The organism is Neisseria elongata subsp. elongata (assembly GCF_900113545.1).
Taxonomy (GTDB): domain Bacteria; phylum Pseudomonadota; class Gammaproteobacteria; order Burkholderiales; family Neisseriaceae; genus Neisseria; species Neisseria elongata.
Genome location: NZ_FOPS01000005.1, coordinates 111,121 through 167,156, shown reverse-complemented (window position 1 = coordinate 167,156; position 56,036 = coordinate 111,121). Strand labels below are relative to the sequence as shown.

Annotated in this window: 58 protein-coding genes and 2 pseudogenes (2 of these 60 only partly in view); 34 read left to right on the top strand and 26 right to left on the bottom strand. The window is 54.1% G+C overall.

All coding sequences use genetic code 11. The features are described 5' to 3' along the window. The 7 genes from glyS to BM261_RS06740 all read left to right on the top strand — a co-directional run. Positions 1 to 2,036, top strand: the 3' portion of a protein-coding gene (gene glyS, locus BM261_RS06770) for a glycine--tRNA ligase subunit beta (protein ID WP_074896652.1). 28 nt of this gene lie to the left of the window's left edge; 2,036 of the gene's 2,064 nt are visible here — the last part of the coding sequence; the start codon falls outside the window, past its left edge; it ends in the stop codon at positions 2,034 to 2,036. A gap of 61 nt (positions 2,037 to 2,097) precedes the next feature. Beyond that, positions 2,098 to 3,123, top strand: coding sequence for a hypothetical protein (locus tag BM261_RS06765; RefSeq protein ID WP_074896646.1), 1,026 nt, complete (start codon positions 2,098 to 2,100; stop codon positions 3,121 to 3,123). A gap of 19 nt (positions 3,124 to 3,142) precedes the next feature. Next, complete coding sequence (locus tag BM261_RS06760; RefSeq protein ID WP_074896642.1) at positions 3,143 to 3,985, top strand: glycosyltransferase; 843 nt, start codon at positions 3,143 to 3,145, stop codon at positions 3,983 to 3,985. A 116-nt stretch (positions 3,986 to 4,101) separates the two neighbouring features. After that, the gene (rfbB, locus tag BM261_RS06755) at positions 4,102 to 5,166 is read left to right on the top strand and encodes a dTDP-glucose 4,6-dehydratase (protein WP_074896638.1); all 1,065 of its coding nucleotides are present in this window, start codon (positions 4,102 to 4,104) and stop codon (positions 5,164 to 5,166) included. Positions 5,167 to 5,294: 128 nt separating this feature from the next. Next, positions 5,295 to 6,170 carry a glucose-1-phosphate thymidylyltransferase RfbA gene (gene rfbA, locus BM261_RS06750; RefSeq protein ID WP_074896634.1) on the top strand — a complete coding sequence of 292 codons (876 nt, stop codon included), beginning with the start codon at positions 5,295 to 5,297 and terminating at the stop codon, positions 6,168 to 6,170. Positions 6,171 to 6,237: 67 nt separating this feature from the next. Continuing rightward, complete coding sequence (gene rfbC, locus BM261_RS06745) at positions 6,238 to 6,780, top strand: dTDP-4-dehydrorhamnose 3,5-epimerase (RefSeq protein WP_074896630.1); 543 nt, start codon at positions 6,238 to 6,240, stop codon at positions 6,778 to 6,780. A gap of 195 nt (positions 6,781 to 6,975) precedes the next feature. Then, positions 6,976 to 8,025, top strand: a complete 1,050-nt coding sequence (locus tag BM261_RS06740; RefSeq protein ID WP_074896626.1) for a glycosyltransferase family 4 protein — start codon at positions 6,976 to 6,978, stop codon at positions 8,023 to 8,025. A gap of 103 nt (positions 8,026 to 8,128) precedes the next feature. Here BM261_RS06740 and BM261_RS06735 read toward each other — a convergent pair whose 3' ends face one another. From BM261_RS06735 to BM261_RS06715, 5 genes are all read right to left on the bottom strand, one after another. Continuing rightward, positions 8,129 to 8,818 carry a DUF4304 domain-containing protein gene (locus tag BM261_RS06735; RefSeq protein WP_074896621.1) on the bottom strand — a complete coding sequence of 230 codons (690 nt, stop codon included), beginning with the start codon at positions 8,816 to 8,818 and terminating at the stop codon, positions 8,129 to 8,131. 137 nt (positions 8,819 to 8,955) lie between these two features. Then, a complete protein-coding gene (ligA, locus tag BM261_RS06730) occupies positions 8,956 to 11,427 on the bottom strand; it encodes an NAD-dependent DNA ligase LigA (protein WP_074896617.1) in 2,472 nt (823 codons plus the stop codon). Between the two features lie 91 nt (positions 11,428 to 11,518). Continuing rightward, positions 11,519 to 12,988, bottom strand: a complete 1,470-nt coding sequence (locus tag BM261_RS06725) for a cell division protein ZipA C-terminal FtsZ-binding domain-containing protein (protein WP_074896773.1) — start codon at positions 12,986 to 12,988, stop codon at positions 11,519 to 11,521. 82 nt (positions 12,989 to 13,070) lie between these two features. Next, positions 13,071 to 13,619, bottom strand: coding sequence for a 1,6-anhydro-N-acetylmuramyl-L-alanine amidase AmpD (ampD, locus tag BM261_RS06720; protein WP_074896614.1), 549 nt, complete (start codon positions 13,617 to 13,619; stop codon positions 13,071 to 13,073). A 90-nt stretch (positions 13,620 to 13,709) separates the two neighbouring features. Next, a complete protein-coding gene (locus BM261_RS06715; RefSeq protein ID WP_205277216.1) occupies positions 13,710 to 14,141 on the bottom strand; it encodes a DUF4870 family protein in 432 nt (143 codons plus the stop codon). A 143-nt stretch (positions 14,142 to 14,284) separates the two neighbouring features. Here BM261_RS06715 and mltG point away from each other — a divergent pair, with 143 nt between their 5' ends. From mltG to dsbD, 6 genes are all read left to right on the top strand, one after another. Next, a complete protein-coding gene (gene mltG, locus BM261_RS06710; RefSeq protein ID WP_074896766.1) occupies positions 14,285 to 15,280 on the top strand; it encodes an endolytic transglycosylase MltG in 996 nt (331 codons plus the stop codon). 84 nt (positions 15,281 to 15,364) lie between these two features. Further along, positions 15,365 to 16,258 carry an acetylglutamate kinase gene (gene argB, locus BM261_RS06705; protein WP_049251305.1) on the top strand — a complete coding sequence of 298 codons (894 nt, stop codon included), beginning with the start codon at positions 15,365 to 15,367 and terminating at the stop codon, positions 16,256 to 16,258. Between the two features lie 224 nt (positions 16,259 to 16,482). After that, positions 16,483 to 17,016 (top strand): alpha/beta hydrolase, encoded by a 534-nt coding sequence (locus BM261_RS06700; RefSeq protein WP_074896610.1) that lies wholly within the window; start codon positions 16,483 to 16,485, stop codon positions 17,014 to 17,016. A gap of 203 nt (positions 17,017 to 17,219) precedes the next feature. Beyond that, positions 17,220 to 17,594: a hypothetical protein gene (locus tag BM261_RS06695; protein WP_074896590.1), complete on the top strand. Its 375-nt coding sequence runs from the start codon at positions 17,220 to 17,222 to the stop codon at positions 17,592 to 17,594. A 172-nt stretch (positions 17,595 to 17,766) separates the two neighbouring features. After that, positions 17,767 to 18,819, top strand: coding sequence for a biotin synthase BioB (gene bioB, locus BM261_RS06690; protein WP_070453372.1), 1,053 nt, complete (start codon positions 17,767 to 17,769; stop codon positions 18,817 to 18,819). 281 nt (positions 18,820 to 19,100) lie between these two features. Continuing rightward, complete coding sequence (gene dsbD, locus BM261_RS06680) at positions 19,101 to 20,894, top strand: protein-disulfide reductase DsbD (RefSeq protein WP_074896581.1); 1,794 nt, start codon at positions 19,101 to 19,103, stop codon at positions 20,892 to 20,894. Between the two features lie 208 nt (positions 20,895 to 21,102). On the opposite strand, the pseudogene BM261_RS12440 reads toward dsbD, so the two are convergent. Next, positions 21,103 to 21,210: pseudogene (locus BM261_RS12440) on the bottom strand (IS5/IS1182 family transposase); the annotation flags it as partial. 105 nt (positions 21,211 to 21,315) lie between these two features. Continuing rightward, positions 21,316 to 22,041, bottom strand: coding sequence for an OmpA family protein (locus BM261_RS06675; protein WP_074896578.1), 726 nt, complete (start codon positions 22,039 to 22,041; stop codon positions 21,316 to 21,318). Between the two features lie 134 nt (positions 22,042 to 22,175). Between BM261_RS06675 and glyQ the strand changes: the two genes are divergently transcribed. Further along, positions 22,176 to 23,078 (top strand): glycine--tRNA ligase subunit alpha, encoded by a 903-nt coding sequence (glyQ, locus tag BM261_RS06670; RefSeq protein ID WP_074896575.1) that lies wholly within the window; start codon positions 22,176 to 22,178, stop codon positions 23,076 to 23,078. Between the two features lie 263 nt (positions 23,079 to 23,341). Beyond that, positions 23,342 to 23,893, top strand: a complete 552-nt coding sequence (locus BM261_RS06665) for an RsiV family protein (protein WP_256205706.1) — start codon at positions 23,342 to 23,344, stop codon at positions 23,891 to 23,893. 4 nt (positions 23,894 to 23,897) lie between these two features. On the opposite strand, the pseudogene BM261_RS12435 reads toward BM261_RS06665, so the two are convergent. The 6 genes and pseudogenes from BM261_RS12435 to BM261_RS06635 form a co-directional block, all read right to left on the bottom strand. After that, positions 23,898 to 24,011: pseudogene (locus BM261_RS12435) on the bottom strand (IS5/IS1182 family transposase); the annotation flags it as partial. Positions 24,012 to 24,087: 76 nt separating this feature from the next. Continuing rightward, positions 24,088 to 24,822 (bottom strand): peptidylprolyl isomerase, encoded by a 735-nt coding sequence (locus BM261_RS06655; RefSeq protein WP_074896568.1) that lies wholly within the window; start codon positions 24,820 to 24,822, stop codon positions 24,088 to 24,090. 9 nt (positions 24,823 to 24,831) lie between these two features. After that, positions 24,832 to 25,707: a peptidylprolyl isomerase gene (locus BM261_RS06650; protein WP_074896565.1), complete on the bottom strand. Its 876-nt coding sequence runs from the start codon at positions 25,705 to 25,707 to the stop codon at positions 24,832 to 24,834. 12 nt (positions 25,708 to 25,719) lie between these two features. Beyond that, entirely contained in the window at positions 25,720 to 26,001 is a 282-nt protein-coding gene (locus BM261_RS06645; protein WP_074896562.1) for a BolA family protein, read from the bottom strand. Beyond that, positions 25,998 to 26,294 carry a YciI family protein gene (locus tag BM261_RS06640; protein ID WP_074896558.1) on the bottom strand — a complete coding sequence of 99 codons (297 nt, stop codon included), beginning with the start codon at positions 26,292 to 26,294 and terminating at the stop codon, positions 25,998 to 26,000. The genes BM261_RS06645 and BM261_RS06640 overlap by 4 nt, the downstream gene beginning before the upstream one ends. Further along, positions 26,287 to 26,838: a septation protein A gene (locus tag BM261_RS06635; RefSeq protein WP_049248267.1), complete on the bottom strand. Its 552-nt coding sequence runs from the start codon at positions 26,836 to 26,838 to the stop codon at positions 26,287 to 26,289. Before BM261_RS06635 ends, BM261_RS06640 begins: the two co-directional genes overlap by 8 nt. 297 nt (positions 26,839 to 27,135) lie before the next feature. Here BM261_RS06635 and BM261_RS06625 point away from each other — a divergent pair, with 297 nt between their 5' ends. From BM261_RS06625 to BM261_RS06560, 15 genes are all read left to right on the top strand, one after another. Next, positions 27,136 to 29,913, top strand: coding sequence for a FimV/HubP family polar landmark protein (locus BM261_RS06625; RefSeq protein WP_143095757.1), 2,778 nt, complete (start codon positions 27,136 to 27,138; stop codon positions 29,911 to 29,913). A 140-nt stretch (positions 29,914 to 30,053) separates the two neighbouring features. Then, positions 30,054 to 30,884, top strand: coding sequence for a tRNA pseudouridine(38-40) synthase TruA (gene truA, locus BM261_RS06620; RefSeq protein WP_074896764.1), 831 nt, complete (start codon positions 30,054 to 30,056; stop codon positions 30,882 to 30,884). Further along, entirely contained in the window at positions 30,881 to 31,255 is a 375-nt protein-coding gene (locus BM261_RS06615) for a hypothetical protein (protein WP_074896545.1), read from the top strand. The genes truA and BM261_RS06615 overlap by 4 nt, the downstream gene beginning before the upstream one ends. Positions 31,256 to 31,387: 132 nt before the next feature. Continuing rightward, positions 31,388 to 32,008, top strand: coding sequence for a phosphoribosylanthranilate isomerase (locus BM261_RS06610; RefSeq protein ID WP_074896541.1), 621 nt, complete (start codon positions 31,388 to 31,390; stop codon positions 32,006 to 32,008). A gap of 22 nt (positions 32,009 to 32,030) precedes the next feature. Further along, complete coding sequence (locus BM261_RS06605; protein WP_074896537.1) at positions 32,031 to 32,954, top strand: hypothetical protein; 924 nt, start codon at positions 32,031 to 32,033, stop codon at positions 32,952 to 32,954. A gap of 27 nt (positions 32,955 to 32,981) precedes the next feature. Then, complete coding sequence (locus tag BM261_RS06600) at positions 32,982 to 33,875, top strand: hypothetical protein (protein ID WP_143095756.1); 894 nt, start codon at positions 32,982 to 32,984, stop codon at positions 33,873 to 33,875. A 154-nt stretch (positions 33,876 to 34,029) separates the two neighbouring features. Next, a complete protein-coding gene (locus tag BM261_RS06595; protein WP_074896527.1) occupies positions 34,030 to 34,626 on the top strand; it encodes a DNA glycosylase in 597 nt (198 codons plus the stop codon). Between the two features lie 127 nt (positions 34,627 to 34,753). Then, the gene (locus tag BM261_RS12670; RefSeq protein WP_172459029.1) at positions 34,754 to 34,891 is read left to right on the top strand and encodes an L-rhamnose-proton symporter family protein; all 138 of its coding nucleotides are present in this window, start codon (positions 34,754 to 34,756) and stop codon (positions 34,889 to 34,891) included. Positions 34,892 to 34,894: 3 nt separating this feature from the next. Further along, positions 34,895 to 35,383 (top strand): hypothetical protein, encoded by a 489-nt coding sequence (locus BM261_RS06590; protein ID WP_074896524.1) that lies wholly within the window; start codon positions 34,895 to 34,897, stop codon positions 35,381 to 35,383. Positions 35,384 to 35,503: 120 nt separating this feature from the next. After that, complete coding sequence (locus BM261_RS06585) at positions 35,504 to 36,688, top strand: acetylornithine/succinyldiaminopimelate transaminase (protein WP_074896521.1); 1,185 nt, start codon at positions 35,504 to 35,506, stop codon at positions 36,686 to 36,688. Between the two features lie 36 nt (positions 36,689 to 36,724). After that, positions 36,725 to 37,048 (top strand): hypothetical protein, encoded by a 324-nt coding sequence (locus BM261_RS12430; RefSeq protein WP_074896517.1) that lies wholly within the window; start codon positions 36,725 to 36,727, stop codon positions 37,046 to 37,048. A 156-nt stretch (positions 37,049 to 37,204) separates the two neighbouring features. Then, positions 37,205 to 37,777 carry a DUF4291 domain-containing protein gene (locus BM261_RS06575; RefSeq protein ID WP_083426660.1) on the top strand — a complete coding sequence of 191 codons (573 nt, stop codon included), beginning with the start codon at positions 37,205 to 37,207 and terminating at the stop codon, positions 37,775 to 37,777. A 78-nt stretch (positions 37,778 to 37,855) separates the two neighbouring features. Next, a complete protein-coding gene (locus tag BM261_RS06570) occupies positions 37,856 to 38,461 on the top strand; it encodes a L,D-transpeptidase family protein (protein WP_074896514.1) in 606 nt (201 codons plus the stop codon). 165 nt (positions 38,462 to 38,626) lie between these two features. Then, a complete protein-coding gene (locus BM261_RS06565) occupies positions 38,627 to 39,427 on the top strand; it encodes a Cof-type HAD-IIB family hydrolase (RefSeq protein WP_074896510.1) in 801 nt (266 codons plus the stop codon). Positions 39,428 to 39,529: 102 nt separating this feature from the next. Next, positions 39,530 to 40,147, top strand: a complete 618-nt coding sequence (locus BM261_RS06560) for an SMI1/KNR4 family protein (protein WP_074896508.1) — start codon at positions 39,530 to 39,532, stop codon at positions 40,145 to 40,147. Positions 40,148 to 40,193: 46 nt separating this feature from the next. On the opposite strand, the gene BM261_RS06555 is transcribed toward BM261_RS06560, so the two are convergent. Genes BM261_RS06555 through BM261_RS06530 form a run of 6 tightly spaced genes read right to left on the bottom strand, consistent with a single transcriptional unit; the run spans position 40,194 to position 44,073 of the window. After that, the gene (locus BM261_RS06555) at positions 40,194 to 40,565 is read right to left on the bottom strand and encodes a VanZ family protein (protein WP_074896506.1); all 372 of its coding nucleotides are present in this window, start codon (positions 40,563 to 40,565) and stop codon (positions 40,194 to 40,196) included. Further along, on the bottom strand, positions 40,562 to 40,768 hold the full coding sequence (locus tag BM261_RS06550) for a dioxygenase (protein WP_074896502.1): 207 nt from the start codon (positions 40,766 to 40,768) through the stop codon (positions 40,562 to 40,564). Before BM261_RS06550 ends, BM261_RS06555 begins: the two co-directional genes overlap by 4 nt. A gap of 28 nt (positions 40,769 to 40,796) precedes the next feature. Continuing rightward, complete coding sequence (locus BM261_RS06545; protein WP_074896498.1) at positions 40,797 to 42,293, bottom strand: amidase; 1,497 nt, start codon at positions 42,291 to 42,293, stop codon at positions 40,797 to 40,799. 55 nt (positions 42,294 to 42,348) lie between these two features. Then, the gene (locus BM261_RS06540; protein ID WP_143095755.1) at positions 42,349 to 42,930 is read right to left on the bottom strand and encodes a hypothetical protein; all 582 of its coding nucleotides are present in this window, start codon (positions 42,928 to 42,930) and stop codon (positions 42,349 to 42,351) included. Further along, the gene (locus BM261_RS06535; protein WP_074896495.1) at positions 42,909 to 43,307 is read right to left on the bottom strand and encodes a hypothetical protein; all 399 of its coding nucleotides are present in this window, start codon (positions 43,305 to 43,307) and stop codon (positions 42,909 to 42,911) included. Before BM261_RS06535 ends, BM261_RS06540 begins: the two co-directional genes overlap by 22 nt. Further along, positions 43,297 to 44,073 (bottom strand): exodeoxyribonuclease III, encoded by a 777-nt coding sequence (locus BM261_RS06530; protein WP_074896758.1) that lies wholly within the window; start codon positions 44,071 to 44,073, stop codon positions 43,297 to 43,299. Before BM261_RS06530 ends, BM261_RS06535 begins: the two co-directional genes overlap by 11 nt. Before the next feature lie 187 nt (positions 44,074 to 44,260). Between BM261_RS06530 and BM261_RS06525 the strand changes: the two genes are divergently transcribed. The 4 genes from BM261_RS06525 (at position 44,261) to argA (ending at position 49,329) form a co-directional block, all read left to right on the top strand. Next, a complete protein-coding gene (locus tag BM261_RS06525) occupies positions 44,261 to 46,690 on the top strand; it encodes a VCBS domain-containing protein (protein WP_074896494.1) in 2,430 nt (809 codons plus the stop codon). A gap of 118 nt (positions 46,691 to 46,808) precedes the next feature. Next, positions 46,809 to 47,450 carry an orotate phosphoribosyltransferase gene (gene pyrE / locus BM261_RS06520; protein ID WP_049248190.1) on the top strand — a complete coding sequence of 214 codons (642 nt, stop codon included), beginning with the start codon at positions 46,809 to 46,811 and terminating at the stop codon, positions 47,448 to 47,450. Further along, positions 47,443 to 47,991: a zinc-ribbon domain-containing protein gene (locus BM261_RS06515; RefSeq protein ID WP_240317918.1), complete on the top strand. Its 549-nt coding sequence runs from the start codon at positions 47,443 to 47,445 to the stop codon at positions 47,989 to 47,991. The genes pyrE and BM261_RS06515 overlap by 8 nt, the downstream gene beginning before the upstream one ends. 15 nt (positions 47,992 to 48,006) lie before the next feature. Beyond that, complete coding sequence (argA, locus tag BM261_RS06510) at positions 48,007 to 49,329, top strand: amino-acid N-acetyltransferase (RefSeq protein WP_074896493.1); 1,323 nt, start codon at positions 48,007 to 48,009, stop codon at positions 49,327 to 49,329. Positions 49,330 to 49,413: 84 nt separating this feature from the next. On the opposite strand, the gene BM261_RS06505 is transcribed toward argA, so the two are convergent. The 7 genes from BM261_RS06505 to fmt form a co-directional block, all read right to left on the bottom strand. After that, entirely contained in the window at positions 49,414 to 50,712 is a 1,299-nt protein-coding gene (locus BM261_RS06505; protein ID WP_074896492.1) for a sigma-54-dependent transcriptional regulator, read from the bottom strand. Continuing rightward, positions 50,702 to 52,837: a sensor histidine kinase gene (locus BM261_RS06500; protein ID WP_074896490.1), complete on the bottom strand. Its 2,136-nt coding sequence runs from the start codon at positions 52,835 to 52,837 to the stop codon at positions 50,702 to 50,704. Before BM261_RS06500 ends, BM261_RS06505 begins: the two co-directional genes overlap by 11 nt. A 3-nt stretch (positions 52,838 to 52,840) precedes the next feature. Continuing rightward, the gene (locus BM261_RS06495) at positions 52,841 to 53,482 is read right to left on the bottom strand and encodes a DUF4390 domain-containing protein (RefSeq protein ID WP_074896488.1); all 642 of its coding nucleotides are present in this window, start codon (positions 53,480 to 53,482) and stop codon (positions 52,841 to 52,843) included. Further along, positions 53,445 to 54,707 (bottom strand): 16S rRNA (cytosine(967)-C(5))-methyltransferase RsmB, encoded by a 1,263-nt coding sequence (gene rsmB, locus BM261_RS06490; RefSeq protein ID WP_074896487.1) that lies wholly within the window; start codon positions 54,705 to 54,707, stop codon positions 53,445 to 53,447. Before rsmB ends, BM261_RS06495 begins: the two co-directional genes overlap by 38 nt. Positions 54,708 to 54,788: 81 nt before the next feature. Further along, positions 54,789 to 55,427 carry a hypothetical protein gene (locus BM261_RS06485; protein ID WP_074896486.1) on the bottom strand — a complete coding sequence of 213 codons (639 nt, stop codon included), beginning with the start codon at positions 55,425 to 55,427 and terminating at the stop codon, positions 54,789 to 54,791. After that, positions 55,417 to 55,848, bottom strand: coding sequence for a DUF6884 domain-containing protein (locus BM261_RS06480; protein ID WP_074896485.1), 432 nt, complete (start codon positions 55,846 to 55,848; stop codon positions 55,417 to 55,419). Before BM261_RS06480 ends, BM261_RS06485 begins: the two co-directional genes overlap by 11 nt. Before the next feature lie 35 nt (positions 55,849 to 55,883). Continuing rightward, positions 55,884 to 56,036: the 3' portion of a methionyl-tRNA formyltransferase gene (fmt, locus tag BM261_RS06475; RefSeq protein ID WP_074896484.1), read on the bottom strand. It continues 774 nt past the right edge of the window; 153 of the gene's 927 nt are visible here — the last part of the coding sequence; the start codon falls outside the window, past its right edge; it ends in the stop codon at positions 55,884 to 55,886.

The window sequence follows — 56,036 nt, the reverse complement described above, 5'->3', positions numbered from 1 at the left end:
TCCTTACCGAAGAACTTCCTCCCAAAGCCCTGAATAATTTAGGCAACCACTTCGCTGCTTCTGTTGCCGAAGGCTTGGAAAAAGCGCAACTGATTGACGGCGCAGCCGAATTTACCGCCTACGCCTCGCCGCGCCGTTTGGCTGTTCAAATCAAAAACGTTAAAGCCGTTCAAGCCGATCAGAAAATCGTGAAAAAAGGTCCTGCCGTGGCGAATGCCATGAAAGATGGTGCGCCGACCAAGGCCTTGGAAGGTTTTGCGCGCGGTGCGGGTGCGAAAATCGAAGACTTGACCATCGTCCACGACGGCAAGCAGGATGTGTACGCCTACGAATATATCCAAACCGGCAAACCGTTGGGCGAACTTTTGGAAGACATTATCAATCAAGCCGTTAAGAAACTGCCGATTCCGAAAGTAATGCGTTGGGGCAGCAGCACGTTTACCTTCGTGCGCCCCGTTCACGGGCTGATTGTGCTGCACGGCGGCGACATCGTGAACGTCAGCGTTTTGGGTCTGCAAAGTGGCAATCAAACCTTGGGACACCGCTTCCTTTCCAGCGGCGAAATCACCATTGAAAACGCCGACAGCTACGCCGCACAAATGCGCGAGCAAGGCAAAGTCGTCGCTTCGTTTGTCGAGCGCAAAGCCGTGATTCAGACGGCTTTGAACGAGCAGGCAGGTCGTCTGAAAGCCACCGTAGCCGCCGATGAAGCCCTGCTGGACGAAGTGACCGCGCTGGTTGAATGGCCTGTGGTATTGGAAGCCGGTTTTGAAGAACATTTCCTCGCCGTACCGCAGGAATGCCTGATTCTGACCATGCAGCAAAACCAAAAATACTTCCCGCTGCTCGACCAAAACGGCAAGCTGATGAACCGCTTCCTGCTGGTCTCCAACCTGCAAACCGAAGACCCGTCGCACATCATCCAAGGCAACGAACGCGTTTTGCGCGCGCGCCTGTCTGATGCCGAGTTCTTCTACAAACAAGACCAGAAAGCGACTTTGGAAAGCCGCCTGCCCAAGCTGGCAAACGTGGTGTACCACAACAAAATCGGCTCGCAAGCCGAACGCATCGAACGCCTGCAAAGCATTGCCGCCCACATCGCCAAAGCTTTGGGTGCGGATGCCGCCGCAGCCGAACGCGCCGCGCGTTTGGCGAAAGCCGACTTGGTGACCGAAATGGTCGGCGAGTTTCCCGAACTGCAAGGCACGATGGGCAAATACTATACCCTCCTAGACGGCGAAACCGAAGAAATCGCCGAAGCCATCGAGCAGCACTATCAGCCGCGTTTTGCCGGCGATAGGCTACCTGAAAGCAAAACCGCCACTGCCGTTGCGCTGGCAGACAAACTGGAAACCCTGGTCGGCATTTGGGGCATCGGTTTGATCCCGACCGGCGACAAAGACCCCTACGCCCTGCGCCGCGCTGCCTTGGGTATTTTGCGGATGCTGATGCAGTATGGCTTGGACGTGAACGAGCTGATTCAGACGACCTTCGACAGCTTCCCCAAAGGTTTGCTCAACGAAAAAACGCCGTCTGAAACCGCCGACTTCATGCAGGCGCGCCTTGCCGTGTTGCTGCAAAACGACTATCCGCAAGACATCGTCGCCGCCGTACTCGCCAAACAGCCGCGCCGTTTGGACGATTTGACCACCAAACTGCAAGCCGTTGCCGCGTTTAAACAACTGCCCGAAGCCGCCGCGCTCGCTGCCGCCAACAAACGCGTGCAAAACCTGCTGAAAAAAGCCGATGCCGCGCTGGGCGAAGTCAATGAAAGCCTGCTGCAACAAGATGAAGAAAAAGCCCTGTATGCCGCTGCACAAGGCTTGCAGCCGAAAATCGCCGCTGCTGTTGCCGAAGGCAATTTCCAAACCGCCTTGTCCGAACTGGCTTCCGTTAAACCGCAAGTCGATGCCTTCTTCGACGGCGTAATGGTGATGGCGGAAGACCCCGCCGTAAAACAAAACCGCCTGAATTTGCTGAACCGTTTGGCAGAACAGATGAACGCGGTAGCGGATATTGCGCTCTTGGGCGAGTAAATCGAAAATTGCAAGGCCGTCTGAGAATTTGGACGGCTTTAGATTTATCTAGGAATGCAGCATGACAGCTAAAACCATTTTGTTTGGTATGCCGGTTGTATCGGGTTTGTATAAACTGATACATGAGAATCTAAAATATCATGGATTCAACGTTATCGATATTGTGGAAAATGGAGAAAGTTTCCGTTATCCGTCATTTGGCAGCTGGTTGAAAGTAAAGTGGCGGAAAATTGTTTATAACGATACCTATGCAAAAAAACAGCTTAAATGGCAGGTGCTACAAAATAATATTAATGAAAAAATTAAGCAGGCAGGCGGGCTAGATTATGTTTTGTTGATTAGTGGCGATATATATAGCCAGGAATTTATTCGATTTCTGAAACGGCAGAGCAAGCATGGCGTGGTTAATTATCAATTTGACGGGTTACATCGATTTCCTGCCATTTATCCGTTAATTAAAGAATTTGATAGATTTTATGTATTTGATCCGGATGATTTAAAAAATCCGGATTATCCGCTGTTCCCCGCCACAAATTTTTATTTTGATAATAATTTGGAAAATGTGCCTGAAAGAACATTGGACTTTTATTTTACGGGTGTCCATATGGATTCCCGGGCGGCAGTAATTGCCAGATTCGGCCGTTATGTTAAAGAAAGAAAAAAAACGGCGGATATTAACATTCTTTGGAAAAGGAACGGTGATGGACGTAAGATATACCCTGATGATAGTATAACAATTATTGATAAGATAATTGATTTTGAAGAAAATATTAATAGGGCGCGTCAGGCAAGGGTTTTAATTGATTTTGTTATTGATGAGCATAAAGGCCTATCTTTTCGTACCTTTGAGGCCTTAGGGTATCAGCAAAAACTCATTACGACTAACCCCCAAGTCAAATATTATGATTTTTATCATCCGAATAATTTTTTAATTTGGGACGGCTATGATTTTGCCGCATTGGATGATTTTTTAGAAAAACCATATGTTCAAATTGATGAATCTATAAGAAAAAAATATAGTTTCGGCAATTGGATAAACTACATTTTAAAAATTAACCCGTATCAGGAAATAAATCTCCCCAATTAAAATAATAATAGGACTTTAAATGAATACACAAAATCCCTTGGTTTCCGTCATTATTCCTTGTTTTAATACTGCCAAATACCTGCCTGAAACATTGGATAGTTTGTTTGCGCAAACTTTACAGGATTTTGAAGTTATTGCCGTTGATGATGGATCTACTGACAATACATTGGATGTGCTTAATAGATATAAGGAAAAACATGCTAATTTAACTGTAATTTCACAAAAAAACAGTTATTGTATTATTGCGAGAATGAATGCGATTAGGCGTGCAACGGGGAAATATCTGGTATGTTTGGATTCGGATGATAAATTGCATCCAGATTATCTAAAAAAATGTGTGTCGGTTGCAGAACAGGATGAATCAATATCTATTGTTTATAGCGATGTCCAACTTTTTGGCAGGAAAAATCAATTGTGGCAGCCGCAATTTAAAATGACAGATTTCTTATTAAATAATGGTATTTATATTACTGCGTTAATTAGAAAATCTCATTTTGATAAAGTTGGGGGGTTTGATACAGATTTAGGGATGTATGAAGATTGGGATTTGTTTATTTCTATAATTAAAGATGGCGGCATACCTTATAAAATACCGGAAGCATTGTTTTTTTATCGCCAAAGAGAAGATTCGTCTTCCGTATGCAATACGGCAACCAAGCAGAAGAAATCTGACAATATGCTGAAAATATATAATAAGCACTATAGCCTATATAAGGAAAATGGTCTATTTTTCCATGATATGATGGAAAGCTTTATAAAAGATAGGGAGAGAAAAGTCAGACACTATAATATGCCGTTAAGAAAGTTGTATTATAGAATATTTAAACCGCATCGTTACGCGCTTTTATATCCGGTAGATTAATTCTTTAAAATATAAATTTATTTATATAAATTATACCGAATATGCAATATTGCGTTGTTTAAAGAATAGATATTCTATACATGATGTATTAAATTATTTAAACTAATGATGCTTATATGAAAATCCTCGTTACCGGCGGCGCGGGCTTTATCGGCTCGGCAGTTGTCCGCCACATCATCCAAAATACCCAAAATTCCGTCATCAATCTCGACAAGTTAACTTACGCAGGCAATCTCGAATCGCTGACCGACGTAGCCGACAGCCCGCGCTACGCCTTTGAGCAAGTGGACATTTGCGATCGCGCCGAACTTGACCGTGTGTTTGCCCAACACCGGCCAGATGCCGTCATGCATTTGGCGGCGGAAAGTCATGTCGACCGCTCTATCGATTCCGCCGGCGAATTCATCCAAACCAACATCGTCGGCACGTTCAACCTGCTTGAAGCCGCACGTGCCTACTGGCAACGGATGCTGTCTGAAAAACGCGAAGCTTTCCGTTTCCACCATATTTCCACCGATGAAGTTTATGGCGATTTGCACGGCACGGACGATTTGTTTACCGAAACTACGCCCTACGCCCCGTCCAGCCCCTATTCCGCTTCCAAGGCGTCCAGCGACCATCTCGTCCGCGCATGGCTGCGCACCTACGGTCTGCCGACCATCGTAACCAACTGTTCGAACAACTACGGTCCATACCATTTCCCTGAAAAACTCATTCCGTTGATGATTTTGAACGCACTCGACGGCAAACCACTGCCCGTATACGGTGACGGGATGCAAATCCGCGACTGGCTGTTTGTCGAAGACCACGCCCGCGCGCTGTATCAGGTTGTTACAGAAGGCGTTGTTGGAGAAACCTACAATATCGGCGGGCACAATGAAAAAGCCAATATCGAAGTGGTCAAAACCATCTGCGCCCTGCTGGAAGAACTCGTTCCTGAAAAACCGGCCGGTGTGACGCACTACGAAGATTTGATTACCTTCGTGCAAGACCGCCCTGGCCATGACGTACGCTATGCCATCGACGCCGCCAAAATCGGCAGGGAACTGGGCTGGAAACCGCAGGAAACATTCGAATCCGGCATCCGAAAAACGGTGCAATGGTATTTGGACAACAAAACTTGGTGGCAAAATGTACTGAACGGTAGTTACCGTCTGGAACGTTTGGGAACGGGGAAATAAGTTTTCAGACGGCCTTTTTGAGATACAAGGCCGTCTGAAAACATTATTTGCGTATTGCTTCGTTTCAATGCCTTATTCAAATATGGCTTAAAACAATACCCCGCCCATCAATACTTCAGGAGAAACCCATGAAAGGCATCATCCTTGCCGGCGGCAGCGGCACACGCCTATACCCCATCACGCGCGGCGTGTCCAAACAGCTTCTGCCCGTGTACGACAAACCCATGATTTACTATCCCCTGTCCGTATTGATGCTGGCAGGAATACGCGAAATCTTGGTTATTACCACCCCTGAAGACAACCCATCTTTCAGGCGACTGCTTGGTGACGGCAGCGATTTCGGCATCTCCATCAGCTATGCCGAGCAGCCCAGCCCCGACGGCTTGGCGCAAGCATTCATCATCGGCGAAGAATTTATCGGCAACGACAACGTCTGCTTGGTCTTGGGCGACAATATTTTCTACGGTCAGTCGTTTACCCAAACCCTGAAACAAGCCGCCTCCAAAAAATACGGTGCCACCGTATTCGGCTACCAAGTCAAAGACCCCGAACGTTTCGGCGTCGTTGAATTTGATGAAAACTTCAACGCCTTATCCATCGAGGAAAAACCGAAACAGCCCAAATCCGACTGGGCAGTAACAGGCTTATATTTCTACGACAACCGCGTGATAGAGTTCGCCAAACAAGTTAGGCCGTCTGAACGCGGTGAATTGGAAATCACCAGTCTGAATCAGATGTATCTTGACGACGGTTCATTGTCCGTCCAGCTTTTGGGACGCGGCTTTGCTTGGTTGGACACCGGCACGCACGAAAGCCTGCACGAAGCCGCCTCATTCGTCCAAACCGTGCAGAACATTCAAGACCTGCAAGTTGCCTGTCTCGAAGAAATTGCTTGGCGCAACGGCTGGCTTTCAGACGAGCGTTTGGAAGAACTCGCCCGCCCGATGGCAAAAAACCAATACGGCCAATATCTGTTGCGCCTGCTATCGGGTATCGGCCGATAAGGTAAAACAGATTATCTTCATTGAATCAAGGATAGATTTTTTGGATGATTCAAGTGGAATTCAAAATATGAAAATCATCAACACTGCCATCCCCGAAGTCAAACTTTTAGAACCGCAAGTCTTCGGCGACGCGCGCGGCTTCTTTATGGAAACCTTCCGCGACGAATGGTTTAAGGCCAACGTCTGCGACCGCACCTTCGTGCAGGAAAACCACTCCAAATCAAGCAAAGGTGTATTGCGCGGCCTGCATTACCAAACCGAAAACACGCAAGGCAAACTTGTGCGCGTTGTTGTCGGCGAAGTATTTGACGTTGCCGTCGATATGCGTAAAGACTCGCCGACTTTCGGCAAATGGGCAGGCGAAATCTTGTCGGCGGAAAACAAACGCCAACTGTGGGTACCCGAAGGCTTCGCCCACGGCTTTTACGTTTTGAGTGATGAAGCCGAATTCGTTTACAAATGCACGGATTATTACAACCCGAAAGCCGAACATTCGCTGATTTGGAACGATCCGTCAGTCGGCATCGAATGGCCGCTGCAAGGCGAACCGAATTTGTCGCCCAAAGACTTGGCAGGCAGGCCGCTGAGTCAGGCGGTGTGGTTCGATTGAGTGATTGAGGCCGTCTGAAACGTTTTCAGACGGCCTCTTCAAATGTTTTCGGGTAAAATCCGAATAGTTTTGACAAGGGTCTACGAAGATTTAACACGCCGGAGTGTGCATAAGGCGCATGCCCATTCATTGCCCTGACTAAACTCCCAAACCTGCCGCCCCGAAGGGCGGAGTTCAACCATTAAGGAAATCTTGATGAAAAACACGGCAATCAGCATCAATGTTTTCCGCAGCGGCGGCGGCATGGAAAGCTATACTTTCGACTTGGTCAAGCAAATGACGGCACAAGGGCGTGCAGTGAAAGTATATGCGGCGAAATTTGACGACACACTGCCGATTTACCGGCACATCGAACCCGTTTTAATCAACCAAAAAAAAATCCCGAAAAAATTGCGGCCGTTTTTTTTCGCCCGCCAGCTCGACAGCATCCGCCGCAAAGACGAATACCTGATTGCCTGCAACCCCGCCGACCATGCCGACGTATACATTTGCGGCGGCAACCATCTGGGCTATCTGCGCGCGATGGGGCAGAAGCCGAACTTCATTGACCGACTGACCATCCGCCGCAACCGCAGCAACTACGCCACGGCCAAATCCATCATGGCGCATTCGGAAATGATGCGGCGCGAATTGGTGGAACTGTATCAAGTGCCGTCTGAAAAAATCCGCACCATCTATCCGCCGGCGGATACAGACCGCTTTTCCCCCCGTCCGGACGGCATCGCCGCCACACGCCGGCAATACGGCTGGCGCGACGATGAAACCGTTTTCCTGTTTCCGTCTACCGGCCACAAACGCAAGGGATTGGATTTACTGGCAGAATTTTTCGAACGCACCGAGCTGCCCGTCAGGCTGGCCGTGGCCGGTTCACCCCTGCCGCGCCCGATGAAGAATGTGCAGGAACTCGGCTTTTGCAACAATATGCCCGATTTATACCGCGCCGCCGATTACACCATCATGGCCTCGCTGTACGAACCCTTCGGCTTGGTGGGCATCGAATCGGTGTTGTGCGGCACGCGCGTCGTACTGGCCGACAACATGGCCTGTTGCGAAGTGATGAAACCCGAAGCAGGCTTTTTCTTCAAGCGAGCAAACCCGCAGACTTTGGCCGATGCCGTCGCCCGCGCAGTTGCCCTGAAAGCAGGAGGTGCGCACCGTATTGCCTCCCCGTTGCAGGCGTTGAACTATGACCCGACGTTGGCGCACCATCTTGCGCAGTTGGATAAAATGCTGCAGGCCGTCTGAAACGGTGTTTTCAGACGGCCTCCATGGCCTTATGGTTCCAAATTGGGGTAGGGCGGAATAAAGCCGCCCCTATTGAAAATCCGTTCACGTTAAAGTCAAGCCGCTATATCTCCGGCACGTCCCACTTGGCAGCGTCCTGCTCCAATTCTTCCAAATAATCCAACCAAATTTGCGGATCGGGCGGATTTCCTCTTCCTTTAGGCCGGTAATGCTCCGCCGCCCGGCATTCTTCCCGATAACGCCGTTGTGCCCATTCATATTCCGCCTGATAAAACCGTTTTGCCTGTTCTGCTTCGCCCAATTTGACAGCCAGACGCATCGCGTACCGGTTACCTATTAGCGGATAAAGTTGTTGCGGTTTAGTGTGCGCGGCAAAGTACGGCAACACCAATTTCTGCATCATGGTTTGGACTTCGTGCACGACGGTTGAACCGCTGCCGTCGTCTGCCACTTCAAACCAAAGGTCGTGCCGTTCCTGCTCCGGCAGCAACCGACCGATACGCTCATGGGTCAGACAATCATACAGACCGGGGAAATCGGGCAGTGCCCGCCCGTTTTCATGAAAGCGCGGATCGTTTTGCAGCAGCGGGCAGGTCAGGCCGATGTTGAAGGTAAAGCCCAAGCGGCTTTTGTCGTTCCATTGACTTTTTTGCGTATGGATAAGTTGGCCGACGCCGTGTTCGGTTTGGCGGTGGAAATGGTTGCCCTTCTTCTTGAAACCGAGCGGTTTGAGCAGGGTATGCAAATCTTTGACGATTTGGGAGAAAGCCTGTGCGGCGTTGGAGCATTGCATATTTCTTCACCAATGATGATGCGGATAAAAGGCACGGCCGCTTTCAGACGGCCTGCCATAGGAGACGAATTTTGATGCTGTATCGGTTTGCAGCCTGATATCGGCAACCGGCTAATCCGCCCTTTATTCGGTAAGATTTACTTCAGCATCGCCAAAAGTTCTTCTTCGCTCAATATCGCCACACCCAAGGCATTGGCTTTTTCCAGCTTGCTACCGGCGGCTTCTCCGGCGACGACGTAGTCGGTTTTTTTGGACACGCTGCCGGAAACTTTGCCGCCGGCGGCTTCGATCAAGGCTTGGGCCTGGTCGCGTTTGAGGGTGGGCAGGGTGCCGGTTAACACAAAGGTTTTGCCTGCTACGGCTTCGTTGACGTCGTCTGAAACCGTTGCTTCTTGGTTTTCAGATGACGTTTGTGCGAAGAAGGTTTTTAGGTTTTCGAGCAGGGCGGCGTTTTGTGTTTCGCTGCGCCATGTTTGCCAGTCGGCAGGGAGGGCTTTGTCGGTTTGCAGGCCCTCTATGCTTTTGCCGGCGAGTTCCCATAAGGCTTGGGCTTTGTTTTCGCTGATTTTGAAACCGGGCAGGCGGGCAATCCAGCGTTGCGGCTCGGCATGGCGGGCGGGCGGGATGGTAACGGCTTGGGTTTGCGGGGCAACGCCTGCGGCAAGCAGCTCATCTATCATCGCCTGCTGCGCGTCTTGGGCGAAGAAGTGGGCGATGGAGCGGGCGACGACGGTACCGATGTCGGGCAGGCAGGCGAGGATGGGTTCGGGTGCGCGGCGGACGTGTTCCAGCGAACCGAATGCCTGCGCCAGCGTTTTGGCGGTGCGTTCGCCGACGTGGCGGATGCCGAGCGCGAACAGGAAGCGGGCGAGTTCGGGCGTTTTGCTGGCTTCTATGCCTGTAAGGATATTTTCTGCCCACTTGGTCGGTTGTTTTTTGCTGTTTGGGGTGTTGGATTCAGACAGGTCGCCTGAAACCGTTTCTGTGTCGCCGTTTTCGTTTTCAGACGACCCTTTATCCGCCGTTTCCTTCATTTTTTGCAAGGTCGGGATGTCGAGGCGGTAGAGGTCGGCGAAATGGCGGACGAGGTCTTGGGCGACAAGCTGTTCGATTTGTTTTTGACCGAGGCCGTCGATGTCCATGGCTTTGCGCGAGGCGAAGTGGATTAAGCCTTGCGCGCGTTGCGCCTGACAAAGCATGCCGCCGCTGCATCGGGCGACGGCTTCGCCTTCTTCGCGTTCGATTTCGCTGCGGCAGATGGGGCAATGGGTCGGCAGGCGGTAGGGCTTGTGGAGCGGAACGGATTGGGTTTGGTTGGAGGACGGTGTTTCGGCAAACAGGTCGTCTTGTTGATGCTTGAGGTCGTCTGAAACGGCAACGGCGGTTTCCTGCATCGGGCGGCGTTCGAAAATCACGCGCACGACTTCAGGAATCACGTCTCCGGCACGGCGCACGACGACGGTGTCGCCGACGCGCACGTCTTTACGCGATACTTCGTCCTGATTGTGCAGGGTGGCGTTGGTGACGGTTACGCCGCCGACGAATACGGATTGCAGGCGGGCGACGGGGGTAACCGCGCCGGTGCGCCCGATTTGCACGTCAATCGCTTCGACGACGGTCAGTGCTTCTTCAGCGGGGAATTTGTGGGCAATCGCCCAGCGCGGCGCGCGGGAGATGAAGCCGAGTTCGCGTTGTTGCGCCAAGCTGTTGACTTTGACGACCATGCCGTCGATTTCGTAGGGTAGGGAGGGGCGTTTTTGCTGCATTTGTTCGTAAAACGCCAATACTTCGTCGATATTTTTGAAACAGCCGAAATTGCCGTCGGGTAGGCTGAAGCCGAGTTCTCGGAAATAGGCGAGTTCTTGGATGTGTTCTTCCGCGATGAAACCGCCTTGCTGGCGGGCGATGGAGTAGGGGAAAAAGTGCAGTTTGCGTTGCGCGGTAATGCGTGAATCGAGTTGGCGCAGGCTGCCGGCGGCGGCGTTGCGCGGATTGGCAAAGGGTTTTTGCCCGTTTTCGGTTTGTCTTTTATTGAGGGCGGCGAAATCGGCTTTGAGCATCAGCACTTCGCCGCGCACTTCGATGAGTTCGGGCGGATTTTCGCCGTGCAGCCGCAGAGGGATATTTGCGACGGTTTTGACGTTTTGGGTAACGTCTTCGCCGGTCGTGCCGTCGCCGCGCGTCGCCGCCTGCACCAATACACCATCGCGGTAGAGCAGGCTGATGGCGAGGCCGTCGAATTTGGGTTCGATAACGTATTCGGGATTGCCGCCGTCCAAGCCGTCGCGCACGCGTTGGTCGAAAGCGTACATTTCGGCATGGTCGAACACGCCGTTTTCATCTTGCGGGGAAAAGGCATTGGTCAGCGACAGCATCGGCACTTCATGGCGCACTTCGGCAAAGCCTGCCAAAGGTTCGCCGCCGACGCGCTGGGTCGGGCTGTCGGGCAGTTTAAGCTCGGGGTAGTTTCGCTCCAATGCTTCAAGCTCGCGGAACAATTTGTCGTATTCGGCATCGGGTACGCTGGGCGCGTCTAGGGTGTAGTATTCGTAGGCGTAGCGGTTGAGGAGGTCGGTGAGGTGGCGGATGCGTTGTGCCGGGGTGGTCATATTGAAAAGGCCGTCTGAAAATCAAAACGGGTGCATTTTAACATGTGCCCGTTTTGATTTTCAGACGGCCTTGAGGCAGGTAACGCCCGGATTAGGAGAACAACCGTTGGGCCAGTTCGCCGCCGGGTTCGATGCCGACTTTACGCATTTCTTCTTGTCGCGCATTGACGTAGCGGCCGACATCTTTCAGCCATTCCATAGACAGTTCTTCCAGTTTGTCGTTAACCAAGTCCAAACCCAGCTCGCTGGAGAAGCGGACGGTCAAATCCATGAAGCGGTCGAAGTTCTTGCTGCCTGCGGGAACATGCGGGATGTCGAACAGGATGCTGAAACCTTTATAAGGCTGGGAAGAGAGCAGGGCGGCGGTGAACGCGCTGCCGTCCATGGTGACGATGCTGAACAGTGGGCGGCCGTTGCCGTTGTCGAGGTGGAATGCCCCGTCGTGGCTCAATTCGAAGCCCGCGCGCTCGACGGCGGCCCGCAGTTCGGTACCGCTGACGGAGGTGCGCGAAATCAGGTGCATGGCGATGCTTTGGTCGACGCGTTCGCACAATTCGTCCAAAGGACGGGCGGTTTCGAGGAAGGTGGGGATGTCCATCAGTTTCATACCGGCATCGAGTTTGGCCGCAAATTCGTTAACTTGGCTGCCGAAGGCTTCCAATTCCTGCACAGTGGCCAGTCCTTTGCGGGAGATGGCTTGAAGCGCGACGATGAAGCCTTGGTAATAGATGTTGGGCACGGGTTCTACGGTCTGCCATACGCCGTCCATGGTGCAGCCGGAGATTTGGAAGCGGTGGCGGCCGGAAAAGCGCGGCAGGGAGCGGAATTCCTGCGGCTCGCTCAGGGAGATGTAGGCCATGTAGTCGAAGCGCGGTTCGAACCAGGGCAGCTCCTGTTTCACCATGTCGTCCAAGTCCATCAGCAATTTGCCTTTGGCGGTGTTTTTTTCCTGCGTGTATTTGGGGGAGGCAACGGAAGCGAAGGTGTAGTTGCCGTCTGTGCTGCCGGCTTCCTGAAGGACGGATTCCTTGGTTTCTGCTTCGGTGTCTGTGTTTTTCTTGCCGCTGTCGTGTTCGGCGAGGAATTGCTCCATCACGAGGACGGCTTTTTCACGCGCGGGTTTTTTCTCCTGTTCGCGGATTTCGGCAAACGACAGCGGTTTGGTTGCTTCGTTTTGCGCTGTCTCGGCCTGGTCGGGTTCGGAGAAGAGGTCGACCGGTGCGGTTTGCGCGGGCTTCTCTTTGGCCGGTGCGGGGCGGCTGTTTCCGGCTTTCACTTGCGCTTTGGTTGTAGCCGCAGGCGGGGCATCTTCGCGGGAGACGTCTGCCTGGCGGACGACGACCAGCGGCTTGCCCTGCTTGCCCTGCGGGGCGGCGACGCCGTGGGTTTTGCCGTCGCGCACGGATTCGGTTTGGCTTTCAAGCAGCGCGTCTTTGTCGGCATGGCCGAATTGTTCGCGCACTTGGCGGCGGTATTGGTTTTCCTGATACATATTGTAGGCGATTACGCCCAAGATAATCAGCAGGCCGATGGCGGCCGCAATCCAGATTTTTGCGTCCATAAGTTTCCGTTTGTCGCTTATTTGATTGGCAATGGCGGGGATTATAGCGAAATTCGCCGCCGTCATCAGCCGTATTGCTTTTTCAGACGGCCTGTGCGCTGTCGCAGCCGCCTATTTGTGCCCAGTCGAAGAAGTGTCCGGGGTCGGTTTTACGGCCGGGGGCGATGTTTTGGTGGCCGGTAACGGCCGTTATCGGGTATTGGCGGCGCAGGGCGGTGAGCAGGCGGTTTAGCGCGTCGTATTGTTCGTCGGCGAAGGGTTCGAAGTCGCAGCCTTCCAGTTCGATGCCGACTGAAAAACGGTTGCATTTTTCCCGGCCGCGAAACGAGGACGCGCCTGCATGATAGGCCATGTCGTTGCAGGAGACGAACTGCACCGTTTCGCCCGCGCGGGTGATGAAGAAGTGGCTGGAAACGCGTAGGTCTTTGATGACGCTGTAAAACGGATGTTCCGTTTCGTCGATGTTATTGGTAAAGAGTTTCTCCACCGCGCCGGTGCCGTATTCGAACGGCGGCAGGGAAATGTTGTGGATGACTGCGAGTCCGACGGTTTCGCCTGCCGGACGCAGTTCGCAGTTGGGCGAAAAGGCCTGCCGCGCACCCGACCAGCGGCCGTTGTGCCAAGTGTCCATGATGTTTGTCCGTATTGTCTGTCAAACGGTTTGGGAAGTTTTCAGACGGCCTCACAAAGATTGGAGGCCGTCTGAAAAACAGAAAAAGCCTTACATCAGCCAGCCGTTGGGCGTTACAGTGCGGTTGTCCAGCAGGCGGATGATGCCGACCACTACACGGAAGACATACCATATTCCCACCAGCGGCATCAGCCAAAAACCGATTAAAATCAGCATCAGTATGGAGCAGATGACAAATCCTGCCAGCGAAACCCAGAAGGTTTTAATCAAAAAGCTGATGTGGTCGGCATAAATCGTACCGGCCATGTCTTCGCGTTTGGCATAGGCGATGACGGCACCGATCAGGACGGCCAGCCCGCCGGTAAAAATGCCGGCGGCAAACAGGCCGTAAATCACATACATATAATTGCGCCGCTGCTCTTCGGTCATATCGGGCACGCCTGCCGCCTGCCGTTGTCTTTCCACCCTGACCGGTTTGACGTCGATAACGTCGTCCGACTGATGACTCTGTTTGTTTTCCATCTAAACCCTGCCTTTCCTGATAGTGGTCGGTAACAACACGATACTTTACCCGCAGGCGGCCGCCGAGGCAAACAGGCCGTCTGAAATTGCCCGACGGATTCTTTGCCTTTATACTGCCGCCCTTTGCATTTCCGCTTTTCCCTATGAAAAAAGCCTTTGTTTTCCTTTCGGCACTGATGCTGCTGGCTGCGGCCGTTTTCGCCGCCCTGCTGTTCTTACCGAAAACCAACCCGCAAACCTACCGCATCAAAATCGAAAACGGCCAGGGCATTGCCGCCGTCGGCAACCGTTTGGCCAAAGACGACATCATTTACAGCCGCCACGTGCTGGTCGGTGCGGCCTACATGCTCGGCGTACACAACCGCCTGCAAAGCGGCAGCTACAAACTGCAGCAGAAAGTTTCGGCCTGGCAGATTCTGCAAAAACTGAAAAAAGCAGAGTCCGACACCGTAACCATACAAATCATCGAAGGCATGCGTTTTGCCCAAATGCGCCGTATCATCAACCAGACCGCCGATTTGAAACACGACACCGCAGGCTGGAGCGACGAAAAACTGCTGAAAGAAATCGATCCCGAAGCAGGGTACACCCGCGCGGAAGGCCTGTTTGCCCCCGACAGCTACGAACTTGACGCCGGCAGCAGCGATTTGCAACTCTACAAACTCGCCTACCGCACCATGCAGAAAAACCTCAATCAGGCCTGGGAAGAACGCCAAAGCGGCCTGCCGTACAAAACCCCCTACGAACTGCTGACCATGGCCAGCATCATCGAAAAAGAAACCGCCCACGAAAACGACCGCCGCCACGTTGCCGCCGTCTTCGTCAACAGGCTCAACATCGGCATGCGCCTGCAAACCGACCCCACTGTCATCTACGGCATGGGCGATGCCTACAACGGCCGCATCCGCAAAGCCGACCTCCGGCGTGACACTCCCTACAACACCTACACCCGCAACGGCCTCACCCCCACGCCCATCGCCCTGCCGGGTAAAGCCGCACTGGAGGCCGCCGCCCATCCCTCTTCGGAAAAATACCTGTATTTCGTTTCCCGCATGGACGACACCGGCCTGAGCCAGTTCAGCCACACCCTCGACGAACACAACGCCGCCGTCCGCCAATACATCTTAAAGCGCAAATAACTAAACAGGCCGTCTGAAAACATTTTCAGACGGCCTCTGCCCGGCAAAAGCCGCATTTACGATCCGACAGAAAAAGGCAAGCACATGAACGTACCGCACAACACCGTAACAGCCGAAACCAAGGCCGCCGTATTGGCCGAAGTCCTGCCCTACATCCGCCGCTTCGCCGGCAGCGTCTTCGTCGTCAAATACGGCGGCAACGCCATGACCGAGCAACATCTGAAAGAAGGCTTCGCCAAAGACATCACCCTGCTCAAACTCGTCGGCATCCACCCCGTCATCGTCCATGGCGGCGGGCCGCAGATTAACGAAATGCTGGAAAAAATTGGCAAAAAAGGCGAGTTTGTACAAGGAATGCGCGTTACCGACGACGAAACCATGAGCATCGTCGAAATGGTGCTCGGCGGCCTCGTCAACAAAGAAATCGTCTCCCTGCTCAACCAAAGCGGCGCGAAAGCCGTCGGCATCACCGGCCGCGACAACCACTTCATCAAAGCGGAAAAACTCCTCATCGACACCCCCGAACAAACACAAGCGGACATCGGCCGCGTCGGCACGGTCGAAAGCATAGACACCGCCCTGATTACCGGCATCATCGAACGCGGCTGCATCCCCGTCGTCGCCCCGATAGGCGTGGGCAAAGACGGCGGCGCCTTCAACATCAACGCCGACCTCGTCGCCGGCAAACTGGCCGAAGAACTGAAGGCCGAAAAACTGATTATGATGACCAACACCGCAGGCGTGCTGGACAAAAACGGCAGCCTGCTGACCCGCCTCACCCCGCGCCGCATCGACGAACTGACCGCCGACGGCACCCTCTACGGCGGCATGCTGCCGAAAATCGCCTCCGCCATCGAAGCGGCCTCCAACGGCGTCGGCGCAGTCCACATCATAGACGGACGCGTTCCCAACGCTCTCCTGCTGGAAGTGTTTACCGACGAGGGTGTAGGCTCCATGATTCTGGGGCACGAAGAATAAAAACATTGTTTTTTCAGACGGCCTTTACCGCATCAAAAAAAGGCCGTCTGAAAACGAAGCTTCCGAAGGAGGCTGAGTTTCTGCGAAGCCAAAACGAATCCGCCGAAGCAAACTGAGTTTTTACAAAACAAAAAACGTTTCAGACGGCCTCCCTATTCCCGCCGAACGGACACGGGATACAACATCAAACCCAGTCCGTCTTTTTTACCGACAACCCGACCGCCATGCAAAGCCAAGAACTGGAAGACCTCACCCTGCTGCTCGTCCGCGATGCCGACGAAGCCGAAATGTGGATAGACCGCTGGGCGGTGAGCTATCCCACCGTCCGCACGGCCGCCGCGTCCCGCAGCCAAAGCATAGATGAATGGCAGCGGCGGATTCAGGCGGCCTGGGAGCAGATACACAGTCAAAACGTCGCCGTCGTTGCCCACGGCGCAGGCGTTTCGGCCTGGCTGGCTTGGCTGTATCGGGCAGACATCCTCTCGCAGCGGCGGGTGCGCAACATCATCCTCGCCGCCCCGCTGCAAACCGCGTTCCCCGACGATGCCGAGCATACGTTCCAACGCGTCCGCTGCCCCTGCCGCACCGCATTGGTCGTCGGCCGCGACGATTCCGACTGTCCCGAAGAATGGGTGGGACGGCAGGCGCAGGTGTGGTGCGCGACATTATTGGCCGCGCCGCAGGCAGGCCGTCTGAACGGGCCGCTGCAAGGGTGGCAGTGGGGCATGAAGCTGATGCAGGAAATGCTGCTGGCCTGAGGCAAAACGAAGAGGCCGTCTGAAAACACCTTTTCAGACGGCCTCAGACTCGAAAAAGAAACATGATACCGCCGCTTCCCGCATCAGATTGCCTGAGTTTGAATTATCGTGCCGACGGTTTGCCGCCCGAAATTAAAAAATGTTAAACTGCCGCGCGCTTTTCAGACGGCCTGATACACCCGATTCCGTTTAAACTCTGCATCATGGCATACACCATTCCGAAAGCGGCCGTTATTCCCTATCCGCCGCAAAAACTGCACGAATTCAAGCTGATTTGGTTTGAATATGTGGATAATCTGCACTTCGGCCTGAATCCTGCCGGCTTTGTCGATAATGCCGAACCCTATCTGGACATCGCGCGGCAGCGGTTTTTGGAGGCGGGTTGGGCGGGGGACGGCGAAATTTCGCTGATGTGGATACCGCCGTTTGCCATCAACGATATAGACGGTACCCGGCATATGTGGACGCATACGCACGGCGTGGTCGTGTGGCATGTCAAACAGCAGTCCGACGGTATTTCGTGGATTTTGTATCCGCCCGAAGAAATCGATTTGAATGAATACACCCCGCGAGATTAGCGCGAAGCCGTGCCAAACGGCGGGTTCGGACGGCCTGAAGCGGTAAGCGGTCGGCCCGAATCCTTCGGCAAGCGTCAAATCTTTATTCCCCTGAAAGTGCCGCCGGCATCATTGCGATGACGGTTGGGCCGGTCAGCGTCATTGCGCCGCTGCGAACACAAAGGAACACAATATGACCGTATCTCCCGTTGCCTTGCGCCGCCAAACCGAGCGCAAGCCGCATCCGACCGCGCGTTATTGGAAAAAATGCGATGTCGAAGCCCTGTTCGACCTGCCGTTTCTGGATTTGGTTTTTCAGGCGGCCGAAATCCACCGCAGCCATTTCAACCCGCGCGAAATCCAGCTTTCCACCTTAATGTCCATCAAAACCGGCGGTTGTCCCGAAGACTGCGCCTACTGCCCGCAATCGGCGCACCACAACACCAATCTGGGCAAAGAGCAGATGATGGATGTGGACGAAATCGTCGAAAAAGCGAAAATCGCCAAATCGCGCGGCGCAAGCCGTTTCTGCATGGGTGCGGCATGGCGCGGGCCGAAGCCGAAAGACGTGGCCGTGGTTTCCGAAATCATCAGCGCGGTCAAAGGGCTGGGTATGGAAGTGTGCGGAACCTTCGGCATGCTCGAAGACGGTATGGCGGAAGACTTCAAAAAAGCAGGTTTGGACTATTACAACCACAACCTCGACACCGACCCCGACCGCTACAACGACATCATCCACACGCGCAAACACGAAGACCGCATGGACACCTTGGGCAAAGTCCGCAACGCCGGTTTGAAAGTCTGCTGCGGCGGCATCGTCGGCATGAACGAAACCCGCGCCGAACGCGCGGGGCTGATTGCCAGCCTCGCCAACCTCGACCCGCAGCCCGAAAGCGTGCCGATTAACCAGCTCGTCAAAGTGGAAGGCACGCCGCTGGCCGATGCCGAAGATTTGGACTGGACGGAGTTCGTCCGCACCATCGCCGTGGCACGGATTACCATGCCCGAGAGCTACGTCCGCCTGTCTGCAGGCCGCAGCAATATGCCGGAATCCATGCAGGCGATGTGTTTCTTGGCGGGCGCGAACTCGATTTTCTACGGCGACAAGCTCTTAACCACCGAAAACCCCGGCGAAGACGGCGACCGCCTGCTGATGGAAAAGCTGAACCTTTATCCGCTGCAATTCGAGCTGGAAGGCGAATATCAGGCCGCGAAGCAGCAGCCGAAAATCAGAGTCGATTATTAACGCTTCGGGCGGCATAGCGTACCGCCTTTTTGTTTGGCCGCCATCGCCATGCCCGATGCGGGCGGAAGAGGCCGTCTGAAAAATGCCGCAACGTTTTTTTCAGATGGCCTGTTGCAATTCTGCCTGCGAATGCGACTTTCCGACGATTCGCCGCACGCATTCGAACGGATAATCCGCCCTTTGCTGAGTTTGCTCAATATTTGTCGGCAAACCGTTTGACAGTATGGCGGGAAATGTCTATAAACCGCCCGTTGCAGCCAATCCACAACCGAGTCAGTACAATGAAAAAATTGATTTTCTTCCTCGCCGCCTTCTTCAGCCTGAGCCGCGCCTTCGCCGTCGATGCCTCGCAACTGCTGCCGCCCGAACAGGCGTTTGTGCCGCAGGTGAAGGCCGACAAGCAGGGCGTAACCGTCGAATTCAAAATCGCCGACGGCTATTATCTCTACCGCGACAAGATAACCGTCGCCGCCGAGCCGCAAACCGCGTTCGGCGACACGCAATACGCGCCCGGCAAAGAAAAGGAAGACGAATTCTTCGGCAAGCAAACCGTGTATTACCACGCAGCCCAAGCGGTTTTCCCTTATAAGGCCGCCCCTTCGGGCACATATAAGCTGACCGTGCTGTATCAGGGCTGTGCCGATGTCGGCGTGTGCTATCCGCCGAACGAAACCACATTCGAAATCGACCGCGAAGGGTTGCACACGGTGCAAAACGATAGTGCGGCCGACAAGCCCTCCGGCCGGTTTACCGCACCGAAAGCCACGTTGAACGAAGCGGAAGCCGTGCCGCCCGCTCCGGCAAACAAGGCCGACAGCAGCCGTTTCAAACTGTCGTGGGATACGTTAAGCGCCAATTTATTGGCGTTTTTTACTGCCGGGCTGGGATTGAGTTTCACTGCCTGCATGTATCCGCTGATTCCCATTGTTTCCAGCATCGTAGTCGGCGATAAAAACGCCGGAAAAGGCCGGGCCTTCGCCCTGACGATGGTGTACACCCAAGGCCTGGCCCTGACTTATACCATCGTCGGCGTGATTGCCGGACTGACCGGCGCGCTGCTGACCGTTTGGCTGCAACAGCCCGCCGTCGTATTGTCTGCGGCCGCCCTGATGGTGGTGCTGGCGTTGTCCATGTTCGGCCTGTTCAACATTCAATTGCCCAACGCCGTGCAAAGCTATTTTCAACAGCAGAGCAACAAATTGTCGGGCGGCAAAATCGCCGGCGTATTCGGCATGGGCATGTTCTCCGCCCTGATTGTCGGCCCGTGCGTCGCCCCGCCGCTGGCCTTGGCACTAGGCTACATCGGCCAAACCGGCGATGCCGTGCTCGGCGGCCTGGCACTGTATGCCATGGCACTGGGTACCGGCGTGCCGCTGGTCATCATCGGCACTTTCGGCGGCCATATCTTGCCTAAAGCAGGTGATTGGATGAACGGCGTCAAATACACCTTCGGCTTTATCCTGCTGGCGGTGGCGGTTTATCTGGCCTCGTCCTTCCTGCCTTACGCCCTTGCCGCGACGCTGTACACCCTGCTGCTGCTTGCTCCGGCCGCCCTGCTGCTGATGAAGCTTGGCGGACAGAAAGGCCGTCTGAAAACCGTTTCTGCGGTTTTGGCAGTATTCCTGCTGGCGTGCGGCGGCTGGTTCGGCCTGCAAAGCCTGCGCGGCGGACAAACCGCGATGCACCGTTTTCTGACCCTGCATCCGGCCGGGGAAGCCGCCCATAAATTCACCGATGTGGCCGAGCTGAAAGCCGCAATGGCGGCGGCATGGCAGGAAGACCCCAATACGCCGGTGATTCTGGATTTCTACGCCGACTGGTGCGTGTCGTGCAAAGAAATGGAAGCCTATACCCTGAACACGCCGCAAGTGCGTCAGGCCGTGCCGATGAACCGTTTCTTTCAAGCCGACGTAACTGCGAATACCGCCGACCATCAGGCTTTGTTGAAAGAATACGGCCTGTTCGGCCCGCCGGGCGTGTTTGTGGTCAAAGCCGACGGCAGCCACGGCGAAGCCTTGTTGGGTTTCGTCCAACCTGATGCGTTTATCGAGTGGTACCGGCAGAACGCAAAATAAGGCAAGGGTTTGACTCGTATCGGTAAAAGGCCGTCTGAAAAACATCAGCCGCAAAGCGGAAACGTTTTTCAGACGGCCTTATTGGTACGGAAACGATGGCTTGACGCAAACCTGTTATGGCTTGAACTTCAAGCAGGGCCGGGCGGGGAAATCCAAGATTGTTCAAACCGTGAGAGAGTTGATGGAGGGGAAAATTTATAGCGGATTCGTATAGTGGATTAAATTTAAACCAGTACGGCGTTGCCTCGCCTTGCCGTACTATTTGTACTGTCTGCGGCTTCGTCGCCTTGTCCTGATTTAAATTTAATCCACTATACATTCCGCCCGCTGCCGGCAGAGAAGTCCGTCGGACAGAAAGGCCGTCTGAAAACAGATGCTTTCAGACGGCCTTTGAAATTCAATGCGCTGTGTATTGGAGTGATTACTCGACGAACACTTCCACACGGCGGGCTTCTGCGCCGCTGCCTGCTTCGGTGTCGCTCGGTTTGCGCAGTTCGATTTGTTTGTCCGGTACGCCGAAGCCCAGCAATACCGTGCGGACTGCAAATGCACGCTGTTTAGACAGTTCTTCGTTGACTTGCGCATTGCCGGTGCTGTCGTGATAGCCGGAAACCACGATTTTTTTGCCGCCCAATGCCGCAACCAGCACATCTTTCAATGCTTCCTGCGCGCCCGGGGCAACATCGGCTTTGCCTGTGGCGAAGTAGAATTTCACTGCGCCGTTTGCAGTAACGATGCGGGCTTCGTCTTGCGCTTCGTTTGCCGAACCTTGGTTTTGCACGACGCTTTCCTCAATAGGGACGGAGAGGCCTTTGTCGCCGACAGATTCGGACGGCGCGAGTTCGACTTCAAGCGGAGGTGCTTCTTGGATGATGAATAACGAACCGCCTGCCGTGCCGGTTTCGCCCGTTTCTAAGTCGGTAATGACGGCAGGTTCGTTGCTTTCGGATGCGGCGGCTTGCGATACGGCTGATGCGGCCATTTCGGATGCGGCGGCTTGGCCGTAAGTGGGAGAGCCTTCGATTTTGCCTGTTTCCCAGCCCCAAACCGATAAAAACAGGATGGTCAGCACAGATAAACCGGCTGCGCCGCCAACCAGCCACAGGCCGATTTTTTGTTCTTTGTGTTCATTTTTACCGTTATTCATAACATTCCTTTAACATAAGCCAAACAAAATTTTCCGCATTATAAATGCAATGAGGAAAGCAAGCTATCCCAAGCTATTCAAAGTACCGTCAAAACAGTAAAATGCCTTTCTTTTGCAAAATACACAACTTTACCATGCTCACTTTCCAAGAAATCATCTTCAAACTGCAAACATTCTGGGCAGACAAAGGCTGCACCGTCATCCAACCTTTCGACATGGAAGTCGGCGCCGGTACTTCCCACCCCGCCACCTGCCTGCGCGCACTCGGCCCCGAGCCTTGGTTTGCCGCCTACGTCCAACCCAGCCGCCGCCCCAAAGACGGCCGCTACGGCGACAACCCCAACCGCCTGCAACACTATTACCAATTCCAAGTCGCCCTCAAACCCGCGCCCGCCAATATCCAAGACCTTTATCTCGATTCCCTGCGCGAATTGGGCATCGACCCCAAAGTCCACGACATCCGCTTCGTCGAAGACGACTGGGAAAACCCCACCCTCGGCGCATGGGGCTTGGGCTGGGAAGTCTGGCTCAACGGCATGGAAGTGACCCAGTTCACTTACTTCCAACAAGTCGGCGGCATCGACTGTACCCCCGTACTCGGCGAAATCACCTACGGCATCGAACGCTTGGCGATGTACCTGCAAGGCGTGGAAAACGTCTACGATCTCGTTTGGGCAAAAACGCTCGACGGTAATACAGTAACTTACGGCGACGTTTACCACCAAAACGAAGTCGAACAATCCACCTACAACTTCGAATACAGCGATGCCGACTGGCTGCTGAGCCAATTCAACGACTACGAAGCGCAAGCCAAACGCCTGCTCGCCGAAGAAAACGCCAGCCTCGCCCTGCCCGCCTACGAGCTGGTCCTCAAAGCCGGACACACCTTCAACCTATTAGACGCACGCGGCGCCATTTCCGTGACCGAACGCGCCACCTACATCGGCCGCATCCGCGCCCTCAGCCGTATCGTCGCGCAGAAATACGTCGAAAGCCGCGAAGCATTGGGCTTCCCGCTGATTAAATCCAAATCCTAATAGGTGTTGATATGTTCCGCAAAACGCTTGCTGCCGCAGCACTGTCCCTCGTTTTCTCTGCAAATGTTCAGGCTGCCCCTTTATCGTTTCAATCCAAAACCTTGGAAGCCAAATCCTGTGACGGAAAAAACAGTGAAGGCAAACCCCTTTGCCATCAACTTACCGTCGGCTATCCGATTACCGGCGATAAACATTTGGATAACTGGGTCAGAAAACAAATGGGGGGCAAACTGCCGACACAGAAATCGGTTCAGACGGCCTTAATGCGCGACAAAGACGTAAAGGAAACCAATCAGGAAAACAGGAGGAGCCGTAAAGAGGGTGGTTCTCCTTGTGCGTTGGACTATATGGATACGTTGGAACTGACGGGTTATACGCCCAATTATGCCGTTTTCGGCCACAGAGACTGGGGATATACCTGTGGCGCACACGGAAACGGCGTGCATACCCTGACGGTATTGAAACGCGGTATTGCCAATCCGAAACCGCTTAAGTTGGATGACATCCTGTTGCCCAGACAAAAAGCAAAACTGACGCATCTGATTAAAGAAGCCTATGTCAAGTATTTGTTGGAAAGCCGAGAGGGTGACGAAAAAAGCGCGCGCGAATATATTGTCGAGTATAACGGCAATGATTTTTCCGCCACGGAAAACTGGCGGTTTGATAAAAACGGCTTGACTTTCTTGTATCAAAGTTACGAAATTGGTGCATATGTTTTAGGCACACCTGAATTGACCATTTCCACTAAGGATTTGCAGGGAATCGTGAAACCTGAAATTTTGAAGGAGTCAGAGCATTATAAGGGTGCAGAATAACTTTTAAGTATAGTGGATTAAATTTAAACCAGTACGGCGTTGCCTCGCCTTGCCGTACTATCTGTACTGTCTGCGGCTTCGTCGCCTTGTCCTGATTTAAATTTAATCCACTATATAACCCTGTCGGGCTGTATTTGAAGTTGAGGCCGTCTGAAAAGTCATTTTTAGACGGCCTCATGCTTTCGCCGGCGGTATTACAGGGAAATACCGTTTGCTTTCAACAGTTGGTCAATTTGTTCCTGTGCCTTCTGCCGTTTCACTTGCTGGATAACGGCTTCTTTTACTTGTTCAAACGGCGGTGCATCCTGTGCTTGCTCGGAGGCGGTAATTTTGAACAGGTAAAATTCGTTTTGATAGGCTACCGGCTCGCGGCTGACATCGCCTTTTTGCATATTGCCGACGATATTTGCAATTTCTACCGGAAGGCGACCAATCGGCAAAGGTTCTTGCATGGCGGGCTGATCGGGATTGGGGTAGCGTTCCATCAGTTTCTCGAAGCTTAAGCCTTTCAGCAGCAGTTGCTGTGCGGCGCGTGCTTCGTCTGCCGTGGCAAAACGGACTTGTGCCAGCTTGACGATTCGGGTCAGGTTGCCGTAAGCGGCAAGTGCCTCGCTGTCGCTGACGGAAACGGTTTTAACCAGGTGTTCTTCGTATTGGGAGGCATAGAATTGCGCTTCCAAATTCTTCCAACGCGCTTGGACGGCGGGCTGTTTGTCCAAGCCCTGTTTTAAGGCTTCTGCTTTCAGTATGTCGGTTGCGGCCAAAGTCTTTTCGATTTGCTGGCGGGCATCGGGAGGGAGTTGGTTTTGTTCCGCATTGCCAAACTGTTCCAGCATGGCATCCACGCGTGCCGAATCAATTTGGGGCGCAGCGATGGAAATGCCGGTTAATGCCAGTGCGATAAAAGTGAGTAGTCGTTTATGTTTCATGTTTCTTTCCTATTTGTTTGCCGGGGTAATGGTGGCTTTTTGATACAGCGCACCGACAGCCCGGCTGATTTTCTGTTGCTGCAGGTTGTGACGGATGTTGTTTTGAACCTGTTCGAATGGCGGTAGTTGCAGCGGACGTTTGTCGTGGATATAGAAAATGCCGAATACGCCGTTGCCGACAACCGGTGTGGATGTAAACTGTCCTTTTTTCAAGTCTTTTACGGCGGCGTAAATCGGCGGTACGCTTTGTTCAAGGTCTTTTAATGCATCAAATTCGGGATTGATGCCGCCGGTTTGTTTGACTGTTGGATCGGCGGAATATTTGCGGGCAGTATCGGTAAACGGTTTTTTTGCCTTCAGGTCTTTGATGGCCTGTTCGGCATCTGCTTTTTTGGGTGTCAGTATTTCACCAAGCCGGACTTCGCTGCTGCCTTGGTAGTATTTTTTACTTTCGTCATAGGTCTGGTGAACTTCTTGGTCGCTGACGGGGTCGGTTTGGACGATGTGGGCAACAAAGGCTTCAGCCAGCAGTTCGGCCTGGAAGTCTTCCCACTGTTGTTTGAAGTCGGGATGTTTGTCGGCGCCTTGTTCTTTGGCTGATTTGCGTGCATTTTCGCTGGCGGTTTTAAACTCCTGCCCTTGTTCCAGTTTCAGACGGCGTGCTTCCTGATTGACCAACATGCGGGTAACCGTGTTGCTGAGAAGTTCGTTTCGCAGTTCGGGCGAATCGGAAATTTGGGGGTTGTCTTGGCGGATCAGTTTGATTTGCCGGTCGATTTCCCGGCTGTCGATTTTATTGCCGTTTACGGTTAGCAGGGTTTCGGCCATTAGGCCGCCTGAAAACAGTGCCATGATCAATGCAGGGAGGAAGTAGTGCTTTTTCATTTTGTTTCTCGCTTAAATCTGATGGAAGTATTCGTCGGGTGTGAGCGCGCGGATGCTGAGGGCATGGATGCGGCCGTCTGAAAACCATTCGTGCAAAGCCTCTTTAACCATCCTTTGACGCTGAAGGCGCGGGATGTCGTGAAAGGCCGTACTTACCACAAGGATGCGGTAATGTCCGCCGCCTTGATTGCCGGCATGTCCGGCATGGAGGTGGCTTTCGTCGGAGAATTCGAATATCTCGGGACTTAAATGCCCTAAGGCCGTCTGAATTTGCTGTTCCATGCAGAGCGTCATTTAAAAACCGCTTTATAGGGTTTGATCAATATTTCTTCGTATACGCCCGCTTCTACATAAGGGTCTTGCTCCGCCCATTCTTGGGCTGCATCGAGTGAGGGGAAGGAAGCGATAATCAGGCTGCCGGAAACACGGTCGGCGTTGTCGGGTAATGGGTTTGGACCGGCAGTAAGCAGGCGGCCTTCAGATTGCAGGTGTTCCAAGCGGGCCAGATGGTCGGGCCGGGCTGCCATGCGTGCCTCATGCACATCTTCGCCGTCTGTTGCCAGCAGCATATAGTATTGTTCAGTCATTTTTGTTCTCCTTGGGGAGGTAACGGTTCAGATAGATAACTTGTGCCAAAGAAAAAAGGAAAGTCAGCGGAATGGCACCGAAAAATTTGTAATTGTTCCAGACGGCCTCACGCTCTGCGGAAAAAGGATAAGCGACAGCTAAATTGACAAAACCCATAATAATAAGGAAGAACATCCAGCTTATTGCCAATTTTTTCCACACGGCATCCGGTAACGAAATCTCTTTACCCAGTAGGGCTTGAAGACCGTTTTTCTTAATGATGTTGCTGATTAGGATGGCAATGGCGCCGGTCCAAAAGAGCAGGGTTGGTTTCCACATGATGAAGGTACGGTTGCCGGTTAAAATGGTGGCTCCGCCGAAAACGACGATTAACAACAGGCTGACCCATTGCATTGTTTCCAGTTTTCTGAATTTCCACCACAAAAATGCCGCCTGGGCAATACCGGCAACAACGGCAACAGACGTTGCCCAAATAATATTCTTAGTTAGGATGTAGGTTAGAAAAAAGAGTATGACGGCAATAAAATCGCTGGCAGCTTTCATATAAATAAAAATATAAGAATGATTTAAATGAAAACCGCCATCATACAGATAGCCGCTGATTTTTGCATCCTTTTCATGGTTGCCTGAATGAGGTAAGGCAGAGATGGAAGTTGTTGATGTGGGGAATGCGTAAGCGATGTAGGCAAGCGTAATGGCAAGATAGCGACAAGACGTATGAGTAATAGATATTTTCTTATGATTAAATTTGGCAAGAAAGGTAAATAAAAGATATGATAGGAAGCTGAATTGTGGGCGTTGAAATCATGCCGCCGAATAATCAGGGGATAAATTTTGAAAGTGGATAGTAAAATCAAACTGATAGCATTGTCTGTGTCGCTGTTGGCCTCCACCGGTTCCGTAGCAGCCTTGGGTGGGTTGAGAGTAAGTTCCGGTTTGGGCGAACCATTTTCCGCAACAGTTACCGTGACAGGAAAAGAAGCAAAAGAATTATTAAGGGGCACCAAACTCAACTTGTCCGATAATCGGTTGAAGGCAAATGTACGCAAATCAGGCAATGATGCAATTGTCAGTCTGCGTTCGTCTGGTGCCATTAATGAGCCTGTCATCGTGTTTCAGATGGGTGTGAAAGGGCAGTCACGTCAATACACGGCCGTACTTGATCCTTCCAGCGCCAAAGCGAAAGCTGCCGTGGCCGAGGCTAAAAAAGCCGAGCGCGAAGCCGCCGAGAAAAAGAATCCGGTTCCCGATTCGGGTAAGAAGAAGATAGATGCCGCCCCGGTAGCGACATCCGGGCAGCATACGGTACAGACTGGCGAAACGCTGACAATTATTGCCGAACAGCTGAAACCCGCCAATATGCCGGTAGATCAGGCAGTTCGGGCGTTAATCAATGCCAACCAGAAAAAGTTGGGCCGCAATCCCAATCAGCTTTTTGCAGGCGTTGTTTTAGATTTACCTTCTTCGTTCAAACAATCGGCTTCAGTTCAGGTAGAGAAAAAGCCTGCGAAGGAGGCTCCCCCTATTAAGCCGGCAGCAGAAACAAAAGAAAAAGAACAGGTAAAACCTGTTGAAGAAAAAACAGAACCTAAAAAACAAGAACCAGTTGCTACAGAGCCTCAAGAGAAGATAGTTAAACAGGAAGTGGTTGAGGATTCGAAACCGTCCGAACAGGTGCCTCCTGTTCAGCCTATTTCGGAAGTGCAGCAAGCATCTAAAGAGGTGGCTCCTGCCACACCGTCTCAGCCTGTAGTTTCCGAAGAGGAAAGTGCCAAGATCAAGCCGCAGCCTGCGGAAGCCGAAGATACCGGCTCGGAAGATGAAGGCGGTTCTTTGTGGAAACTGGTTTTGGCCGGTGGTATAGGTTTGACGATTATCTTGCTATTGGCCAAGCTGTTTTTAGATCGCAAAGCCGCAGCCAAATCACGCCAAGGTGATCAACTCGGAGAAGAAACTCCGTTTGATGAGCAGAATGATGGCATACGTTTGCATCAGCCCATAGCTAAGCCGGAACACCCGAAAGCACCTATCACTAAAGAAACGGCAATGGCCGAAACCGCGATGGCGGCAGATGATGTAGAAGACGATGACGTATTCTTCGAGGTGGTCGGTGACGATAAGCCTGCATCGCAGGATGACGGCTTCGATTTAAATCTGAATGCGCTGTCCATTGATCAGCAGCAAGCCGGCATTGTGAGTAGTGCTGTTACGGATGATGAAGAAACCCTGAGCCGAGCCAATGCCGATTGGGACAATATTGAATCAACCGACAGCGTATTTGAACCTGATGATTTTGGTCTGGTCAAAGATGCTTCTGTCACCCCGCCAGCTGTTGAACCGTCTCCTGCTCCTATTGAAACCGTAACAACCGAATCTGCCCCTGTACTTGATTGGTCTGAAGCGGTGGAAACAGAGCAAAACGAAGCGGCAGAGGAAACCATTACTTCGTGGGCTAATCCCGAAGCAATTGCTAAATACGAAGAACGGAAAACAGCTTCGCCGGCTTCCGAAGTTGCATATGTGGCAGAGAACGAGATTGTCGAGCCTGCAACAGTTTCATGGGCAGAAAATGATATCGGGCAGGTTGCCGAAATTGAAGAACCGCTGGAATTTGCAGTGGTTTCATCTGAAGAAATCCAGCCTGTTGCCGAAACTCCGCAAGCCGGACAGGAGGTGTTTGCGGAGGACATCCAAGTTGCAACTGAAACAACGGTCGAAGATGCGTTGGAATTTGTCGCTCCCGAGCCTGCTGAGGTGGTTGCGGCAACGCCTATAGAGGAAAAAACAGCAGAGCCTGCGGAAGAGGCATTGGCTTTTGTTGTGGATGACCAGCCATTTGATACTGATGCGCTGTCTGAACCTGAAACGGTCAAGGTTGATGTTGAAACACCGGTGCCGACATTGTCGTTTGCATTGGAGCCTATGCCGGTTGAGCAGGCTGAAGTCAGCCAGCCGTCGGTTGAGGTGGAAGCTGTTGAATCTGCCGAAACGGTTGAGTTCGAGCCTGTTGCTGTACCTGAAACAGCTTTGGTCGAAGAGCCTCAACCTGCAGCTGTCGAGCCGTTTTCGTTTGAAGCTGAAGAACCTTTTGCTCCTGAAGTTGCAGTTCCCGAAATTTTAGAGCCTGAAATTCCTGAGGTTGAGCCGGTATCTGTTCCTGCCGTTGAAACAGTTCAGGTTGCCGAAGAGGAGGTTGTTGAGACGGTGGCAGCCGACGAGTTGCCTGATTTCAACGTGCAAATCCCGGAAGTACAGGAAGCACAGGCGGTTCAAGCTGAGCCTGAGGTGTCTGCAGCCGGTAGTAAAGGTTGGTCGGATAACGAGGTTGATTTCAGCGATACCAATATTACTTTTGACGATGGTTCGGCAGATTCGTCCGATGAGTTGGCCATTGACTGGTCTGATTTGGATATGGCCGAGGGCGACAGTAAACCGGCATTCGTTTCCGAATCGGTCGGTATGACTGCCCCGCTTGAAGCGAAGTACGAATTGGCGGAAATGTATATTGAGATTGGTGATCCTGAGGCCGCCCGCGAGACTTTGAATGAATTGATTGAAGAGTCCAGCGGTGAGATACAGGCGAAATCGAGGGCATTGCTGAACAGTATCGGAGGCTGACAGTAATCGGAATGAAACCCCGGGTTTATACTCGGGGTTTATTTTTATCATGGGGTTGCGATGGCGGCTGGTTCGAATTTAAGCTGCTGGATATAATGCCGCCCGATATTTTTAATGATGTTTTTTTGGAATGCAGGGTCATGATATTAGAGAGGCCGTCTGAAAGCACCAGCCGCTGGGCATTGACGTTGTCTTACGACGGCAGTCGGTTTTTCGGTTGGCAAAAACAGGCCGACGGGGTAGTTTCGGTTCAGGCGGCTTTGGAATCGGCATTGAGTCAAATTGCCGGTGAAACGGTGAATGTCGTTGCTGCAGGCCGAACGGATACGGGTGTGCATGCCACGGCTCAGGTGGTACATTTCGATACTGCTGCCGAGCGCGGCGAGCAGTCATGGATACGCGGCGTGAACAGCCTGTTGCCGCAAGGCGTGGCTGTTTGGCAGGCCAAGCGGGTTGCGCCGCATTTTCATGCGCGTTTTGATGCTTTCGGCCGCCGCTACCGTTATGTGCTGCAATCTTCGCCTGTCCGTTCGCCGTTGTTGGCCGCCCGTGTCGGTTGGACGCATACGCCGCTGGATTTTGCCGCCATGCAGGCTGCTGCCGCGCTGTTGGTCGGCGAACATGATTTTTCCAGTTTTCGCGCGTCGCAGTGTCAGGCAAAATCTCCGGTCAAAACTTTATATAGCGTGGTTTTGCACGGCACACCGCAATTGATGGCTTTGGATCTACACGGCAATGCCTTTTTGCATCATATGGTGCGCAATATCGTTGGCGCGCTGGTGTATGTGGGCAACGGACGTTTGAGTATGCAGGGTTTTGCCGAACTGTTGGCCGAAAAAAGCCGTCTGAAAGCCCCGCCGACCTTTATGCCGGACGGGCTGTATCTGACGGGTGTGGATTATCCGCCCGAGTTCGGCCTGCCCGTGCCGCCGCCGCCCGATTGGTTGTGGCCGTTTGAAGGCGGTTTATGACGATGCGTGATGTCGAAGGGGCGATTGCGGAGGCGGTCGAAGCAGGGCGGCTGAACGGAATGGACGGTTTGAATAATTGGCAGCGTACGGTTTTTCTGATTGCCGAAGCCGAATTGCTGTGCGATATGGGGGCTGATTTTGCCGATGATTATGCTGCGGAATTTCTGGCCGACGGATTTGCCGCCGCATTTCGCAATATCGGTGCGGCGGAAATTGCCGATTTGTTTGTCGATTTGGCTGCCGATATGGGCAATTCTGAAAATGAGCAGGCATTGGCCGCTGCCGTTTCCAACCGTTTGGGGTATGACTATCGCACGGTGGCGGATTACGTTTTTCGCTGTATGGATAGGCCGTCTGAAAGAAATGAGTGATGCTTTAACGCACAGTATGCGACATAAGCGACGCCCTGTGTATTTTATCGCCGGTAGGAGTTATATTTCTGCCGAAAGCCCTTTGCTTTGAGCATTAAAAAGCGCGGAGTCTGAACCATAAAGGAAGTTTTGATGAAACCCATCCGTATCAAAATCTGCGGCATCACTCGCCCCGAAGACGCACTGGCTGCCGCCGAAGTGGGCGCGGATGCAGTCGGGCTGGTGTTTTACGCCAAAAGCAAACGCGCGGTAACGGCGGTGCAGGCAAGGGAAATTGCGGCGGTGTTGCCGCCGTTTGTGTCGGCAGTCGCGCTGTTTGTGAACGAGCAACCGGACGTTATCCGTCAAATCCTGCGTCAAGTGCCGATAGACGTGATTCAGTTCCACGGCGACGAAGACGATGACTTCTGCCGTCAGTTCGACCGGCCGTATCTTAAAGCCGTGCGCGTGCGGTCGGCTGCCGATATTCAGACGGCCTGCACCAAGTTCCCCAATGCCCGCGCACTGTTGTTCGATGCCTACCATCCGACCGAATACGGCGGCACGGGGCAAAGTTTCGACTGGACACTGTTGCGCGGCAACATCGGTAAAACGTGGATTCTGGCGGGCGGGCTGACGCCGGAGAACGTTGCCGAAGCGGTGAAAACCAGCGAGGCGGCGGCGGTGGATGTGTCCGGCGGTGTGGAAAGCGCGGCAGGAATTAAAGATGCTTTGAAAATCAAGGCATTCGCGGCGGCATTGAAGGCCGTCTGAAAACCAGGGAAGGAAACAGGATATGGGTTTGGACGCTTTATTTTACGGCTTGGGTTTTTTGATACTTGTTGCTTTCGGAGTGTGGCTTGCGAGTATCGTAGCAATTTTTGTAGCTAAAAATCCCGTAATCAAGACTTTGGCAATAGTGCTTAATTTGCTGATTCTGTCGGGTTTTATCCTTTCCGTCATTGATGATATGGGAGAGCAGGCGTATGAGGAATCCCGTTATCAAGAGAATGACAAGGAATTATTGATTGACGGCATCCGCATACCAGCCGGTTCGAGGTTGGTTGTAGAGCCTCAAATGGGGATAAAGAAAGTCCCCGATTTTTCCACCTTCTCCCGCGTCGAATACCTTCATCCGATTGATTGGAAAAGCGTTACAGTTGGTGAGATGGAGCGTGTTGTCAGTCAGTACGATGGACATTATGAGGCGACTTTGACCACGCGCTCCGGCAACGGCACGGGAGGTGTGGTGGAAGTGGAGGGTTGGCGTTGCCGTAGCGACAACGATATCCTTTGGGGCGTGAAGAACGAGAACGGACGGAAACCGTCAAATCCGGCCGACTACAGGCTGTTGGAATGCCTATTGGACAAGTCGGCGGAAGTATCGGTCCCGCAATGGCCGGAAGCGATGAAACTGCCCTTGGAAAAGGTGAGGTACGAGCAGTTGGGGGCATATTGGGAGGCGGATATCCTTTCGGAGAACCTGCCCTATTGGGGCAAGGTTTATTTTGACGCAGACAAACGGATAAGCAGTATCAATTTGTCGTTTAGCCAAAAAAATCTGCAGGGCTGCGCGATTGCCGATGAGGGGGCCTCATTGGAATGGGACAGCAAACAGCCGGATGTCGTTACGATAAGAAGCTATGTCGATTTACCCGAATATTGCTGGGGTAAAAAGGTTGTCCGACCTGTGCCGAAAGATGGGGAACAGAGGGAATAGGCCGTCTGAATGCGTTAAAAAGGAAAGATGATGGGGGACGGAAGCGCACTGGCGCCACTAGTTGTTTGGTTGCTTGTTATTGCGGCTGCAGCTGCGGTTTTGTGGCTGGTTGCCCTGGCGGCTCTGTTTGGCTCGCACAATCGGCAGATACGCTCGATAAGCGGGGCATATGTCTTGCTGGGCGTGCTGGCGGGTATCGTTTGGTTGGCATCTTATTTCCGCGAAAGGGCTTATTTTGCTTCTGCGAATCAGGAGTTGCAGCAGGATATGGTTATAGACGGCATTCCGTTGCCCAAAGGGGCAAAGCTGACCGTGCAGCCGGTCAAGTATGGTAAGCAACCTGATTTTGCGGCTTTTTCCACAGCCGAGTTTGCCGTTCCGCTTGATTGGCACGGTGTGAAAGTGGCTGAAATGGAGCATGTGGCGCACGATTACGGTATATCCGGCGTATATCTTGAAACCAGACAACAGCCCGGACACATACCGATTGAAGGTTGGGATTGCGATACTGGGGAACCGATAGGGTGGCGGTTTGCGGACAAGTCGGGGCGCAAACCCGTGTCGCCCGCCGATTACCGCTTGGATTCCTGCCGTCTGGCGACAGCTGTGGAGCAGGATGTGCCGTGGTTGGGAGCGACGCTTAAATGGTCTGAAGTAGAGCGGAGCCGTGATGAGGAAAACGAATGGGTCGCCCGCCTGATGATACTGCCGCCGTTTGGTACGGTTTGGCTTGAGCAAAACAGAATCACCAAACTCGATCTTTTATTGGACAAACGGATCGCTGCCGCCTGTCCGCCTTTATCGGGCGGGGAACGGCTGCAGTGGGATGCACGGCAAGCCGATATTGTCCGCATTGAAACCCAAGCTAAGCTGCCCCCAAGCTGCTGGGGCAAACAACTTCTCCGTGCCGCAACGGAATAAGCCGGTCAATAAAACAACGCGACAAAGCGGCGAATTGCGGACGGTACAGATAATAGGGCAAGGCAAGCCGACACAATAGCATTTTTAGTTAATTCACTATGCTTTCAGACGGCCTGAAAAGCTTCAAACCGACAAACGGAAAGCCAAACCGAGCATGACCGATCAAATCATCGAAACCCATCCTTTCCCCGCCCTGCTGCCGCCGGCGGCAACCGTCATGATGATGGGTACGTTCCCGCCTACGGAAGACAAACGCGCGATGCAGTTTCATTATCCGAATTTCCAAAACGATATGTGGCGCATTTACGGGCTGGTGTTTTTCAATGATGCGGCATACTTTCAGAGGCCGTCTGAAAAAGCATTTGACGCGGAGAAAATCAAAGCATTCCTGCGGACAAAGGGTATTGCTTCCTGTCCGACAGTCTTAAAGGCCGTACGGGAACACGGCAATGCGTCTGACAAATTCCTGCAAGTGGTCGAAACCGTCGATTTGGCGGCGGTGTTGGCGCAGATGCCCGACTGCTGCTATATCTGCACCACCGGCGGTAAGGCAACGGAAATCTTGCTCGATATTCAGGGCGGCGGCATCAAAATGCCGAAAACGGGTGAAACCGTGCCGTTTCCGTTTGCCGGGCGGGACTTGACCCTGACCCGCCTGCCGTCCACCTCACGCGCCTATCCTTTGAGTTTGGCGAAGAAGGCGGCGGCGTATCGGGCGTTTTTTGAAGCGGCGGGTTTATTGACGGCCTGAAAAAATCGGTTAGAATGCCGCCGTTTTGTTTGCCCGCTATAAAACACAGCCCTGTGTTGAAACATCCCCAATAAATTCTGATCCGGCCGTCCTCAACGGCAAAGCACCAACCATTAAGGAACAATCGATGAAAAAAGCAATTTTGTTTGCCGTTTTATGCGGCATCTTGTCGGCCTGCAACACCGTGCATTCCATAGCGCGCGATGCCAACACCGCCGTTCAGGCATGGAACGAAGATTATCAAAATCAGCATAAACACCGCTAAACCATGATGCGCAAAATCCTACTTGCCCTATGCATCACACTGGCAGGCGGTTCGGCTGCCGCTAAAGACGGTACAAACTGGAAAAGCATCAGCCAAATGGGCGCGGATATGGTGGGTGCGGCTACGCAAGGCGTTTTCAAAACCGTATCTGAAACCAGCAAAAGCCTGTTACGCTCCGAATGCGCCCTGCCGGTTGTACAGCAAGATTACGACAAGGCCGACACCCTGGTGGAATGCCTGAAGCAGCCGGCCTTGGCCGGGCTGAAAGAAGCTGCCCGCGCGATGGAGCAAAAGCAGGGCAGTATCGACGAAGGCGGCCGTAATGTGACCAATCTGATTAACGACACAATGGACGGCTTGGGCATTCAGGAGCTCAAATTCTGTACCCAAGAAGAACGCCTCCGTTATGAAAAAGGGGAATCGGAAAAATTCCCCGAATGCGACATGGAAATCAAAGGCGGTGGCGGCGGCCGTTTCAGCAGCTTCATGTAAACCGTGCCCGCAGTATCGACAGGCCGTCTGAAAAACCGTTCAAACGGCCTGAACATTGAAGCCTGAAGCCAAACAGCGCATAATCCCCCGTCCATACCGACAAAAAACACGGACGGCATCATGCAAAACTACCTGACTCCAAACTTCAACTTCGCCCCCATCATCCCCGAACGCGGACAAGGCAGCCGCGTATGGGATACCGAAGGGCGCGAGTACATCGACCTGGCCGGCGGCATTGCCGTAAACGCACTCGGCCACTGCCATCCCGCCCTGCTGTCCGCCCTGACGGAACAGGCGCAAAAACTCTGGCACATCTCCAACATCTACACCACAACTCCCGCGCAGGCACTGGCCAAACGCCTCACCGAACACACCTTTGCCGACAAGGTCTTTTTTTGCAATTCAGGTGCGGAAGCTAATGAAGCAGCCCTGAAACTGGCGCGCAAATACGCCCGCGACCGCCACGGCGAAGGCAAACACCAAATCATCGCCTGCACCAACGCCTTCCACGGCCGCACCCTGTTTACCGTTTCCGTCGGCGGCCAGCCCAAATACAGCCGCGACTTCGCCCCGCTGCCCGAAGGCATCACCCACGTCCCCTTCAACGACCCCGACGCACTGCGTCAAGCCGTATCCGCGCAAACCTGCGCCGTCATCATCGAACCCGTGCAGGGCGAAAGCGGCGTATTGCCCGCCACTGCCGAGTTCCTGCAAACCGCGCGCGAACTGTGCGACCGCTTCGACGCCGCCCTGATATTCGACGAAGTCCAAACCGGCATGGGGCGCACCGGCAAACTCTTCGCCTACCAACACGGCGGCATCGCACCCGACATCCTGACCAGCGCGAAAGCCCTGGGCAGCGGCTTCCCCATCGGCGCGATGCTTACCACCGACCGCATCGCCCCGTCGTTCGGCCCCGGCACGCACGGCTCGACCTTCGGCGGCAACCCCCTGGCCTGCGCCGTCGGCTGCGCCGCCTTCGACATCATCAACAGCGAAGCCGCCCGCGCCAATACCGTTCGCCAAAGCGCGAAACTCACCGCCGCCCTGCAGAAAATCGGCGAAGAAACCGGCGTATTCCAAACCGTGCGCGGACAAGGCCTGCTCATCGGCTGCGTATTGGCCGAAGCATACGCGGGCAGGGCGGCCGAAATCACCGCCGCCTCACTCAAACACGGCGTGATGGTTTTAGTGGCCGGAGCCAACGTCGTCCGTCTCGCCCCCAGCCTGTTGATAGAAGACCGCGACATAGATGAAGCCGTGCCGAAATTAAAAGCCGCGTTGGAAGAATGGCTGGCACGGTAGTTTCACTGAATACCGATTCCAAGAGGAGGGATGCAGATGAAAAAGCTCCTGTACAGTTTCACGGCAATCACATGCAACACATTGCTTATTTGGAAATATACAGGCGAGTATAGCCTGAAAAACCTCATACTCTCCCTAGTCATTACCGCCGTTTTGGGCGGCATTGCCCTGTTTTGGATATTGGGCGGAAAACTATGGAAACAGTACGCCCCGCCGATGCCCGCACTACCCGATGCAAACGGCCGCATCTCCACGAAAACGGGATTGCTGATCATCTTCGGCATCATACTTTCGGCCGGCGTGACCGTTTGGCTGCTCAACAACATCTTCATACTGATACGTGGAGTCTTAGGACAATAAACACAAAAAAGGATTTTTCGATGTTTCAACACACAGGGCCGCACATAAGGCGCAGCCCTGTGTGTTGCCCTGATTTGGAAGGGGTTACGCCCTTCCCAAACAAACCCAAATCCTACCGCCCCAAAGGGCGTGGTTTCAACCGTTAAGGAAATTTTGATGAATCAAAACACCATCCGCGCCGTATACGGCGAACACACCATACGCGTTTATCAGGCATATAGCGACCCCATAGCCGATGCCGCCTTGGCGCACGGCACATTCGTTTCCCCGCCCTTTAAAATGGAACGCATGACCTGGATAAAACCGTCTTTTTTATGGATGATGTATCGCGCGGGCTGGGGGCTGAAAGACGAAGGGCAAAAACGCATACTCGCCATAGACATCAGCCACGAAGGCTTCGAATGGGCATTGCGTCATGCCTGCCTGAGTCATCCGCCGGCCGGTATGGGCAAAGACGACTGGCAAAGGCTCAAAGCACAAAGCCCCGTCCGCATCCAATGGGACCCCGAGCGCGATTTGCAACTGAAAGCACTGCCATACCGCAGCATACAAATCGGTTTGAGCGGCGAAGCCGTGAACTATTATGTGAACGACTGGATACAGGACATTACCGAAATCACCCCGCTGGCGCGGCAGATACGCGAATTGGTAGAACAAAACAGACTGGACGAAGTACAAATCCTGCTGCCGCCGGAACAACCTTATCCCGCCGTCCATGTTCCGATTTGACAGGCAGGTTTTTAAAAACAAGCGGAAACATAAAGCACAGCCCCCATATGACGCCCTTGTAAACATTAAGGAAAGATGATGAAGAAAAAAACAGCCGCTGTTTTATTTGGCGGCGTTATATTCCTGCTAATCGGTGGCGTATATGTATTTTTCAAACACGAAAGCGGCACGCCCGAAAGCCTCAGCATAGGCAATACCGCAGGATTGAGTGCGCGGCAGCAAAATCTGTTGAGACAGCCCGCCCTGCCGGCCGACAGTGAAATCGCCAAACTCGTCGTCCGCAAAGCCGACCGCGAAATGGATGCCTACGACGCACAAGGCAGGCTGCTGAAAACCTATCCCGTCGCCCTGGGTTTCAATCCCGTCGGACACAAACAATTCGAAGGCGACGGCAAAACCCCGGAAGGCCGCTACACCATCAACGACCGCAATCCCAACAGCGGCTATCATAAAAACCTCGGCGTTTCCTATCCCAACGATGCCGACCGCGCCTATGCCGCCGCGCAGGGCAAAAGTGCGGGCGGCGACATCAAAATCCATGGCATGAGGAACGGTATGGGCGCAATCGGCGCACAACACCTGCACCGCGACTGGACGCACGGCTGCATTGCCGTAACCGACGGCGAAATCGACGAACTTTACGCTTTGGTCAAACCGCAGGCCGAAATCGAAATCCTGCCGTAGCCGCCCGAAGGCCGTCTGAAAACGAAGGGCGGCCTTGCCGCAACATCTTGCCGCCTGCAAAATACGGCTTCGGCTACAATCAGGCATCCATATTGAAAAGGCCGTCTGAAAGCCGTTTCCAACCTTTTCAGACGGCCTTCCTGCCACCGGATAAAAGCAAAACACATGAAACCCGCATCCCAGCCCAAAATCATCTTCTTCGACATCGACGACACCCTGAGGCCGAAAGAAAGCGGCACCGTGCCCGACAGCACGCGCGAAGCACTGCGCAAACTGAAACGGCAGGGCATCGTTACCGCCATCGCCACCGGCCGTTCGCCCGTCATCCTGCCCGCAGACATCCGCCGCCTGATGGACGAAACCGGCATCGAAATGCTGGTGGCCATCAACGGCCAATACGTCGAATACCGCCGCCGCCCGTTGGCGGCCTTCCCCATCCCGCAGGCCGACATCGACGCGGCAGTTGCGCACCTTAGCCGCTGCAACACTGCCTATGCGCTGGTGTCGGACAACGGCATCGGCATACCCGGCACAAGCGGCCATCTGCACGAAGCCCTGTCCTCACTGTCCATTCCCTATCAAACAGGCAGCCTGCCGCCGGACACGCCCGTTTACCAAATGCTGGCCTTTTATGGCGAAGACGAAGCGGCGGAAGTCGAAAACGGCCTGCCGCCTTCGCTGCGGACAACGCGTTGGCACCGATACGGCATGGACATTTTGGCGCGAAACGGCTCCAAAGCGCGGGGCATAGGCGCGGCTCTGGACAAACTCGGTTTGACCATGAACGATGCCATGGCTTTCGGCGACGGTTTGAACGATATGGAAATGCTGCACGCAGTCGGCTTCGGCGTGGCGATGGGCAACGCGCATCCCGCATTGAAAGCCGTTGCCGACCATATCTGCCCGCCGGCCGGCGAAGACGGCATTTGGCACGCACTGCACGATTTGGGTGTGTTGGCGGATTGAGCGGCAGGCAAAGCGGGAAGGCCGTCTGAAAATATGTTTTGCATCGCGGATAAGCAGGTTATCCGTTTGTTGTCATTTAACCGAAACAGGAAAGGAAACAGGATGAAACAGTTAATTGACAGAATCAATGCGCAGCTGGAAAGGCTGAAATGGCAGTATCCCGAAGCGTCAGTCAGACACGAAGCGGATTTTTCTTTGAACAAAGGCGCGGACGAAGCCGATTTTGCCGAATTGGAAAAAGAATTGGGCTATGCGTTGCCGGAAGATTTCAAAGAACTGTACCGCATTGCCGACGGCGAAGCCGGCCAAGAGGTCGTGCTGGCGGGAGAAGAATGGTTGTCGGTCAGGCGGATTATCGAAGAGTACCGGATTTGGAAACAGTTGTATGAAGAAGGTTTGTTTGCAGAGGATGACGGCACGCCGTTCGGTTGCGAGCCTGAGGATGCGGGCATCAAACCGGATTTATGGTGGAATCCGAAATGGATTCCGCTGACGGCCGACGGCGGCGGCAACGGGAAAATGATTGATTTGGATCCGACCGGAAACGGCACGGCCGGACAGATTATCCAAATGTGGCACGACGACCCGATCCGCAGCAAGGAAGCCGATTCCTTATACGGTTTTTTTGCGCGGTACGCACAGGATTTGGAAGACGGGAAATATGTGTTGAGCGCGGATTACGGACTGATTTTGCAGTCGGAATTGGACGAATTGGCGTAGGATTAAACGGTTGAGGCCGCCGTTTTGCCTTTTCAGACGGCCTGTTTTACATACCGCGCCGGTTGCGGTAAACCTGCCGCGCCAGCAACAGGGCGAGGGCGGTGCCAGCAAGGTCGGCCAGTGCGTCGAGCAGGTCGCCGCTGCGGTGGGCGGTAAACCACGCCTGCGCCGTTTCCGTGGCGGCAGCCAAAATCAGCGCGGCGGCGGCCAACGGCAGATAGGGCGGACGGCGGCCGGCTTCCAGCCAGGCACGCGCGGCGAGCCAGAATTGGGCGAAGAAGGCCGCGCAGTGGGCGGCTTTGTCGAAATGCGGAAAAGGCGGCGGCATGTGTCCGCCGCTTTCGCGCAACAGGGCGGCCCATAAAAGGACAAACCAGGCGGCGGCAAACAGGGTGTATTTGTTGCGCGGCAGCTTCATGCGCCTTCTCCGTCCAGCCAGGTTTGGCAGAGGTCGGCCAGGCGTAGGAATTTGCCGCCGCGCGCGCGCAGGATGTCGCGCCAGCGGGCAATGTCTTCCGCCGCAGGGGCTTCGTCCAGGCTGCATTCGTAGAGCATGAAGTCGAGTGTTTCGCCGACGATGGTGGGTGTTTCGGTTTGGATGAGTTCGTTGATTTCCTGCATGGTATGGAGGCCGTCTGAAAAATGGGGATTATACGGGAGGAAGGCGGTCCGCCCACGGCTGTATCTGTTCCAACTGCGCGGCGAGGCGGAACAGCGTGTCTTCGCGCCCGTGTGCGGCGGCGAACTGAGTACCGACGGGCAGCCCGTGATGCCGGTAAAGCGGCACGCTCATGGCGGGGTTGCCGCTCATGTTCAGCGGCGATGTATAGCCGACGTATTGCAGCGTCGTGGCGGCTTCTTTTTCTAAAAACGGGTTGTTTTTCAACAGAAAACCCAAGCGCAGCGTGCCGAACAGCAGGCGCATGGCTTTTTGCGCGGCGGGCGGCGGCATCATCTCGCCGATTTTCGGCGTGGTTCGCGGGCAGACGGGCGTCATCAACATATCGTAGCGCGTAAAAAATGCTTTGGCGGCACGCTCCTGCGCCAGCATCACGTCGCGCGCCCATGCCATTTCGCCCGCGCTGATTTGCCGACCCTGCACAATCATTGCCCACGTTGTCGGCTCAAGTAGGCGGTGCGGCAGTTTTTGTCCGGTTTCGTATTGATATTGGTAGAACAGTTTTGCCGTTTCGCCCATAACGATGACGCGGGCGGCGCGGTTGAGCTGTTCGGGTGGCGCAAAATCGGGCGCGGCTTCTTCCAATTCGTGTCCCGCATCTTGCATTAGTTTCAAACTATGGGCGAACGCGGCTTCCGTGCCTTCGTCGTTGCCGCCGCCAAACCATGTCTGCTTCCAAAAAGCGATTTTCAGACGACCTGTTTCTTGTTTCAGGCTGCCTGCAAAACCGTTTTCTGGCGGCGGCGGGCAGGCATACAGGGCGCGCTCTTGGGTTTGGGCGGCGATGTCCAGCAAAACCGCGCTGTCGCGCACGCTGCGGGTCAACACATGGTCGCATACCAAGCCTTGCCACGCCTCCGATGCGTTCGGCGCGTAACTGCTGCGGCCGCGCGTGGGTTTCAGCCCGAACACGCCGCAGTTGTGCGCGGGTAAGCGGATGGAACCGCCGCCGTCGCTGCCGTGTGCTGCGGGTACGACGCCCGAAGCCACTGCCGCCGCTGCGCCTCCGCTGCTGCCGCCCGCGGTATAGTCCAAATGCCACGGATTGCGCGTGATGCCGTAGATTTCGGTTTCGGTAACGGCATACGCGCCCCATTCGGGCGTGGTGGTTTTGCCGAATACGCGCAGCCCCGCATCGAGATAGGCTTGGGTCAAATCGCTGTTTTGCTTGGCAATGTAATGCTGCATCATGCGCGAACCCGACCATGTCGGCGCGCCTTCCCAATCCGCCAGCAGGTCTTTGAGCAAAAACGGCACGCCCGCCAGCGGCGTATCGGCATTTTCAGACGACCCCTGCCACGCCGCCGCGCGTTCGCGCAAATCGTGCGCCAACAGATTGAGCTTGGGGTTGACTTCGTCCAAGCGGTTTAAAGCTGCCTGCAACACTTCATCGGCCGACACTTCTTTTTTGCGGATCAGCTCTGCCAAGCCGACGGCATCGTAACGGTGGTATTCGTTAAACTTCATATCAGGTTCCTTGGCGAACAACAGATGGTTTTTTCAGACGGCTTCTAAAAGGATTTCAATCGGGATAAAACACATATTCGCGGCGGTCGAAATCGTAGAAATAACGGTCGTACGGTGTGAACGGGGAAGGGTAGCCCAACTGTGGCTCCGGCCGGCGGTCGGAAGGGAAATAGTACAGGTGGTACAAGCCTTTTTCTTCCGTTATCCCTGCTGCGGCCAGATTCGGCGGGTAGGCGTTGTGTGTCGCGCGGTAGCGTTCGACGGCATCGGCGGCGCGGAGGGCGTTTTCGGTTACGGCGGTTTCGCGGTAGAGCGTGATGCCGTACGAAATCAGGGTTATGACCAGCCAGACGGCCGCTTTGCAGGCGCGCAGTTCGCGTTCGGGCCGTCTGAAAAGCATGGCGGACAGGTGCTGCACAATTTTTAATAAGGCAACCGGCAGGAAAAGCAGCCAGAAAAACATACCCCATAGCATATAAAGGGCGAAAGCGGCCAAACCTCCCGCCCACAGCAGGCTGGAAGCCGTTCCCCGATAACATTTCTTCCGTGCCGGTTTGCCTGTTTCGGTTTCGCGGACATCCGCCTGCCCGACAGTATCTCCGTTTTCTGACGGCCTCACAGTTTCACTCCCAGCCATTCGGCGATTTGGAAGTGAATCAGCAGCGCGGCGGGTACGGACAGCACGGCATAGCCGAACAGGGCGGAGGCAATCCAGCCCCATTTGTTCGCGCCCTGCCAGCGGAAGTATTTGGCGGCGGTCAGCAGGCAGGGCAGGGCGAGCAGCAGCCAGGCGATTGCCCAGCCCTGATTCGGACGCATCACGGGGATACGGCCGCTCAGTGTGGCCAGGGTAAACAGCGTCCATAACAGCATGGGCAGAAAAAAGGCGGCCGACATCCACAACACGCCGTATTTAAAGGCAGGCGTGAACGCAATCAGCGGCCGTTTTTCAGACGGCCCGGAGGCTTGGCCTGTGCCTTGTTTGCGGCGGCGTTTTTTAGTTTCAGATGACATAATCGTACTCCACGACTAAAGGCGCATGGTCGGAAAATTTTTCGTCTTTATAAACATGTGCGGACACCGCTTTGGCGGCGAGTTCGGGCGTAACCATCTGATAGTCGATGCGCCACCCGACATCTTTCGCATACGCCTGTCCGCGGTTGCTCCACCAAGTATAGCCCGGATTGTCGGGATAGAGCGTGCGCCACATGTCCGTCCAGCCCAAATCGCGTATAACTCTGCCTATCCATTCGCGTTCTTCGGGCAGGAAGCCTGAGTTTTTCTGATTGCCTTTCCAATTTTTCAGGTCGATGTTTTGGTGGGCGATGTTCCAGTCGCCGCAGACGACAATGTTGCGCCCTTCCGCCTTCATGGCTTCAAGCATGGGGTAGAACGCATCTAAAAAACGGTATTTCAATTCCTGCCGCTCCGGCGCGCTGGTGCCGCTGGGCAGATAAAGCGAAATCACCGACAGCTTGCCGAAATCGCAGCGCACGAACCGTCCTTCCCTGTCGAATTCTTCAATGCCCATACCGATTTGTACATTGTCAGGTGCGCGTTTGCTGTACACCGCCACGCCGCTGTAACCGCGTTTTTCGGCGCAATGCCAATGGCCGTGCATCCCGTGCGGATTTTTCATATCGTCCGACAAATCGGCTTCCTGCGCTTTGAGTTCCTGCACGCAGACAATGTCCGCGCCCGATGCGGCGATGTATTCGTAAAATCCTTTTTTGTAGGCGGAGCGGATGCCGTTGACGTTGGCAGAGATGATTTTCAGCATATTTTGTAAGGTTTGGTAAATAAGAAAGGCGACATTGTAACCCACTTTTTTTCAGACGACCTGAAAGTGCACCGAGCGGTATGGCTTGTAAAGTATATTGAAGTTCGCGTATATTCCGTCTCTATTTCTTTACAAACACATAACAGTCTGCGCAAACGTCATCCGCAGGTTGGGAACGGAAAACATAATGAAGCTGCATATTTTGAATAACGGGAAAGTCGCGCAAACCTTGATGCCGGGAAAATCCGCGCCGACGGCTCAGGCCAACCGCATCTTGCTGCTGGAAACCGCAGCCGGTGAAGAGGCCGTGTTCATGCGCGAAGGCAATGATTTGCTGATATTTTCTGCCAATCAAACCGATAAGCCGATTTGGGCGGTAGGCAATTATTTCAATTATCCCAATCATTTGTATACGGTGCAGGACGGCAGCTACCATGCTTTGAGCGGCATCGGTGTCGAATCGGTCGAACCCGAAGTGGCGGCCATGTTGGCGCAGACCGTCAGTGGCGGCATGGGTGGTGCATCGGCTTCCGCTGCTTCCGCTTCCGCACCATCGGCTTGGTGGTTGGTAGGCGGCGGATTGTTGGCGGCGGGTGCCGCAGCGGCAGCAGCAGGAGGCGGTGGAGGCGGAGATGGTGCAAGCAGCCCGTCCGCCCCTTCTTCGCCGCCTGCTCCCGGCAACGGCGGCAAACCGTCCGTGTCACCGGCGAGCGATACCGTGTTCAGCGGCACCATGCGGGCTTCTGCCGACAGCACCAAGTCGGCATCCGGCCACATCGGGGCAACCAGCAAAGGACAGCCAGTTGCGGTGCAGGATGCCGAAATCCAGGGCACTTACGGCAAATTTTCTTTACACGACGGCCAATGGCGTTACACGGTTGATGCCAACAAGGCCCGTGTATTGGGCGCAGGGGAAACTGCAGTCGATACCTTTACCGTCAAAACGGAAGACGGCGGGCGGCAAAATATCAATATTACCGTCAGAGACCGTGATGATCCGTCAGTCATCAGCGGCAGTAGCGCAGGGAGCGTCAGGGAATCGGACGGTGCTTCGGTGAGCGGGAAGCTGAATATCAGCGATCCCGACCGCAATGATCATCCGCGGTTTTTAGAGCGGGAAATCGACGGATTGCACGGCAAATTCGCCATGACGTCCGATGGCCGCTGGACATATACCTTAAACAGCCATTCAGACGGCCTCGGGGAAGGTATGCGGGTAACCGAAACCTTTACCGCAACGGCAAGCGACGGCAACAGCCGCAATATTACCGTTACCGTTCACGGCAGCGACGGCAGCAGCGAACTGCCGTACTTCATTTCGTCGCTGGTGCATACGCCCATCACTTTGAGCTGGACGGAAAAAAGGGGGCAGGGTGCGGAGTTGAGTTACAGCTTTATCAAGTCGTCGCAAGACAACGGTTTCGAACCCTATACCGCCACTCAGCAAAATGCCGTCCGCAACGCTTTGAAAGCCTGGTCGGAAGTGTCGAATCTGACTTTCCGCGAAACGGCCGACAGCGACAATGTCGATATCCGTTTCCAACGCGACAGTTTGAGCAGTCAAGGGGGCGATGCAGTAGGTTACGCCGAAACCCTTTTCTATCCTAACACCGGTGAAATCAACGCATCCATTATTCATTTGAAAAATACTTATGACTGGGTAAACGATGCGTCCAACAACATTGTCGGCAGCATCAAATATCCGTCTGTAGCCGTACACGAAATCGGCCATGCCCTCGGATTGAAACATCCGGGCCATTACGGCCACAGCGATGAAGCTCCTTTTCTGCCGAGTGGCGAAGACTCTACGGCCTTTACCGTCATGTCGTATCACGGAGCCGAACCGTCGGAGTATTTTTATACCGACAAAGTGGCGCAGATTTTCGACGTGGCCGCCATCCAATATCTCTACGGCGTAAACCCTTATCAGCGTACCGGCAGCGACACCTACACCATAGGCGACCGTTATATCTGGGACGGAGGCGGCAACGACACGTTCGATGCTTCCGCAGAACGGCAAGCGGTTTACCTCAACCTCAACGGTGGAACGTGGCAGCATAGCGGTGCCCGAAGCGACAGCCTGTTGGATGACGGCCAGGCCTTTATCGGTTACGGCACCGTCATCGAAAACGCCGAAGGCAGCCGTTTTAACGACACCATCGTCGGAAATTCGGCAAACAACATCATCAACGGCAACGGCGGTAACGATTTCATATCCGGCGGAGGCGGCAACGACCGCTTGTCTGGAGGAGCGGGTAACGATGTCCTGCATGGCGGCGGCGGACGGGATACATTGACCGGCAGCGCGGGTCGCGACACCTTCCTTTTCGCCGAACGTCCGCACAGCGGTTCTGCCGATGTCATCACCGACTTTACCCCCGGCGAAGACCGTATCGGCTTGGCGAAAGAGATTTTCAGCACCCTCGCCGGTGGCATCACTTCCGCCCATATCGGCGGCGCGGCCGCCGCCACGGCCGACCAACACCTGCTCTACGACCGTGCAACCGGCAAGCTGAGCTATGATGCGGACGGCAACGGCAGCGGTGCGCCGATACACTTGGTCACCTTGTCCAACCACTTGGAACAGCTTGAAGCATCCAATTTCTATCTTGCCTAATGTTGCATCAAGGCAAGGGAGGCCGTCTGAAAAGTGCAAAACCTTTCAGACGGCCTGCCCATTACCGCCATCATCCTTTATAATCCCCGCTTTAAATTTGGCAACCGAAAGCACGACAATGTCTGATTTCCGTCAAGAATTCCTGACCTTCGCCCTAAAGCAGAACGTATTGAAATTCGGCGAATTCACCACCAAGGCCGGCCGGCAGTCGCCGTATTTTTTTAACGCCGGATTGTTCAACGACGGCGCTTCCACGCTGCAACTGGCCAAATTCTACGCACAAGCCATCATCGAAAGCGGCATCAAATTCGACATGCTGTTCGGCCCTGCCTACAAAGGCATCATCTTGGCTGCCGCCACGGCTATGATGCTGGCGGAAAAAGGCGTGAACGTGCCGTTTGCCTACAACCGCAAAGAAGCGAAAGACCACGGCGAAGGCGGCGTGTTGGTCGGTGCGCCGCTCAAAGGCCGCGTGTTGATTATCGACGACGTGATTTCCGCCGGCACATCCGTGCGCGAATCGGTCAGGCTGATTGAAGCCGAAGGCGCGACGCCCGCCGCCGTCGCCATCGCGCTCGACCGCATGGAAAAAGGCACGGGCGAATTATCCGCCGTTCAGGAAGTGGAAAAACAATACGGCCTGCCCGTCGTTGCCATTGCCAATCTGAACGACTTGTTCACGCTGCTGCAAAACAACGCCGAGTTCGGCGGTTTCCTCGAACCCGTGCGTGCTTACCGCGAACGCTACGGCGTTGCCTGATTTTATCCTGCGCAGCCGTCTGAAGCCTTTTTCAGACGGCCGCGCCACCCGCAGAAAAAATATAAAGAAACACATTATGCCGATTTGCTCCTGCCCGCACTGCAAAACCTATTTGAAGGTCAAAGAGAGTCAGTTGAACGTCGCACAAGGCTTTGTCAAATGTGCCGACTGCCAGGGATTGTTTAAAGCCAAAGATTTCGTTGCCCGAGCCGATGTGGCCTCTATTGACTGGATGCTCGACGGTATCAGCGACATCGAACTGGTGCGCCGTTTGGGAACCTACGTGCGCGGACGGAATTCGTTCAGCAAAGAGCAGGCCGACTATCTGCTCGAACATTCCGGACAGAACGGCGGCTTGCCGCCCGAATTGGAAGACAAAGGCCATTATGCCGCTCAGAAGGTGCCGCTGCCGCAAATTCCGGTGCAGGTTCAGGCTGCCGCACCGGTTAAAAGCCGTGAAAACAATCATTGGATGGTAGCGGCGTTGGGAATGCTGACCGTCCTGATTCTGCAACTGTTCTATATCGCTTTAAACCGCTGATTGCAATATAAACATATGGATGCCGCCGCCCTTTCCGTTTTCATCCGAAATTTCCGCGAAGCCGCGCCTTATATCGATTATTTGCGCGGCAAAACGCTGGTGGTCGGTATCGCCAGCGGCTTGCTGCAGCCCGAACGCTTCCGCAGCGTCGCCGCCGACCTCGCCCTGGTTGCCGGGCTGGGGGTAAGGCTGGTGTTGGTTTACGGCAGCCGCAGCCAAATCAACGAACTGTCCTCGGCTGCCGGTATTTCCCCGCAATATCATCAAGGACGGCGGATTACCGACGAAACCGTTTTGGATTTTGCCAAACAAGCCTGCGGCAAACTGCGCTTCGATATCGAGGCGGCTTTGTCGCTGGGTCCTGTGCATTCGCCCCGGCGCGGCGGCAGATTGAAGATTGCCGCCGGCAATTTTTTATCGGCCCGCCCCATCGGCATCATCGACGGCATCGACATGGGCTATACCGGCCGGGTGCGGAAAATCGATGCCGAATCCGTCAGCCGCAGCCTGGATGAGGGCGCGGTGGTTTTACTGAATCCGCTGGCCGCCTCTGCGAGCGGCAAACTGTTCAATCTCAGCATGGCGGAAATTGCCGAAACCGCCGCCGTCGCCCTGAAAGCGGACAAGCTGTTGTTCCTGATTGGGCAGGATGGCATTTTGGACGAAAACGGCCGCCTGTTACCGAACCTTTCTGCCGAAGAAGCGGAAGGCCGTCTGAAAAGCGGCCGTATCTGTCATCGCCAGCACGATTTGCTTGATGCCGCCCTGAATGCCGTCGGCAAGGGTGTCGGCCGCTGCCAAATCCTTTCCGGTCTGAACGACGGTGCCCTGATTGGCGAATTGTTTACCCATAACGGTACGGGCACCTCTATCGCGCAAAATCCGTTTATGTGTATCCGTCCGGCCGAGGGCGGAGATATTGCGGATATCGTTACCATGATACGGCCGCTGGAAGAGGCGGGCATTTTGTTGCGCCGCAGCCTCCGCTATTTGGAAACCCATATTGGCGATTTTTCCGTACTGGAGCATGACCGCCGGATTTACGGCTGTGTTGCTGTGAAGACTTTTGCCGACGCGCCTGATTGCAGCGAGCTGGCCTGTTTGGCCGTGTCGTCGGAAGCCCAGGACGGCGGCTACGGCGAGTTGCTGTTGGAGCATACGTTGGATAAAGCCAGACGGTTGGGCTGCAAACGGCTGTTTGCCCTTTCCACGCAAACCGGCGATTGGTTTGCCGAAAGGGGTTTTCAGACGGCCTCTCCCGAAGATTTGCCTCTCGAGCGGCAGCGGGAATACCGGAACAGCAAACGTGGGTCGGCCGTTTTTGTTTATGAATTATGACCCTATTTAATCCGCAGTATTTTGTAGGAAAGAAAGAGGCCGTCTGAAAAGTTTCAGACGGCCTCTTCGGTTGCCTAATGCGGATTAGGCATCCTTATCGGTTTCTTCGGTTTTATTCTGCCGACGGGAGAACTGGATGCCGAGTTGTTTCAGTTTGCGGTACAGGTGGGTGCGTTCCAAGCCGACTTTTTGTGCCACGCGGCTCATGTTTTGACCTTCCTGAGAGATGTGGTATTCGAAATAGCGGCGTTCCAGCTCTTCCCGCAGTTCGCGTAGGGGCAGGCTGAAATCGAAACCGCCGCCGATGTTGATTTCCGGTTTTTTTTCAGGTTTGTTCAGACCGAGCTCATTTGCGACGGCGACTTCGTCGATTTCCCCTTCGCCTGCCGACAGTGCCAGGGTTTTGACGACATTGTGCAGTTGGTCGAAGTTGCCCGGCCAGTCGTATCCGGTCAGGAGTTCCAGCGCGCCATCGCTGAAACGGGCGACGGGGATTTTCTGGGTTTCCGACAGTTCGGTGGCGATACGGTTAATCAGGAAGGCAATGTCGCCGGCCTGTTCGCGCAGCGGCGGAATCTGGAGCTTGAGGCCGGAGAGCAGGGCAAACAGTTTGGGGTCGTAGGCCGGATTTTGCAGCCATTCGTCCGAGGGGCTGCTGCAGGCACAGATAATCCGAACATTTTGTTTTTCGGCTTTGCCGAGCAGGAAGTGGATGCCTTGCTGGATGTTTTTGCTGTATTGCGAGATGTCGCCGAGGAAGAGGATGCCGCCGGCGGCTTTTTGCAGCAGTTCCATCGGCATATCGACGATGTATTCGGTTTTGGCCGGTTCGACCCAAGGGGTATTGTTTTTATGGAAATAGCGGGCAACGAGTTCGAACGGCGATCCGGCTTCGCCGCTGAGCAGGATGGGGTCGTTTTGTTTGACGGCGGCTTCGATGCGGAGGTTGAGTTCTTGAATGGCGGGGCTGTTGCCCAGTTTGTCCAGCGACAGCCCGGCCGCAGCCTGTTGTTCGCCGTATTCCAAAGCGCGTTCTACGGCACTCAGCAGTTTTTTCAGTGCGATTGGCTTTTCGAGGAAATCCATGGCGCCGATTTTGGTCGCCTCGACGGCGGTGTCTATACTGGCATGACCGCTCATCATGACGACGGGCATGGTCAGCTGGCCGTTTTTCGCCCATTCTTTCAGCAGGGTGATGCCGTCGCAGTCGGGCATCCAGATGTCGAGCAGTACCATGGCCGGACGGGTTTGGTTGCGCAGTTGGCGTGCTTCTTCGGCGTTTTCCGCCAAGCTGACGGTGTACCCTTCGTCTTGCAGGATGTCGGACAGCAGGTCGCGGATACCGATTTCGTCGTCTACGATTAGGATGTCGTTACTTCTCATAGTGCTCTTCTACCAATGCGGGTAATGTGATTTTAACGCTGGCACCGCCTTCTGCGGGATTACTCAGGGCGATGCGGCCGCCGTGTTCTTCTACAATTTTCTTCACTACGGGCAGGCCGAGGCCGGTGCCGGTGGGTTTGTCGGTTACATAGGGCTCGAAAGCGTTCGCCAGCATGTCTTTGCTGAAACTTTTGCCGTTGTTGGTGACGGTGAGAGTGATTTGGCCGTCTGCGTTGGCGGTGTGGATGTGCACTTGCGGCTGTGCCGCTTCTTCGGCGGCTTCGGCCGCATTTTTGAAGATGTTGTGCAGCACTTGCCGCATGGCGGTGGTGTCGGCATACATGACGGCGGGTATATTACTGAAAACGGCGTCAAATGTACACGCACCCGCTTCGTATAGCAGCAAAACTTCTTCGATAATTTTGTTGAGATCTTGTTTTTCAAGTTTCAGCGAGGGGGCGCGGGCGTAGTTGCGGAAGGCTTCCACCATTTCTTTCATGGCCGCCACTTGTTTGATGATGGTGCCAGTGGAGCGGGTCAGTATTTGCGCGTCCTGTTCGCCCAGTTTGTCTTGCAGTTTCCAAGCCAGCCGTTCGGCGGAGAGTTGGATGGGGGTGAGCGGGTTGCGGATTTCGTGTGCCAGCCGTTTCGCCACTTCCCCCCATGCGGCTTCTTTTTGCGCCCGCACGAGCAGTGTGATGTCGTCGAAAACGAGAACGGTGCCGCCGCCGTTGTCGGCCGGAAGGGGCGTGGCCTTGGCCAGCAGGATGCGTGCTTCGTCGCCGCCCGTGTAGGCCGTCTGAACGGGTTTGCCGGTGTGTTTGGTGGCGAGGATGGTTTGGAACAGTTCGGTTAACAGGAGGTATTGCGGCACGCTTTGCGGCCAGTCGTGCCAGTTGCTGCCCGACAGTTCGGACAGCGGCAGGCCGAGGATGTTTTCCGCGCTGCGGTTGAGGGTTTTCAGACGGCCTGCCTCGTCGAGTGTGATTACGCCGGCGGTCAGGCTTTCCAATACGGTTTCGAGATAGTGGCGTGCCGCTTCCTGCCGGATGCGGTTGAGTTCTTCGGCTTCGCGGGCGATGGCCAGTTGTTCGGTCATGTGGTTGAACAGGCGGGTCAGTTGGCCGAGTTCGTCGTTGCGGTAAACCGGTCGGGGCTGGGAAAAATCGCCTTGTGCGACGGCTTTTGCACCTTCGGCAAGCGAAAGGATGGGTTCGATGAAGCGGCGGGCAAAGTAGAGGGCGATGACCAGCGCGAGCATGATGGAGAGCAGGGCGGCGGCCAGCAGGGTAATCAGGAAGAAGGTTTGCAGGCCTTGTTTGGCGTAGGTGAGTTCGGCGTATTTGCTGCGCGCGGTTTCAATCAGTTCGGCATCCCGAGCGACGTTGTCGGGAATAGGCCGTCTGAAAAACAGAGCTTTCCCCTTTTCTTGCGCCGCGGGCAGGGCCAGCCAGCCTTGGGCGTACAGTTTGCCGTTGATGTTGGTGACGCTGCGGGATGAGCCGTGCTGTTGCAGTTCTTCCGCCACTTCTTTTTCGGCGGGCGGCGGGGGAAGGGCGGCCGGGTTGCTGATGAGTTCGGTCGTGCCGTCGGCAGGGTTGTAGAGGCCGACCTGGCTGAAGCGGGCGGTTTCGCCGCTGAGGCGTAGGGCTTCCGCCGCCGTGCCGCCCATAGAGGTTCGGCTGATGATTTCGACTTGTAAGGCGGCAGCCTGCTCGACGGTGTTGTCGAGGGTGTTGTCGAGTGCCGATTTGCTCAGCGTCAGGCTGCTTTCGAGTGCTTGCGCGGTGTCGTTGCCGAACCATGAATTGATGCTGTACGAGATGAATTGCGCGGAGACGCCGAACAGGAACAATCCGGGCAGGACGGCAATCAGGGTGAACATCAGGGCCAGGCGGCGGGTGAGGCGGGAGCCCAACATGTTGTGGCGGTTGTGCCGCAGCAGTAGCCAGCCGTAGCGGAGCAGCATGGCGAGCAGGATGGTGACAATCAGGCCGCCTGCGGCAATCAGCCACCAGAAATATTCGGACAACGGGCTGCCGCTGTTGGTGGCGAGGGTGAGGCTGTAAACCAGTGCGGCAGCGAGTGCGACGAGGAATATCAGGTAGGAGTATCGGCGGCGCATGGTTTAACCTTTGCTGACCGCCAGCGGTTTCCAGCCGGAGTCGAGTTGCCAGTTTTTCGCCGTCAGGGCGTTGATTTGGAAGGGTTTGGGCAGTTGGTTGGTGCTGAGGCTGAGGCGGACTTCGGCTTTGATTTCGCGCCAGTCGGTGTCGTCCAGCGTGCCTTTGGGCAGGACGCGCCAGTTGGCGATGGCGCCGATGCCGCGAAGGGCGGTTTCGAGGCTGCCGTATTCGGTGGAGAAGGTGCCGACGGTGATGCGGTAGCGGTTGGTCAGCGGGTGGAAGGAGAGCTTGTAGGTAACGCTGTTGTCGCTGCCGACGAGTTGGCCGAGTTTGAATTTGTAGGCGGCCATGGTGGGGGCGGACAGTTGGTAGTTCAGGGTGAAGTAGAGCGGCACGCCCTGTTTCAATGCCTGCTTCAACGGGTCGGGCAGTTCGGTGTGGAAACGGCTGCTGATGTCGAGGCGGCCGTCTGCGGTTACGGTTGCGGTTTGGCGGGTGATGGAAATGTTTTCCGCCGCCGCTTCAGACGGCCTCAGCAGTATCACGGCAAACAGCAGGACGGCCGTCGCCGCACGGGCGGCGCGGACGATGCGGCCGTATGCGGGTTTACGGCTGTTTGCGGATGAGTGCGTAGTAAAAGCCATCTTGGGTATGTTTGGGTAACAGTGTCAGCGATTCTGTGCAGGCGGCATCGGGATGGCGGCGCAGGAAGCGTTGCAGTTGGCCGTCGTTTTCTTCATGGAACAAGGAGCAGGTGGCCAGAAGCATCCTGCCGCCGGGTTTCAGTACCGACCACAGGTTGTCGAGCATGGTTTCCTGTTGGCGGGCGGTTTTGCCGCCGTCGGCAGGCCGGCGCAGCCATTTGATGTCGGGGTTGCGTTTGGTTACGCCGGAGGCGGTGCACGGCACGTCGGCCAGGACGGCGTCAAACGGGTTGCCATCATACCATGAAGACAGGTCGGCTGCGTCGGCGCGGTGCAGGGAGGCCGTCTGAAAGCCTAAGCGTGACAGGTTGTCTGCCACTCTTTTCAGACGGCCTTCGTCTATGTCCAGCGCGGTCAGGCTGCAGTTTGCCAGTTCGAGGATGTGGCCGGATTTGCCGCCCGGTGCGGCACAGGCGTCCAGAATCCGTTCGCCGTCTGCCGGTTTTAAAATATATGCCGCCTGCTGCGCGCCGAAGTCTTGTATGGATACGAGGCCGTCTGAAAAGCCGGGCAGGCGGCTTACCGGCACGGCTTCGTCCAGTATCACGGCATATTCGTCCAAAGCTTTGCCTGCGATGCCTTCGGCGGCCAGTTTTTCCAAATAACCTTCGGCATTGCCGTGGCGGCGGTTGATGCGCAGGGTCAGCGGCGGGTGGCCGTTGGCGGCGGTAACGATGTTGTGCCAGTGTTTCGGGTAGGCTTGGCGCATATAGTCGAGCCACCAGCCGGGAAAGTTGTATTTGGCGGTGTCGTCGCGGCGGCATTGCGCGTTCAATTGTTCTTTTTCGCGTAGGAAGCGGCGCAGAATTGCGTTGGCAAACGAACGGTACTGCCCGCGCCCGATTTTTGCGATGTTTTCTACTGCTTCGTTGACCACCGCATGAGGCGCGTTGCGCGTGTGGTTGAGCTGGTAGAGCGCGGCCAGCAGCAGGCTTTCGAGTTGCGGATTGCCAATCGGCTTTTTCAGCATCTGCGCGAGCATATATTTCAAACTGCCTAAGTAACGCTGGCAGCCGTAGGCGATGTCTTGCAGCGCGCCGAGTTCCTGTACCGTCAGTTCGGGGTGGGCTGCGCGGATGGCGGCCAATACGTCTTGCAGGTTGCGGCCTTTGGCAACGGCGGTAATGCTTTCGGCGGCGAGTTGTTGGGCGAGGGACATGCTCATATTTTTGTACTTTCTTGTTGCTATTGTTTTTTCAGTTTCAGACGGCATTTTAATTGTCAAATACCGTCTGAAGTAGATGATTTATTTGATTAAATCATCTACTTCTTCATCAGTTAACTCTTTTCCACCTAAATTTTGTACTACCCACATTCCACGTTTAACAATATTAGCGTTTGTTGCAAATTTACCTAGCCAGCCCTCAGACGACATCACAGCTCCATTTACTAATATGTTTGCCTTTGCCAACGTTGCAATAATCCTGCTCTTCCATAATGACCGCTCTTGTGCTGTTTCAAATGGAATGATAGCGAACGTAAGATTCTTCTGAACATAATAACTTACCACCTGTTCGATTATGTCTAATCCGACATAATCCAACTTACCATTCCAATACTCGTAACTTTCACGAGGCGTTAAGTCACGGTCCCACTGTTCTAGTAGTTCTTGTTGGTTATTTCGATTTAATATTGCCCGACCTATATGTTTACGTAAGATGCTTCGATCTTTATTGTGCCTTATATGTTCAGCTAAACGCTTTACTAGACCATTTTGTCTGTTATGTGTACCAACTAGAACCACTCTGTCCATATCGGCAAATTTCTCCCCCTTCTCAAACAAAATATAGATTCCGTTTAACTCCTTAATCGTATCAAGCTCATTAAAGCTATATCGTTTTAATGAGTTAAAATACTGATGTAAGATGAAACTGTTATTTCTCATTTTGTTTTGCCAATTCCTTAGTCAACCACTGAAGCTGCATGCCTATTTTTAGACCCTGCATTGGGATACTGTAATTTTTTAGAAATGGTATGAGAAATTGTCGGTATCTTTCTCCTGCTAAGAAAACAAACTCATCTTTTTCAATATCTGCATTCTCCCGCAAAGATTTCAATACCTCTTCTGCCCATGCCTTTCTTTTGGCTACAGCCATATCATTCAAAGTTAAATTATAAGGTTCTATCTCATCACTCAAATTTAACAAACCATGTAATGCCGACAAAATAAAAATCTTATCTGCACGGATTACTTCTTTTGCGTATTGCAATTCTTTTTTGAACAGGCTGCTTTGATAGAGTAATTCAGCCTTTTGTTTTTTATCTGACTTCTTACTGACACAAGCGATTAAAACTATTTTTTTCATGACGTTTCTTTCTTCCCTTTGAATAATAGATTCAGTTACAAAACCGTTCCGACTTCAATCGTCCGACCTGCCGCAAATGCCTGTATGCTCATGCGTTTGCTGTCGGAAGGCTGCAATTCGGTAATGTTCAGCGCATTTTCACCGCACGCCACCAGCAGGCCGTCTGAAGTGCAAGACAATACTTCACC

Excerpts from the sequence above, each read along its gene's own strand:
- BM261_RS06590 (WP_074896524.1), top strand. The coding sequence starts at position 34,895 with ATGATGCGCAAAATCCTACTTGCCCTATGCATCACACTGGCAGGCGGT.
- bioB (WP_070453372.1), top strand. The coding sequence starts at position 17,767 with ATGACCGTATCTCCCGTTGCCTTGCGCCGCCAAACCGAGCGCAAGCCG.
- rsmB (WP_074896487.1), bottom strand. The coding sequence starts at position 54,707 with ATGAGCATGTCCCTCGCCCAACAACTCGCCGCCGAAAGCATTACCGCC.
- BM261_RS06675 (WP_074896578.1), bottom strand. The coding sequence starts at position 22,041 with ATGAATAACGGTAAAAATGAACACAAAGAACAAAAAATCGGCCTGTGG.
- BM261_RS06505 (WP_074896492.1), bottom strand. The coding sequence starts at position 50,712 with ATGAGAAGTAACGACATCCTAATCGTAGACGACGAAATCGGTATCCGC.
- BM261_RS06495 (WP_074896488.1), bottom strand. The coding sequence starts at position 53,482 with ATGGCTTTTACTACGCACTCATCCGCAAACAGCCGTAAACCCGCATAC.
- BM261_RS06655 (WP_074896568.1), bottom strand. The coding sequence starts at position 24,822 with ATGAAACATAAACGACTACTCACTTTTATCGCACTGGCATTAACCGGC.
- BM261_RS06645 (WP_074896562.1), bottom strand. The coding sequence starts at position 26,001 with ATGACGCTCTGCATGGAACAGCAAATTCAGACGGCCTTAGGGCATTTA.
- BM261_RS06600 (WP_143095756.1), top strand. The coding sequence starts at position 32,982 with ATGATGGGGGACGGAAGCGCACTGGCGCCACTAGTTGTTTGGTTGCTT.
- truA (WP_074896764.1), top strand. The coding sequence starts at position 30,054 with ATGATATTAGAGAGGCCGTCTGAAAGCACCAGCCGCTGGGCATTGACG.
- BM261_RS06665 (WP_256205706.1), top strand. The coding sequence starts at position 23,342 with ATGCGCGACAAAGACGTAAAGGAAACCAATCAGGAAAACAGGAGGAGC.
- BM261_RS06765 (WP_074896646.1), top strand. The coding sequence starts at position 2,098 with ATGACAGCTAAAACCATTTTGTTTGGTATGCCGGTTGTATCGGGTTTG.
- ampD (WP_074896614.1), bottom strand. The coding sequence starts at position 13,619 with ATGGACACTTGGCACAACGGCCGCTGGTCGGGTGCGCGGCAGGCCTTT.
- dsbD (WP_074896581.1), top strand. The coding sequence starts at position 19,101 with ATGAAAAAATTGATTTTCTTCCTCGCCGCCTTCTTCAGCCTGAGCCGC.
- argA (WP_074896493.1), top strand. The coding sequence starts at position 48,007 with ATGGATGCCGCCGCCCTTTCCGTTTTCATCCGAAATTTCCGCGAAGCC.
- BM261_RS06640 (WP_074896558.1), bottom strand. The coding sequence starts at position 26,294 with ATGACTGAACAATACTATATGCTGCTGGCAACAGACGGCGAAGATGTG.
- BM261_RS06585 (WP_074896521.1), top strand. The coding sequence starts at position 35,504 with ATGCAAAACTACCTGACTCCAAACTTCAACTTCGCCCCCATCATCCCC.
- BM261_RS06575 (WP_083426660.1), top strand. The coding sequence starts at position 37,205 with ATGAATCAAAACACCATCCGCGCCGTATACGGCGAACACACCATACGC.
- argB (WP_049251305.1), top strand. The coding sequence starts at position 15,365 with ATGAACGTACCGCACAACACCGTAACAGCCGAAACCAAGGCCGCCGTA.
- BM261_RS12430 (WP_074896517.1), top strand. The coding sequence starts at position 36,725 with ATGAAAAAGCTCCTGTACAGTTTCACGGCAATCACATGCAACACATTG.
- BM261_RS06760 (WP_074896642.1), top strand. The coding sequence starts at position 3,143 with ATGAATACACAAAATCCCTTGGTTTCCGTCATTATTCCTTGTTTTAAT.
- BM261_RS06595 (WP_074896527.1), top strand. The coding sequence starts at position 34,030 with ATGACCGATCAAATCATCGAAACCCATCCTTTCCCCGCCCTGCTGCCG.
- BM261_RS06700 (WP_074896610.1), top strand. The coding sequence starts at position 16,483 with ATGCAAAGCCAAGAACTGGAAGACCTCACCCTGCTGCTCGTCCGCGAT.
- BM261_RS06555 (WP_074896506.1), bottom strand. The coding sequence starts at position 40,565 with ATGAAGCTGCCGCGCAACAAATACACCCTGTTTGCCGCCGCCTGGTTT.
- BM261_RS06695 (WP_074896590.1), top strand. The coding sequence starts at position 17,220 with ATGGCATACACCATTCCGAAAGCGGCCGTTATTCCCTATCCGCCGCAA.
- rfbB (WP_074896638.1), top strand. The coding sequence starts at position 4,102 with ATGAAAATCCTCGTTACCGGCGGCGCGGGCTTTATCGGCTCGGCAGTT.
- mltG (WP_074896766.1), top strand. The coding sequence starts at position 14,285 with ATGAAAAAAGCCTTTGTTTTCCTTTCGGCACTGATGCTGCTGGCTGCG.
- rfbA (WP_074896634.1), top strand. The coding sequence starts at position 5,295 with ATGAAAGGCATCATCCTTGCCGGCGGCAGCGGCACACGCCTATACCCC.
- BM261_RS06740 (WP_074896626.1), top strand. The coding sequence starts at position 6,976 with ATGAAAAACACGGCAATCAGCATCAATGTTTTCCGCAGCGGCGGCGGC.
- BM261_RS06570 (WP_074896514.1), top strand. The coding sequence starts at position 37,856 with ATGAAGAAAAAAACAGCCGCTGTTTTATTTGGCGGCGTTATATTCCTG.
- BM261_RS06725 (WP_074896773.1), bottom strand. The coding sequence starts at position 12,988 with ATGGACGCAAAAATCTGGATTGCGGCCGCCATCGGCCTGCTGATTATC.
- BM261_RS06615 (WP_074896545.1), top strand. The coding sequence starts at position 30,881 with ATGACGATGCGTGATGTCGAAGGGGCGATTGCGGAGGCGGTCGAAGCA.
- BM261_RS06535 (WP_074896495.1), bottom strand. The coding sequence starts at position 43,307 with ATGTCATCTGAAACTAAAAAACGCCGCCGCAAACAAGGCACAGGCCAA.
- BM261_RS06500 (WP_074896490.1), bottom strand. The coding sequence starts at position 52,837 with ATGCGCCGCCGATACTCCTACCTGATATTCCTCGTCGCACTCGCTGCC.
- rfbC (WP_074896630.1), top strand. The coding sequence starts at position 6,238 with ATGAAAATCATCAACACTGCCATCCCCGAAGTCAAACTTTTAGAACCG.
- BM261_RS06480 (WP_074896485.1), bottom strand. The coding sequence starts at position 55,848 with ATGAAAAAAATAGTTTTAATCGCTTGTGTCAGTAAGAAGTCAGATAAA.
- BM261_RS12670 (WP_172459029.1), top strand. The coding sequence starts at position 34,754 with ATGAAAAAAGCAATTTTGTTTGCCGTTTTATGCGGCATCTTGTCGGCC.
- BM261_RS06650 (WP_074896565.1), bottom strand. The coding sequence starts at position 25,707 with ATGAAAAAGCACTACTTCCTCCCTGCATTGATCATGGCACTGTTTTCA.
- BM261_RS06635 (WP_049248267.1), bottom strand. The coding sequence starts at position 26,838 with ATGAAAGCTGCCAGCGATTTTATTGCCGTCATACTCTTTTTTCTAACC.
- pyrE (WP_049248190.1), top strand. The coding sequence starts at position 46,809 with ATGTCTGATTTCCGTCAAGAATTCCTGACCTTCGCCCTAAAGCAGAAC.
- ligA (WP_074896617.1), bottom strand. The coding sequence starts at position 11,427 with ATGACCACCCCGGCACAACGCATCCGCCACCTCACCGACCTCCTCAAC.
- BM261_RS06530 (WP_074896758.1), bottom strand. The coding sequence starts at position 44,073 with ATGCTGAAAATCATCTCTGCCAACGTCAACGGCATCCGCTCCGCCTAC.
- BM261_RS06565 (WP_074896510.1), top strand. The coding sequence starts at position 38,627 with ATGAAACCCGCATCCCAGCCCAAAATCATCTTCTTCGACATCGACGAC.
- BM261_RS06560 (WP_074896508.1), top strand. The coding sequence starts at position 39,530 with ATGAAACAGTTAATTGACAGAATCAATGCGCAGCTGGAAAGGCTGAAA.
- BM261_RS06485 (WP_074896486.1), bottom strand. The coding sequence starts at position 55,427 with ATGAGAAATAACAGTTTCATCTTACATCAGTATTTTAACTCATTAAAA.
- BM261_RS06735 (WP_074896621.1), bottom strand. The coding sequence starts at position 8,818 with ATGCAATGCTCCAACGCCGCACAGGCTTTCTCCCAAATCGTCAAAGAT.
- BM261_RS06545 (WP_074896498.1), bottom strand. The coding sequence starts at position 42,293 with ATGAAGTTTAACGAATACCACCGTTACGATGCCGTCGGCTTGGCAGAG.
- BM261_RS06550 (WP_074896502.1), bottom strand. The coding sequence starts at position 40,768 with ATGCAGGAAATCAACGAACTCATCCAAACCGAAACACCCACCATCGTC.
- BM261_RS06610 (WP_074896541.1), top strand. The coding sequence starts at position 31,388 with ATGAAACCCATCCGTATCAAAATCTGCGGCATCACTCGCCCCGAAGAC.
- glyQ (WP_074896575.1), top strand. The coding sequence starts at position 22,176 with ATGCTCACTTTCCAAGAAATCATCTTCAAACTGCAAACATTCTGGGCA.
- BM261_RS06715 (WP_205277216.1), bottom strand. The coding sequence starts at position 14,141 with ATGGAAAACAAACAGAGTCATCAGTCGGACGACGTTATCGACGTCAAA.
- BM261_RS06605 (WP_074896537.1), top strand. The coding sequence starts at position 32,031 with ATGGGTTTGGACGCTTTATTTTACGGCTTGGGTTTTTTGATACTTGTT.
- BM261_RS06525 (WP_074896494.1), top strand. The coding sequence starts at position 44,261 with ATGAAGCTGCATATTTTGAATAACGGGAAAGTCGCGCAAACCTTGATG.
- BM261_RS06540 (WP_143095755.1), bottom strand. The coding sequence starts at position 42,930 with ATGGCTGGGAGTGAAACTGTGAGGCCGTCAGAAAACGGAGATACTGTC.